Genomic DNA, 41,948 nt, shown 5'->3' on the forward strand with positions numbered 1-41,948 from the left:
AATTGAAGGAGTTCTTCTTGTTCGGTCGTACGGTTTTCCCGCTCACTAAAAGACTCACCTTGTTTGGATTGACGTACCCACTTATCTAATACAGAAGGCGACATTCCGTATTCCTTCAAAATCTCTTGACGGGGTTTTCCCGAAGCTCTCAATTGAACGATTTGTTCTTTAAAAGATTGAGAGAAGTGCTGTCTTTTTTGTCTGGACATGATATCCACTCCTTTATTACCTTACTTTAATCTTAGAGCAACTTATAATATCTGTCCAAATAAGTGTAACCGGTCCACCGCGGGGGAGCGGTGGTGGCGTGAAGGTTCTCCGTTGTGGCGTCACGTCTTCTGGTTGTGGCGTCTGTCCTCGGGGTTGTGGCGTGGCACCGATTGGTTGTGGTGTCGAAATAATTTAGTGTGGCGTGACAGGTTCAGGTTGTGGAGTCATGATGTTTGAGTGCGGCGTGAGCCATCTTGAGTGTCGCATCACACCCCTTCAGTGTTGCACATGCTCAACTTCCTCGATAAATGCGCATTTTCCCGCAACCGCCTCTTCCATCAAGCAAAAAAAAGAGCCCGCTTGCACAACGAGCTCTTGTTCCTATAACCGAATGTCTTTTACGCTCCGATCAAGTGAAGCAGGATCGAAGCGAGTGTAACAAAACCCGCTTCACTCCCCTAACTTGTCTTGCATTCGCTTGGTCCATTGATACAAAAGAGTATAATACTTGTTCAAATTAGCTTGAATTTTGTTAGCCACTTCTTCGTTATATGTATGGACGGCAAGTTCCGGTCATTCACCATTTCTAATGCGAGCATAGCCTCTTCTTCATCAAGCAGCTGAACCTCTCGACAGCTGCGGACGACACCTTTTGGGGAACCGACATCCAAACCTTCCATATCATATAAAAATTGTTTAGCCGCTTTCCAGCACGCCTCAAAAGAGAATTCGAAGCGTTGAATGGCTGCATCTCTTTCTATTTCGCTTGGATTGGTCAACAATGCAAGCTGCTGGAAGGAAGCTAGGATTGTCTCTGCTACTTCTAAACGTTGTCGTAATCCCTCCATAATATCCCCTTCTCTTTTACTTTCTCACAGAACTCTGGACTAGCTTCACATAGATTAACCACATCTACTTTATATGGAATAGTAGACTCTTCAACATCTTCTATAAGATTATTCCACTTGTCAGACGAGATAACACTTCCAGGTTCAATGGCTACATCTATATCTGAGCTTTGCCGCTGTTCATGATTTCTATAAACAATGTTATGATCCTACCTTTTTTCGGCTGAGCGTTTCTCCCGTATCCATGTCTCTACTTTTTCTTCCAACTGGCTGTATGCTTTCTTTAATTCAATCAGGTCATTGCTTAAGATGCGGGCGTGTACAATGTTTGGCTCAGGCTTTGTGACCCCTTTTCGCACGCTGTCTGCAGCTTCCCACTGCTCCATCCAGCTTTCACTTGTTGTTTCCTTGAGGTAAGGGGAAACGGCCCATAGGACGGCATAATAATCATTGCCGTCCATCATGCCTTGTTCATGCACAAAGCGAGTTTGTGGTTCGAGGACGAGTGAATCGTAGATGAGAAGTTTTCCTTCGACTCGCACGGAGAATGTTGAGTCTATTCGCTCATAGTCGTATATTTCTTCTCGTTCGCGCCGGCCTGCTGATAAAATTTCTCCCCAGATGAGCGATGCATTACCATTCATGGTAATGCGTTGCTCGTTTTGAAATCGGGAAGCAGCAAAGGGGATAATCGTATCAGGCGATAGCTTCAGAAAAGTGTCGTCTGCAAGTTGTACATCATAAAATTGGACAGCGCCTTCCCCGTTTTTTTGTGGGTAAATCTTTAGCGATGATTGAGGGATTAAAGTAAGGGCGGCACTCTTATCCAGTCGCAGTGTATAGCGGTACTGATCGCCTGCCACCATGCCGCCGGAGGTTTCGACTAAATAGGCGATTGCGTGCTCTTTTATTTCAGGATACATAAGACGGCTTACTTTTAAAGGTGGTGTCTCGTAATGGTTAGTAATTACAGTTTTCCCGCGGCGCATGCCAAAGTCAGCTTTCACTTCTCCAGAAAGAGCAAGCGTCGTATCAAGCTCCGGATTTAACTTCTGCATGCCAGCTCACTTCTTCGAGTAATAACGCGTGTTGAATCCAGGAGATGATGGCTTCGATACCAACGCCTTCTTTTTGATTGGCAAAAGCAAATGGCCGCTTCCCTCGCGCTTCTTTAGCGTCTGCTTCCATTTGTGCTAAATCAACACCCACATACGGAGCTAAATCCATTTTATTGATCACGAGAAAATCGGAACGGTTTACGCCCGGGCCACCTTTTCTAGGAATATCCTGTCCTTCTGCTACATCAGTAACGTATAAATAACCATCCACCAGTTCCGGACTGAAGGTTGCGGACAAATTGTCACCGCCACTTTCCACAAATATAATTTCAAGCTCAGCAAAACGCTCATGCAGCTCGTCGATGGCTGCAAAATTCATAGAGGCATCTTCACGAATAGCAGTGTGTGGGCAGCCGCCCGTTTCAACCCCGATGATTCGATCCTCCGGAAGTACACCGTGTTTCGTCAAGTACTGAGCGTCTTCTTTTGTATAAATATCGTTTGTGACGACCGCTAACTCATAGTGTTCATGCATTTGCCTGGTTAATTGTTCGATTAATGCGGTTTTACCAGAACCGACCGGCCCGGCAACACCTATGCGTACAGGTTTCATCGATTTATCTCCTTTCTCTGCTTACGAAATAAAGAGGCGCACATTTAAATGTTCATGCTCCATTGAGGCCAGCTCAAGGCCTACTGTGCCGTTGCGAGCATCGTAAATGGTCAAATTTTCAATGTCCTTTCCCGCCGTTTGAATGAGAGGCAACAGGTTGCGGATCGTTTCCATGCCTGTACTTTGACCGAGAGGAACAGCTCGCACGGCATTGTGAACAAGCGATGTGACGCTAGAATAAATAAACGTGGTGACCGCTTCCGTACGGCCTATGTTTTCATGAGCGGCAAACAACGCATAAACAAAGCTGTGGTGAGAGGGCATGTCATAACATTCCAACCATTGACTTACTTGTTGAAAGAGCGCTTCACCTTCAATCGCTCGAATCGTTTTTAAAAATTGACGCCCCATCATTAGACTTGCTTCGCGTGTTTCTTTCGCAACTTTTATTGCATGTCCGATTTCAGCGACTTCTTGCATTTGCCAAGGCGCTTCCTTCCACGCCCGCATCACTTCGCTTACAAAAAGTCCGTCACCGTATTTCACATTTTCAAGGGCATACGCTTTGCACAGAGAAAATAACGACGCCTGATCGGAGACAGTGTCTTTTTGAATATAGGTCTCCATTCCAAACGAGTGGGTATAACCCCCGATCGGAAACGCGGAGTCATGAATTTGCATTAGGCGCAGCTGATCAATGTGCATGCGTATGACCTTTATAACGAAAAGCTCGTCCAAGACGACGTTTGTCTTCATGATAGGCGACGCCAGTTTCTGTGAAAATGGACTCAAGTGTATGATCACGCCGAACGATAATTTCGCGCCCTTCGATCAAACACGGGGTGTGACGATTCCCAAGTTCAAATGCGACCGTCCCCATTTCTTGAATGCCTGCCGGCTGAATAACGTATACCGGTTCTAGTGGCGTTCGAACCACAATCTCCCGTTCATCATCTTCATAAATTTTATGTCCCGGCTCAAGCGTTTCTCCTTCATCAAGCATCAAAGCAACGTCGACTCCAGACTCAGATTGTTTACGCAGAATGCGCTTGCCTAGTTCATCCCATTCGACTTCGAGGTAATCTCTCTTTTTAGCCTTGGTCGCCTCTCCTGCTTCACCCAATGTCCGTGTAATTTTCATCATTCTCCCCCTCATTAAAACGTGTCTTTCATCTATCAAAATAAGAAATATCGCTGCGCTAAAGGCACGCGTTCAACTGGCTGGCAGGTTAGTCGTTCACCGTTCATTTGCACATCGTACGTTTCCGGGTCAATCGATAGTTCCGGTGTTTTATCGTTTAACTTCATATCTTTTTTGCTAATATTGCGGCATCCTGTTGCGACGCTGATCGTTTTTTCCAGTCCCAGCTTGTCCGCCACGTTGTTATCCATGGCTATCTGCGGTAAAAAGGTGAGAGACGTGTTTGCATTCGCTTTTCCGAAGCTTGCAAACATCGGTCGTGGGAAGACTGGCTGCGGCGTTGGAATGGATGCATTTGGATCCCCCATCTGGGCGTGGGCGATTTGTCCTCCTTTAATGACAAGTTCTGGCTTCACCCCAAAAAAGGCCGGATCCCACAACACAAGGTCGCCCCATTTCCCTTCTTCAACCGAACCGACGTCGTGAGAAATGCCGTGAGCAATAGCTGGATTGATTGTATACTTGGCCACATAGCGCTTCACGCGCTCATTGTCATTGCCACTCCCGCTGTCTTCATCCAGCTCGCCAAATTGTTGTTTCATTTTATCTGCCGTCTGCCAAGAACGTATCACTACTTCTCCGACACGTCCCATCGCTTGGGAGTCCGAGGAAATAATACTCAAGACGCCGCGGTCATGTAACATATCTTCAGCTGCAATCGTCTCTGGACGGATGCGGGAATCAGCAAATGCTACATCTTCAGGCACGTTCGGGTCAAGGTGATGGCAGACCATAAGCATATCTAAATGTTCATCGATCGTGTTTGTTGTAAATGGTCTTGTAGGATTAGTAGAGGACGGCAAAACATTGGCGTAACCCGCAATTTTCATAATGTCGGGTGCATGCCCGCCGCCGGCGCCTTCGGTGTGATACGTATGAATGACTCGGTCTCCAATCGCCTCAATGGTATCTTCCACAAACCCCGCTTCATTTAATGTGTCAGTATGAATCGCCACTTGTACGTCAAGTTCATCAGCGGTTTGCAGGCACGTATCAATTGCCCCTGGTGTGGTGCCCCAGTCTTCGTGTAATTTCAGGCCGATTGCTCCAGCGCGTACTTGTTCTCGCAACGGTTCAAGCGCGGATCCATTTCCTTTCCCTAAAAAACCTAAATTCATTGGAAATGCTTCGGCCGCTTCTAACATGCGCTCGATGTTCCATTCACCAGGTGTACACGTCGTAGCTTTCGTGCCAGTTGCCGGTCCCGTGCCACCGCCAATCATCGTTGTTACCCCGGAAGCAAGCGCTACTTCAATCTGCTGCGGGCTGATAAAGTGGATGTGGGCATCTATTCCTCCAGCCGTAACAATCATTCCTTCTGCTGCAATAACTTCTGTAGATGGTCCCACAATCAAGCGCGGGTGAACCCCTTCCATTACTTTCGGGTTGCCCCCCTTCCCAATGGCTTCAATACGACCATCTTTTAAGCCAATATCTGCTTTTCGAATGCCGCTGTAGTCAATAATTAAAGCGTTCGTGACAAGTACATCTACGACACCTTCAGCGCGAGTGCTACTCCCATCTTGGCCCATCCCATCGCGGAGTACTTTCCCGCCTCCAAATTTTACTTCTTCCCCGTAAATAGCTGCGTCCTCTTCTACTTCCACCCACAGGTTCGTATCAGCTAAGCGTACTTTATCTCCAACTGTCGGGCCAAATTGGGCCGCATAATTCGATCGTGACATCTTCATGAATATGTAGCTCCTTTGAATCCACGTGCTGCTGCTTGCTTGATAGCCCTTTCCTTTTGGCTTGCAACCGATCCTTCCACTAGCCCATTTAAGCCATACATCTCTTTTGACCCGCTGATCGTAACAAGTTCTACTTCTTTCTCTTCACCTGGTTCAAAGCGGACGGCCGTGCCTGCTGGCAGGTTTAAGCGCATGCCAAGCGCTTCGTTCCGCAGAAAGCGTAAGTTTTTATTAATCTCGAAAAAATGATAATGAGAACCGACTTGCACCGGCCGGTCTCCAGTATTTGCAACGCGAATCACAGTCTTCGTTTGACCTTTATTTAATTCAATATCATCCTTCTTCGTTTGGATTTCCCCAGGAATCACGAAGGCACCCCCTAAACTATTGGTGTATGTACTGTGATCAGCTTTACCCCGTCTGGAAATGTGCCTTCTACTTGTACGTTATCAATCATCTCCGGCACCCCTTCCATTACATCAGCAGAGGTAAGCACTTGTTTTCCTTCTTGCATAAGTTGCGCGACTGTCTTACCTTCCCGCGCTCCTTCTAATAAAAAGGCAGTTATAATTGCGGTGGCTTCTGGATAGTTGAGCAACAATCCTTTTTGGCGCCGTTTTTCCGCAAGTTCCGCCGCGGTAAAAATCATCAATTTTTCCTGTTCTACCGGTGATAATTTCATAAAACAACTCCCCCCCGTTGGAATTTTCCAACTTCTCTTTTCTCCTCTAACTATAACGAGTTATTCAGCAATTTTCTATCTTGATGTTAGATTTTCTAACATCGTTTTTACCAACCTATTTAATTTCACGCGTTCGTCCCCATTTGAAAAAGTAAACGATTTTATTTAAAAAAGTAGATACTGCTTCTTTTATTCTCCGAACCTTGCCTACAGGAAAGACACCGCTTTCATATACTGTTAATTTCTGAAAAGTTTGTTATTTAATCTTACAAACTATAAATTTAACTTCCAGAGTTATGATATCTTACATGCCATAGACAAAAAGGAGGACGTCGTATGTGTTTCACCCCCTCAAACAAAGCCCTCAGTTTTGTATTCATTTGTTTTTTATTTACATTAGCTGCTTGCCAAGATGGATCATCTGATTCTGTGGAAGCCGAGGATACACCCGCAGACGTGCAAGAAGCTGAAGATGCGGAGGATTTAGATGAGGAGCAGATCCCCGTTGGTATTCTTCATTCCCTTAGTGGAACCATGGCGATGAGTGAAACGTCAGTTAGAGATTCTGAACTTCTTGCGATTGAAGAAATTAACGATAACGGAGGCGTCTTAGGAAAAGAACTTGTTCCGATTATTGAAGACGGTGCTTCTGATTGGCCCACGTTTGCCGAACGTGCGGATAAATTGCTGCAAGAAGATGAAGTGCCTGTCATTTTTGGAGGATGGACATCAGCGAGCCGCAAAGCGATGCAGCCAGTCGTGGAAGGGCACAATGGATTGCTTTTCTACCCTGTGCAATATGAAGGAATGGAGGCTTCACCCAACATCTTTTATAACGGAGCTGCACCGAACCAGCAAATTACGCCAGCCATTGACTGGCTGATGGAAGAAAAAGGGGATGATATTTTTCTTATTGGTTCCGACTACGTCTTCCCGCGCATCGCCAATCAAGCGGTGAATGAACAAGTGGAAGACGCTGGCGGAACGATTGTTGAAGAACAATATACACCGCTAGATCACACTGATTACAACACGATTATTGCTCGTATTCGGGAAGCGGACCCAGACGTTATTTTCAATACGCTAAATGGCGATAGTAACGTCGCTTTCTTTAAACAACTATATGATGCCGGCATTACAGCCGATGAAATCCCGGTCCTATCCGTGTCTGTGGCCGAAGAAGAGGTGCAAGGCATCGGGTCGGAAGTGATTGAAGGACACTATGCCAGCTGGAATTACTATCAATCGCTAGGAACAGATGAAAACATCGAATTTGTGGAGCGTTTTCAAGAGACATATGGAGAAGACCGCGTGGTTGGTGACCCCATCGAAGCTGGATATTTTATGGTTCATTTATGGGCAAAAGCAGTTGAAGAAGCTGGCACCACAGACACGGATGAAGTACGTAAAGCTGCCGACGGGATCGAATTTGCAGCTCCAGGCGGTCCAGTTGAAATTAACGGCGAGAATCAGCACGTCTCAAAAACCGTGCGCATCGGTGAAGTACAAGAAGACGGACAGTTTGAACAAGTCTGGAAATCAGATGAACCTGTGGAGCCCGACCCCTTTCTTGAAGAGTATGACTGGGCCAGCGGCTTAAGCGAGATTGTTACGGATGAGGATTAAGATGAGAGGAGATTTTCACTGTGGAAGCCATATTATTACAACTGTTTAACGGATTGAGTCTAGGCTCAATCCTGCTCTTGATTGCGTTGGGGCTTGCCATTACCTTTGGGCTTATGAATGTGATAAACATGGCTCACGGCGAGCTGATAATGATTGGGGCGTACGCAGCGTATGTTGTCCAACTTCTGTTTTTAACTTATCTTCCTGAAGGAATGTTCAGCTGGTATTTTATTTTCGCTCTGCCTGCTTCATTTTTACTCGCCGCCTTCTTCGGTTGGCTGCTTGAGTTAAGTGTCATTCGACATTTATACGGTCGGCCGCTTGATAGTTTGCTGGCGACCTTTGGGGCTGGTCTTATCTTGCAACAGCTGGCCCGCACAATCTTTGGCGCGCCAAATGTCGGTGTCCAAAGCCCCACTTTTTTAGCAGGGACCATTGAAATCTTTACGCTCAGCATTCCTGCCTCCCGCTTGTTTATTTTACTGCTGGTGGCAGCATGTGTTGGCTTTATGTTCTATTACTTTTACAAAACAAAAAGTGGGATGCGCATCCGCGCCGTCATGCAAAATCGCAAAATGGCCTCCAGCCTCGGAATCAACACCCGTCGTGTTGACTCAACAACATTTGCGATTGGCGCCGGCTTTGCTGGCGTGGCAGGCACTGTCTTGACACTTATCGGACCGATTGGCCCCACTCTGGGGACAGCATATATTGTTGATGCTTTCATGGTCGTGGTTGTCGGTGGAGTGGGCATGTTGATTGGCACCGTCGCTAGCGCCCTTGGCATCGGCATGTTTAATACGATCTTCGAATACGTCACGAACGCTTCAATGGGTCGGGTGCTCGTATTTATTCTTATTATTCTCGTATTGCAGTGGAGACCAAATGGACTTTTTCATCTGCGTACGCGGTCACTTGATTAGAAAAGGGGGGAACCGTTTTGCACGAGAGACAATCATTTTTTACCACCAAACAAGGCGTATTCACAATACTTATCGTCATACTTGCAATTTTGCCTTTACTCATGAGTGATTTTCAAACCAATTTGCTTGGACGTTTTCTAGCTTTTGCTATACTGGCTGTTGGTCTTGATTTACTGTGGGGCTATACAGGCGTACTAAGCCTGGGGCACGGCATCTTTTTCGGCTTTGGCGCTTATATTACCGCGATATATATAACCATTGAATCCTCAGGCGGAGGACTTCCTGATTTTATGATGTGGAGCGGTATGACTGAATTGCCCTGGCTTTGGCAGCTTTTATCCAACCCGGTTGCTGCATTAAGTCTGGCAATTCTTGTGCCGATGTTTGTGGCCACGTTACTCGGTTTCTTTACCTTTCGTAATCGAATTAAAGGTGTGTATTTCACGATTTTAACGCAAGCCCTCGTGCTCACCATGGTTACATTAATTATCAGTCAACAACAATATACTGGCGGTTCAGACGGCTTAACGAATTTACAGACCATCTTCGGTTTTTCACTTTCTTCACCACAGACCCAGCTTGTCCTTTACTTTTTGACGCTGATTGTTCTTACGGTCGTATTTTTTTCCAGCCTCAGACTTGTCAACAGCCGATTTGGGAAAGTGATGGTGGCAATACGAGATGGGGAGAACCGCCTACGCTTCTCCGGTTATAACACAGCCCATTTTAAAACAGTCGTTTTTACACTATCGGCAGGTCTTGCCGGTCTTTCCGGCATGCTGTTTGTTATGCAGATTGGTATCGTCACACCAACGATGATCGATATTATTCCATCCATTGAAATGGCCCTTTGGGTAGCGATTGGCGGCCGCGGCACATTGCTCGGTCCAGTGTTCGGTGCTTTGCTTGCGAATACAGGTTCAACCTACTTTAGTGAGAGCTTTCCAGAAGTTTGGACCTACTTGATGGGGCTTGCCTTTATTATAGTAATTATTTATTTGCCAAAGGGTCTCATGACCATTGGTGACAAATTAACCAAAAAAAGGAGAGGGTCACATGCCAACCAGTCAGCAGGCAAACCTACTAAACTGTGAAGATATCACCGTTCAGTTTGGAGATTTCAAAGCCTTGAATCATTTTTCATTTGAACTCGAACACCGTGAGCTCCATTTTTTAATCGGGCCGAATGGGGCGGGGAAGACGACGTTTTTAGATGTGCTCTGCGGACTTACGAAGGTTACAAAAGGAAATATCACCTTTGAAAAAGACAAATCAATCAAAGACATGCCGGAATACGAAATTGCTCGCAATGGCATTGGCCGTAAATTTCAAGCGCCGTCCATTTTTCCACGCTTATCCGTAAAAGATAACCTTGAACTTAGCATGAAGCAGAAAAAAGGCATCTGGGACATTTTACGGGCCACATTAAAAAATGAAGATAAAGAGCGAATTGACTCCCAGTTGGAAACGATCGGTTTAACAGAGGAAGCTATGCAGGAGGCAGGAAGTCTCTCCCACGGCCAAAAACAATGGCTTGAAATTGGCATGGTGATGATGCAAGAGCCCCAAGTGCTTCTACTTGATGAACCAATTGCCGGCATGACTGAAGAGGAAGAAGAAAAAACCGGAGATCTGTTAACCAAATTAAGAGAGGACTGCTCAATCGTCGTGGTTGAACATGACATGGATTTTGTCCGCGAATATTCAGAACGCGTTACCGTTATGCATGAAGGAGCACTCCTAAGCGAAGGGACGATGCAAGAAATCCAGGCAAACGATATGGTCAAAGAAGTTTATCTCGGGCAAGGGAGGGTGAGCTGATGCTGGCGCTGGATAATGTACAGGCGGGTTACGATGAAAGTATGATCTTACATGATGTCACCTTTCGTCTTTCTGAAAATCAAGTCGTGTGCGTGTTAGGAAGAAATGGGGTTGGCAAGTCAACGTTAATCAAAACGATCATGGGGGTTCTTCAAGCAGAGCAAGGCAGAATTGATTTTGCCGGAGAAGATATTACAAAAACGAAACCAGCTGAACGCGCTCATAAAGGCATCAGCTATGTACCGCAGGGACGAGAAATCTTTTCCAATTTGTCCGTAGAAGAAAACTTAACGTTAGGACTCGAAACCAACCCCAACCCTTCACTAGCGTTGTTTAAAAATATCTATCAATACTTTCCTGTCCTTAAAGAAATGAAAAAACGAAACGGCGGCGACCTAAGTGGTGGTCAGCAGCAACAATTAGCGATCGGCCGCGCCCTCGCTGCTGAGCCTAATCTTTTACTACTTGATGAACCAGCAGAAGGCATTCAGCCTAATATCGTAGATGCCATTCAAGACGTGATCATTGATTTAAAGAAGAATACTGAGACAGCCATGGTTCTTGTTGAACAAGACATTCCCTTTGCCGAATCAGTCGGCGATTACTTTTATGTGATCGACCGCGGGCGCATTATGTATGAAGGCGAGGAACTCGACCGGGAACGTGCCGAGGCCTACTTGAGTTTATAATAGCGGAAAGCCGTGTTTATACCAGTAGTTAGATATAAGAAATGTAGTAGGTAGTAGAACCTGTTCTACTACCTACTATTGATTAATTTCCGGGTTCTCGGTGCGCAGTGCCCTTCCTGTATCCAGTGACAAGAACGAAGTGCGGTGTCAGGGCTTATTAGCGCGGCGGCATGAGCATTGAGTGCCGTGTCACCGTCAATGAGTGCGTCCTCGCGCCTTTCCCCTCTTGTATTTGCGATATGGCAGCGGCACAAACGGAGTCATCCAGTTTTCATAGGAGGAGTAAGAGGCTGCCCCTTTGAGTCAGGGCAGCCCCTTTAATTTTTTGCTCTGGCAATATGGCTACGAGAAGGGGTGCAAGGCGAGCTCCTTATTTAGTCCTCATTCATTTAACGCCTGCTCCAACGTTTCAATGTTATGTTCCATCAATTCCACATAGCCCGGTTCTTCTTCCACTTCCTCTTCAAGCAACGCTTCGAGGTTATGGAAGTAGAGCGCCTCCGCCCCTACTTCCTCGCGCAGAACTTCGGCCACTTCGACCACGTAATTATGCTCAAAAATGATGTGATTTAAGCCGTGATCTTCTACTACATGCTGGAGTTCGTGCAAATGTTCAGGCGACGGTTCATTTGTCGGTGACACCCCGGCTACTGATAACTGTTGAATGCCGTAGCGCTCCTGCCAATACGTATAGCCTGCATGAGAAACGAGGATTGTATCTTTATCAGCCCCATCTACAACCTCTTGAAATGTGTTATCAAGCTGCTCCAATTCATCATGCAGCGCTTCTTTATTCGTTTCAAATTTTTCCGCTGCTTCAGGTAGCTCTGCTTTCAAGCCTTCAGTAATGTTTTCACTTAATGTTTTGGCGTTAGTTGGGTCGATCCAAACATGCGGGTCGCCGTCACCGTGATGGTGGTCGTGTTCCTCTTCTTGATCATGATGATGGGAATGGTCCTCGCCGTCATGTGAATGCTCGTGGTCATGACTGTGTGTATGTTCATCCGGGTCATATTCTGCAAGTTCAATTCCTGCTGCTGCTTTTACAACCGGCACGTTTTCATCTTCCATGACCTCTACAAGCGTATCTGCGAACCCTTCCATGCCGACGCCGTTATAGACGAGCAAGTCCCCGTCTGCAACATCTACCATCGTTTGCATGGATGGCTCATATGTATGCGCATCGGCTCCAGGAGGCACGATGTTTTCTACCTCTACATAGTCTCCGCCTACTTCCCGAATTAAATCTTCCAACGCATAGACCGTGGTATAGACGTGAAGTGGTTCTTCTGAGACGTCTTCCTCCTCCATCTCTTCTTCTGTTTCTTCTTCATCTCCTTGTTCCGCTTGTGTTTCTTGCGCCCCTTCTTCTTCCGCTGTTCCGCAGGCGCTTATTATGAAAAGAAAAACTGCTCCTGCTGCAATGCCCCTTCGTTTCACTGGTCATCTCCCCTTCACCTTGTACGCCTTGATATATTATCTACCTTATCTATGATTAACAACTCTATCAACTATGAAGTCATAAAATCTACCATTCCCTTTTACGTATTCAACTTGAACATCCTACTTACGGTGTAAAAAGAAAGGAGCCATCCCTGCTAGGACAGCTCCTCTGTGAAGGAGTGATGTTTCTTGGCACTCATTTCTATTCCTGTTTAGCCCCCGATCAAATGCAATAAGATCGAAGCAAGTGATACGGCAGTACCGGCAATCAAGCTAAAGAGCAAGGTTGGTTTAAAGACTTCGGCGTCTCTACCTTGAATACCGGCTGTGCTCGTACCCAAAATGACGTTCGATGGTGATATGGAGTTACCAATAGCACCTCCGGCAGACTGAGCTGCGATTGTTTCCGCCATTTGCAGTCCGTCCATTGAGTCCACAACCGAACCATGCAGCGGGGCAAAGAGCACGTTCGATGACGTGTTGGAAGAGGTCATGAACGAACCGATAATACCGATCACGTTTGCAAGTGCTACGTACACGATCGGGGTAGAGATGGCAGCTGTTCCCATCGCAACGACAACCATTTGCCCGGAGCTTTCCATGATTTCTGTCATGGTTAAAAAACCGGCAATGGCTAAAGAGGCACCCGTAGCATTTCCTTTAAAGCCAGTGCGAATGTCGCTTCCGGCATCATTTTCAAACAAGTTTAAACGGCGATACCAGTAATAAGCAAAGCCGGCGGCTACAAACAAGTACAGCCCTGGATGGGTTAAGGGAGCAATAGGTGAGTAGGCTTCCTCCGCTTCTACTTGATATCCATAACCTGTTTCGACCGCTGGGAATGGCGGACCGAATTCAAATTGGTCTAAAAACTCGTTAACTTGCGGAATACCTAATGCCACAATCGAGAGGACGGTCAATACATAATACGGCATAAAGGCCTTATGAAGTGAAATCGGCGGCTTTTCTTCCGCTTCTACTGAGTGTTCATCTTCCAGCATATCTGATTCTTGTTCCAGCTCTGATTTTTGACTGTATTTATTGCGGCGTGCAAATAGGAATAATACGCCTAAAGCAACGGTGGCTGGAATAAAGGTACTTAAGGTAGGATTTACGAGCGCAAGCAAGAGCTGACCGCCGCCATGGATTAAGGAAATGACCAAGACGACAACAAAGCCTTCTTTAATACCTTTCCAGCGCGCGAACATCCAACAAATCATAAAGCCTGCGAGGATATTCGGAATCCATAAGAGAATGGACGTATATAGTAGCGTTAACGCTTGCTCTTCTATCGTTACTGCGTTAATAGTCGCGATCCAGCCAAGCGCAAGCGTACCGAACATATTGGCCCAGGCATGGCCGATCAATGGAATAACTACCGCGGGCACCGGTTTTACACCGATTCCGATAAGAAGCGGTGCAACGACGGCGATTGGAGCACCGAAGCCAGCAATACCTTGTAAAAAGGAGGCAAAGACCCAGCCGAAAGCGAGCACGAGAAACAAATAGTTCTGGCTATGTTCTTGAATATCTTCTCGCATCACTTTAAACGAACCGGATTCTTTTGTGATTTGATACAAGAGCAAAGACGGCCACACTACTAACAGAATAAAAAGAGCTTCCCATAAACCTTTCCCGAACCCTACAGCCAGATTGTCCCACGGCGCTTCATAAAGAAAAATAGCGATGAGCGCAGCGATCCCCATCGCAATCCAGCCGGCACGGGGGCCGGGCCAACGCAGGACAACCAGCATAACGAGAAGAAGCACGAGCGGCAATACAGCCAGCGACCAGTGCAGCAAATCTACCGGCAAATTTTCTTCCATTGTCAATCCCGTCCTTTCCTGAAACGTTACTATCTCGCTGCGACAGCTCGAAAAACGGTTTTACCAGCTGAGTGCTAGCCCGTCACCACGCGGGTCCGCTCCTGCTTCGTACGTTTTTCGGTTCGGATCAATAACGATAGCTTGGGCATGTCCCATTTGCTGAGAATAGTCTTCCGTTCGTTCAACCTCATGGCCACGATCTCCTAACGCAGCGGCCAGCGCATCCGGTATCCGGCCTTCTAATTTTAAGGACGAGCTATCTTCGCCCCACGTGCGGCCATACAGCCAGCGCGGCGCTTCAATCGCTTGCTGGATGTTATAGCCGAAGTCTACTACTCTTGTAAATAACGCACATTGCGTTTGCGGCTGGCCTTCGCCGCCCATCGTGCCAAATAACATGAACGGCTTTCCATCTTTTGTAGCCAGTGCCGGAATAATCGTATGAAAGGTGCGTTTGTTCGGTTCTAGTGTATTTGGATGCTCCGGGTCCAAGCTGAAGAACGAGCCACGGTTTTGCAATAAAAAACCACACCCTTCTGGTATCAAGCCGGAGCCAAATTCATGATACACACTCTGAATTAAGGAAACACTATTGCCTTCGTGGTCTGTCACCGCCATAAAGGTCGTGTCACGATTTTGCCCAAGCTCTGGCAGCTCGCCCATTTCCTCAACGGGAAAAGCTTTTTCCATTGAAAACTGACCTGCCATCTTATTGGTATGAGAATCAGAGAGTAATTGGTTGACTGGCACCTCAAGAAATTCCGGGTCAGTCACCCACTGATCTCGGTAGGAAAAAGAAAGTTTCGCAGCTTCGGCCATAAGATGATAGTAATCGGGGGTGTGGTCACCGATTTCTTTTAGGTCATGCTGCTTTAAGAGATTTAACATCATAAGCGTGGCGACCCCTTGAGTATTCGGCTTGAGCTCATAGACTTGATAGCCTTTATAACCGGTGGATATCGGTTCTTCCCACGTCGACTCATGGCGGGCAAAGTCCTCCAGAGTGAGCAAGCCGTGGTGCTTTTTCAGCGAATCAACCACTTTCTTTGCAATCTCGCCTTTATAAAATGCATCCGGCCCGTCTTCGGCAATCTGTTGCAGCGACCAGGCCAAATTGGGCTGTGTTAACACCTCACCAGTGTTGAGCGGTTCTCCGTCCGGCAGAAATGTATCCGCCGTCTCTGTAAACTTTTGCAAAAGCGCTTGTTTATCATGAATAAAGCGGCTTAGCTTCTCTGTTACCGGAAAGCCTTCAGCTGCATAATGAATCGCAGTTGCAAACAACGTCTTCCATTCCAGCCGGCCATAACGCTGATGCATTTGCCACCATGCCTCTACTGTGCCCGGCACCGTGTTTGCAGCCAACGGGCCCCGGTCAGGGATACTGTCTAATTCGCGCTGAGTAAATGCTTCACGCGTAACGTTCTGCCCCGACTTTCCGCTGCCGTTCATTGCTTTTACTTCCTGTTCTTTCGCGTCCCAGACGAGTGAAAACAAGTCGCCGCCGATCCCCGCCATATGCGGATAAACGACACCCATCACGGCATTCGTTGCAATCGCACCTTCAACCGCGTGTCCTCCTTGTTTAACGACCTCTTGCCCAGCTTGAGTAGCTAAATAATGAGGAGATGTGACGGCTCCGTTCTTCCCCATCGCCACTGGGCGACCTGTATCGAGAAATTCCTGCTCTGCTCCTCGATGGATAGCCATGACCGCTGCCTCCTTTTATCGAAATAGATTAAAAGTAACTTTGGACTATACATCACACTACCTAGCGCCGCTGCCTTTTCTGCACTAGTAAGAAAAATTACCCTGTAACAAAACCTTTCAAACTATTCCCCTTCACCCAAGCTGCAGTCAACCTTATAGTTGCATTAAAAAAACAGCCCGCTGAAACGAGCTGCTCCTCTAACAAAAGACCCAATTCTTATCCGGGGTCCTCTATTTGTATTACCCTTTCATTGGACGCACGGTGACTTCGTTTACATTCACTTCTTCCGGCTGCGTCACCGCGTAGCCGACCGCATTGGCGATGTCTTCAGCTTGTAAGCTTGACATTTCAGCACCTTCAAATCGGCTTTTCACTTCTTCGTCCGTGATATGGGTGGTTAATTCGGTCTCCACCACACCTGGAGATATGTTTGTTACCCGAACGCCCAGGCCGGAGAGCTCTTTTTCCATCCCAACTGAAAAGGCACGCACGGCGAACTTCGTCGCGCTGTATACAGAACTTGAAGGCATCACTTCATGACCAGCCACCGAAGAAACGTTAACAACGTGCCCATTTCCTTTTTCCAGCATATTCGGAAGCACCGCGTGCACGCCGTACAAGACCCCTTTAATGTTCACATCCACCATTTGCGCCCATTCGTCCACCTGATCATTTTTTAACATCGACAATAGCATCACGCCGGCATTATTAATTAAAATATCGACCGTTCCGAACGTTTCTTCCGCGACCGCGGCGACGTTTTCCATATCTTCTTTTTTCGTCACATCAGCAGCCACCGCTTTTGCTTCGCCGCCTGCATCTTTTATCTCTTGTTCGAGCGCTTCAATCCGCTCTACCCGCCTGGCGGTGAGCACAACTCCTGCCCCACGTCCGGCCAGGTCCTTGGCCACCGCCGCGCCGATCCCACTGCTCGCGCCAGTTACCAGCGCCGTTTTTCCAGCTAATGAATTCATGCCTATCAACCATCCTTTTGAAAATAAGTACGATTCGATTTTTACGATACCGGATGAGCGGATGGATGCCAAATGATTCGGCTTGAACTGTTGGTCAGCTGTGCCGCGTGCGCGCAGGAGGCGGGGGTAGCTCTGTTTTTTGCTTGGCTGTAACCTTTTGGCTGTAAAAACTATGAAGAAGCATGCCGCCCATAATGATCAAGAGGCCGGCGATCGCTGTCCCACTTGGCAACGGCGTAGCTAACAACAGAATTTCACCCACCATCACAAAGATCACCTGGGTGGACTGCGTGGCTTCAACGGCTGCGAGTCTGCCATGATGCTGTCTGACCCGGTCAGTGGCTATAAAAAATAAAGTGGTGGCAATTACCCCGGAAGATATGGCAACGATAAAGGTTTGGAGCAGTTGGCTTTGCGAAGGCGGACCGACTTGAATCAGGCCGACCACACTAAGAAGAAGCCAGAACGGCAGGCTAGCGACCGTCATGCCGAAGACCCGCTGAAACGTATCAAGACGGCCGCCGCACACTTCCATCATTTTGCGGTTGCCAAGCGGGTAAGCAAATGCAGCGACCAAAACCGGCAATACCCCTGCCATAAGCATATGAAAGGTGATGCCTTCCGCCTGGTCCAATTGGATAAGTATAACACCTGCAAAGATAAGCAAAGAAACAAGCAGCCCTCGCACGGGAAGGCGATGCCTTTGTTTAACAGGGCCGTCCTTTGTCTGTATTGTGGTAAAGAAAAGCGGTCCTACGAGCACACCGGCTACAATGGTAAGCTGCCACGTGCCTGCGACAAGCCATCCGGGCCCGTATGCCGCCGCATAGGTTATCGGCGCATAAAATAGAACAAATCCGACAAAGCTCCAGCCGAGCCAAGGAAGCGGCTTTTTTGCAAGTTCTTCTATTACTTGTTTAAGATTGCGCCGAAAAAGCACAATCAGAAACAAAAATGGTACCATAAAAAGAAATCGAAGTGAGGAACTCCAGAGCCAGCTGCCGCCACCCAACTCCATCGAGCGATTTAAAATAAACGTAACCGCAAAAAACATGGAGGCTAAGATGCCAATCATCATTTCTTTCATATCACCGCTCCCTCCTCTTTACCAGAAACAACATATTATAGTTTACTTTTGGTTAATTATAGCATACTACAACAGGGGCAGTTGTGAATATCCATGCAGAGAAAGGAGAAACGTGTATGAGTGATAAGCAGGCAGATCATGATGCTGCGCAGATAGCGAAACAAGTTGGCAGCACACTGCGAAGTATCCGACAGGAACGAGGCCTAAGCTTACAAGCGTTAGCTGAATGGACCGGAGTCAGCAAGTTAACCCTAGGCAAGATTGAACGTGGTGAAGCCAACCCTTCTCTCAGTGTAATCTGGAAAATCGCGAACGGACTAACTATTCCTATTTCTGCTCTCCTAACTGAAAGTGAAGACATTCAACTTTCCAGAAGACATGAAGGAAATAAAGTCGTCAGCGCTAACGACGCGTGCACACTCGAGCCGATGTTTGATGCGGCACATCACGGTTCATTGGAAATACATAGAGCCTATTTAGAACCTGATAGTGAATATGCTCCCGGGTCGCATCAGGCTGGAGTCGTTGAATATGTAACCGTGATGCAAGGCGAAGTCATCATTAAACTGCAAGAAAAGGAATACCATCTGTACGAACATGATGCGATTAAGTTTAACGGCGACCGTGAGCATGCCTATATAAACCCGACGAATGCGGTCGTCGTCCTCCACTTTACGATGACCTATAGTTAAGCATGGGACACATTCCTGGAATAGAAACAAGCAACCGTTGGCACAAATATGTTGTACAAATGAAATGGTTGCACCTAGCAAATCCAGGTTTTGTCGGCGGTCTTTGCGAGAATAAAGAGGGTGAGGTGATGAACGATGATTGAGAGATTAGACGAAAGCACAGGCTCGATCTTGGCATACCAAGTAGTTGGCCAATTAACTGAAGAAGATTACCAACAGCTAACCGATGACGTCCAAAACATTGTTCAAGAAGAAGGCGAAGTCCGGCTGTTAATGCATCTACCCGAGTTGCCCACTACAGAACTGCGCACGATCGATGACCGTCTGCGCTTTGCCCGCGAACACGTCGGCAACATCCATAAAGTTGCCTTGATTGGCGACCAGCGCTTAGTCGACTGGGGGGCTTCCATCTACGACTCCACCCTGGGCATCGATGTGAAACACTTCACCGATGAACAGCAGAACGAAGCATGGGAATGGCTGAAGAGCGAGGAAGAAGAATAGTCGTCGGCATATAAGCCAAACTTAAATATGGAATGTTATGTATTCTGGAGCGATTGTTACGTATTTTCCCGAGAATGTTCCGTAAATCAACTGAAAGTCAATCAATAAGGAAAGCTGGCCCGCTACAGGTCCAGCTTTTATTGTTCCCCCCTATCTTGGCGGTTGAGTTAACGGGCTGCCTCCATAAGTCTTTTTGCCCGCTCTGTGAGCTCAGTGTAGTTTCCTTCGGCAATAGCTTTCTGGTCAAGTAAAGAACCTCCCACTCCACATGCAAACGCTCCTGCCTGAAGCTAGCGTCATTAACCGTTTTTCCACAATCAGGTCATCTTTTTATACACTTGGCGTGGTCGTTTCCCCGACGACATAGACAGTACATCCTGCATGCATCAACCTATCGCAAAGGTTTTGCGTGGAGAAACTTTGCGACCTCCCCCAGCTTTATGAAAGTGGAACTTGTTTAACTATAAAACGTCTCCACCGATCGAATAGCAATACAGAAAAGGAATATATCCCCAATATTTGTTGAACTTCTCTCTTCGTATTGCTCAGTTCGTTTCATTTCGCTACAATTTAGATGAAATGTTGTTATACATTCTAGTTTGATAAAGTAGGTTTGCTTATGTCTATAGATGCTAATCGCAGGTTGCAAGACTCGGAGAACCGTAATCTCCAACGACCAGGTATATATAAAGGTTCAGGCTTGGCCCTTTTTTGCCATCTGCTCGCATTGAACGGGGTTTTTCCCTTATTTATGCCAGCGCTGGCCGGATTAACAGGAGCCATATTCCCACTGCTCTCATTACTGCTCATGTTGTTTATACTCTTTCTTATTTTCAGCGCCATTCAAAATAAAGCTTCGTTCACGCGTTTCCATGCGCAAGCAGCCTTTAACTTCTTACTCGCTGTAAGCGTCCTGTTTATAGTCGGAAATGGGCTGTACTTTGTCCACTCAGCTGTATTTATGCTTTACTTTTTAGCTCTGCCGCTCATTACAGCTGGTCTCTGTGTGACACGAATTATCGCTACGAGCCGCGGCGAAAAACGAGGCTACCCTCTTGAAGCAAAGGTGTTAAAAGGAGAGGAAGGTACTGGATATAGCTAGTGAACGGAGTATTGAAGTTTACTCTTTTTTCATGCTCCTAGCTTCAGTTCTTTTATTGGAATTGGTAAACTAAAGTAAGCTATAAAAAAGAGAAGGTGACATCAATGAAAAAAGAAGTCCATGTCGTAGGGGCTGTTATTACAGATAAAGATCGCATTCTATGTGCGCAAAGAGGTGAAACCAAGACGCTCGCCTATAAATGGGAGTTCCCCGGGGGGAAAATTGAAAGTGGCGAAACACAGCAAGAAGCGTTAAAGCGAGAAATTTTCGAAGAAATGGAGTGCGAGATCGAGGTTTACGACCACATTGCAGATTGTTCGTATGAATATGATTTTGCTGTCGTTCATCTTTCTACATATTACTGTAAGTTAATGAACGGAACTCCAAACACAAATGAACACATTAAATTGGAATGGCGGACGAAAGATGAATTGGCTGAACTTGAGTGGGCAGCTGCTGACCTGCCAACGATTGAAGTATTAACGAACGCATCTTAGGAGGGACATTATGGAGCACTTAACCGACCAACTCCGTGCCTCTTTGGAAAAGGGCTTTATTAATAAAAACTATGGGCAGAAAAGCTCTCTGAAGCCGAAACTCGTTTTAAACAAAGAAGAAGACCATATGTTAAATACGCTTCTGGAAGAAATGGACACTTGTGAAACGTTTGTCTTCTCCGTAGCATTTATTACCGAAAGCGGACTCTCGGCTCTTAAAGCTAAACTTTCGGATCTTTATTTTCGCGGTGTACACGGGAAAGTTCTTACTTCTACGTACCTTGCCTTTAATCAGCCAAAGATCTTCCGTGAATTAATGAAAATACGAAACCTCGAAGTCAGGACCACTAACCTCGAAGGTTTTCATTCCAAAGGGTATATTTTTCAACATAGAAATTATTCTTCCTTAATCGTGGGAAGCTCAAATCTTACCGCTTCTGCGCTTAAAGTGAATTATGAATGGAACATCAAAGTAACATCGCACGACCAAGGCGATATTGTACATCATTTTCATAAACAATTTCTTGATATATGGGAAAATGCTCATCCTCTAACCTTTGAATGGATTACCGAATATGAAAAAGAATATCAGCAACATATAACAGAAGCTGGACAAGTAGCTGAACACCCCGCAACTTATCAGGTCAATCCGATTACCCGTTCACTCGACATTCAGCCAAATCAGATGCAGACTGCTGCCCTTCAAGGTATTGAAGCATTACGTAAGGAAGGGGCCAGGCGCAGCTTGATTGTTTCTGCAACAGGCACCGGCAAAACCTTTTTGTCTGCGTTCGATGTCCGCAGGTATAAACCGAAACGATTTCTCTTCATAGCCCACCGCGAACAAATATTAAGTAAAGCAAAACAAGATTTTCAACAAGTGCTGGGCGCCCAAAACGAAGAGGTAGGGTTGTTAACCGGCAATCAAGAAGCTTGGAAAGCGAGGTATACCTTCGCTACCATTCAAACGCTTTCAAAAGACGAGACACTGTCCCTTTTTGATCCAACGGAATTTGACTATATATTGATTGACGAGGTACATAAAGCAGGCGCATCGAGCTATCAGAAAATCATAAATTACTTTCAGCCGGATTATTTTATGGGAATGACTGCAACCCCTGAACGAACCGACGGCTTCAACATCTTTGAACTGTTTAATTACAACATCGCTTACGAAATCCGTCTGCAAGAAGCGCTAGAGGAAAATATGCTCTGTCCCTTTCACTACTTCGGAGTCACTGACATAGAACTTCAAAGCCAACACATTGAACAACCAGATCAGATGGCACGCATTTCACTTGCTGAACGCACACCTTACATGCTCGAAAAAATAGAGTATTATGGTTACTCCGGCGAGCGTGTACGCGGGCTTATTTTTTGCTCCAACAAAAACGAAGCCGTACAGTTGAGTAATATTATGAACGATGAAGGCTATCGGACGGTACCTTTAACCGGTGACGCTTCACAAGAGCGACGGTTAGAAGAAGTCGATAAATTAGAAAACGGCCAGCTCGACTATATTCTTACGGTTGATATATTCAATGAAGGTGTGGACATTCCTTCCGTGAACCAAATCGTGATGATGCGGCAAACCGAATCCAGTATCATTTTTATTCAACAGCTCGGCCGGGGTTTGCGAAAAGCTGAGAATAAGGAATTTCTCACCGTAATTGATTTTATCGGCAACCATCAAAAGAATTACCTCATCCCCATTGCTCTTTCAGGCGATCAGTCTTTAAACAAAGATAATGTCCGCCGCTATTTGCGAAATACTAATTTCATAAAAGGCTTGTCAGTTGTCAACTTTGAGGAAATTGCAAAAGAGCAGGTCTATCGTTCCATCGACCGGGGGAATTTGACCGCCGCACGAATGATTAAAGAGGAATATGATAAATTAAAGTTCCGCCTCGGTCGAATACCCATGCTTATGGATTTTTTAAACCACGACTCGATTGACCCCGAAGTCATCATCCAAAAACAAAAAACAAATTATTATGATTTCCTGGTCAAAACAGGCGAAGTAGAAGCTAGCTTCAACCGCTTTGAAAGCGGAGCATTAACACTTCTATCGCATGAATTTTTGCCAGGGAAACGAAAACATGAACTATTATTGATGAACGAGCTTCTTGCTTCCAGTACTGTACCTGAAAGCACGCTGCAAGACCTGCTGCTGCAGCACGGCTGTTATTGGGATCCATATGTAGAGCAATCGCTGGAGCGCGTCGTTTCAATGGAATTCTTTACCAAACCAACCCTTAAAAAATATAATCATGTTCAAATCATTGAGAAAAACGGGGCCCATTTCCAGTTCACAGCGCAAATGAAAATAAGCCTGCAGGAAAATGAACGATTTGCTTCATTTGTAAAAGATGCGGTACAGGCCGGCTTACAAAAGAGTCAAGCTTATGAATGTGGGCAAAAGTTGACCAGATACCAAAAATATACCCGCAAAGACGTCGTAAAACTTTTAACCTGGGACAACGATGAAAGCGCAACAGTCTTTGGGTATAAAACCAAACATAACACGACGCCGATCTTTATTACCTACGAAAAGAGTGAAGACGTCAGCTCCAGTGTAGCTTACGGGGACAAGCTGCTAACCCCGGAGTTCCTCCAATGGTTCACACGGAACAACCGAACCTTGAACTCAGGTGAAGTCAGGGAGATTCTTGAGGCGGAGGAAAAGGAAAATGAGATTCATATTTTCGTAAAGAAAAGTGATGATGAAGGGACAGACTTCTATTACTTAGGTACGGCCCGGCCTATTCCTTATGAATCTGAAGAAACTACTATTCCTAACGATGCTGGTGAGCCGCTTCCCATCGTTAAAATTAAATTTAAGTTAGATCAGCCAGTGGATTACAGATTATATCAATATCTTACCGATTAAAGCTGGTCATATTTTCGCAAAACTTGTGGGGATGGAGGTGGCCGGTGCCAGCCATCCTCCCCCGTTTCCTTATTCTTGCGATACCTTTCTCAAAGGACAATTCACAAAATCATTTATTCACACACCATTTTCAACACACATCACGTGCGCTTTGCACCCTTTTATCCAGGCACCATTTATAATTTCTATACCTTGTCCATCACATGGTTGAATTCTCACGATAATGGCATTTCCCATCGCATCTGTGCTCCATACTAAGGTAGGACATAATTTTAAACCTTGGTCTTTATCAATGTAGGTAAACATATGGCTAAGTTGGTTGATCTCACTAACCGTCGCTAAATGAAAATTGGCTGGACACCTTTCACTAGCCTGTTCATATTTTACATTTTCAAGAAAATACCGATAGACGAGCCCGCTGCTCGGGTCAAATGTCTCACTGGCAATGTCCTCACGTAAAGTTGCACAGGCCGCTCCTTCACAGCTTGTTCTTTGTTTTGGACATCCAAAGCCTCTTTCTCAGTCACAGCAACAATCTTCGTAGATAATATGCTTCATCGTTACCCCCCTCCTCTAGCCTATGCAGCAATGATTCATTAACTACTCTGCTGAGGTAGAAATGGAGGCACTGTGAAATAAAAGGAGCACGGTCCCTTAAAAAACCAGACGAAATGCACGTACGTGCATCTCGTCTGGTTTTTTGATCTGTCATATGAGAAAGGAGTATCAGGTTAACGGACATCTGTTCCGATAAAGTTTGCAAAATCAAACTGTACACCGGTTTTTGGCCCAATTAGCGGAACCCATGTCCGTTACGGTTACCGAAACTGCCATTTTAGGCGTGGCCGTAAGCAAAGGAGCAGACCAACTCTCTTTCTTTTCCCGGCCTGCTGCGACGCGGTATCCTGTGGGCTGCCCCGCAACGCCCCCCCCTTCCTCTATTTTATTACCTTCTGATCCTACGGCTTCAAAATCGCTTTAATGTTGCCTTCTTCTTTTTTATCAAATATATCATACGCTTTCGGGGCGTCTTCGAGCGACATGCTGTGGGTGATGATGTCGGTTGGGTCGAATCTGTTGTTGGCAACCATGTCGTACAGTTTTGGCATCATATGCACGACCGGGGCTTGGCCCATTTTAAGCGAAACGTTGCGGGCGAAAAAGTCACCGAGCGGGAAGTTGTTCGCTTCGGTTCCGTACACGCCGGTAACCTGGACAGTACCGAACTTGCGCACTGCTTTGGAAGCTGTCACCAGCGGGCTGATTGTGCCAAATTGGTTCTCCCCTTCAGAGCCGAATTCCACACTTGGGGGTACGGTGCCGTCCATGCCGACACAATCAATGACGATGTCCGCTCCACCTTTTGTATTTTCATTGAGCAGGTCGCCCATTTCTTCATTTTCACTAAAATCATACGTCTCCACGTTGTTCGTGCGTTTGGCGTGGTCTAAACGGTGCTGAACCTGATCGACAGCAATGACGCGTTCGGCTCCTTTTAACCAGGCCAGCTTTTGCGTCATCAGTCCAATCGGGCCACAGCCTAAAACGACTACCGTATCGCCTTGTTTTACTGGCTCTACGCTCCACCAGGACGTTGGAATCACATCGGATAAAAACAATACGCTTTCATCTTCTAATTCACTGTCCTCAGGTACTTTGAAAGAGGTCTGGTCAGCGTAAGGGACGCGCAAATACTGGGCTTGCCCGCCTGGATAGTTGCCAAACATATCGGAGAAACCAAACAAGCCACCCATTTCTGTGTGCGGATTTGATTCGTCACATTGGCTTTCCATTTGATTTTTACAGAAAAAGCATGTGCCGCAGCTTACGTTAAAAGGAATAACGACGCGATCGCCCTTCTGCAGATTTTTCACATCTGGCCCGGTTTCTTCAACAATCCCCATTGGTTCATGCCCGACCACGTAGTCTTGGTCTAGCGGAATGCCTCCCTTGTATAAATGGAGGTCAGAGCCGCAAATGCCGGATGCGGTGATACGTACAATCATGTCATGGCCTTCGCTAATCTTTGGGTCTTCGACTTCTTTAACTACCATTTTTTCTTTATCCTGAAACGTTACAGCTTGCACGGGCTACACACCTTTCTTCTTAAGATAGTAGCCTTTACCTTTATGTCAGGAGGTTGAAACACCACCCAACAAAATTCCTAATTTTCAAACGGAGTGGTGGGAAACCAAGCCAATCTGGCAGAAAACCTGACGTTAACGCCGCGCCCCAGGCCCACTCAAGCTTCATTCTCTCCGGTCCGTTGCCGCTCCCGCTTCGCTCTCCCCTTTTTTCGCTTCCGGCTTTTCCTTGCTCCCCGGAATGGGATGATTGACATTGTCATATCTCGTTTGCTGTAACAGCCCTTTTAGTGTTGCTGTCACTTGGACAATGATAAAAAAGAGAATTGGAAAGCCGGCAACAGTAGCCATTTGTTTCACCGCTTCTATGCCGCTGATCTCGCCGCCGGTACCTGCTGTTATCGTTAATAAGGCCATCACGCCGAGCAAACTGCCCCAGAATACTTTTACTTTCGTCGGTGGTTCTGGGTCGAGGTAGGTGTTGCCCCGTGTCGTTAACGAAGAGACCGTCGTTGTCAGCGAATCTGCCAACGTTGTAAATGAAATAAAAATGGAGCCAAGCATCAGCAAACTAATAAGCAGCGTGAATGGCAAATACTCTAAGAATACAAACAAAGACAGTTCTAATCCGCTTTCTTCCGCATTAATCAACTGCCAAAACTCGCTCTCCCCCTGCCACTCATAAAAGATCGCCGCCCCGCCGAAGACCCAGAACCAAAGCATGCCAAAGCCTGCCGGAAGCAGCAGATTAAAACAGACAAACTGGCGGATTGTCCGCCCGTAAGCAAGCCGTGCTAAAAACATGCCGATAATCGGTGCATAGGCAAGCCATATGGACCAATGAAACAACGGCCACCAACGCGGCCATTCCGACCCTTCCATCGCACTGTTCCACAAAAACCGTTCCGTGAAATCGCTCAAAAATACACCGGTGCTTTGCGTTCCGAGATTTAAAATAAAGACAGTCGGACCGGTAATAAATACAAAAGCCAGCAAAAAGAAAAAGATTTTCGTATTCTGATCTGCTAAAAATCGAATGCCTCGTTTCAGCCCTGTAGCGCTTGAAATGATATATGTACACGTAATTAACCCGACAAGCACCGTCCATAACAGCGGCCCGCTCTCAATCCCCGCCAAGTAACCAATCCCACTTCCTAGTTGGAGCACACCTTCACCCAACACGGCGGCCATCCCGCCAGCAATCCCAAAAATACACAAAATATCAACCGCAGTCCCAGTTCCTCCAAACACCCGCTTCCCTAGTAAAGGATAAAGCGTTGAACTGATACTGTAAGGCAGCTTTACATTATAGTGAGCATACGCAACTGCGATGCCTGCAAGCACATATATCGAATACGGGGCGAGCGTCCAATGTGCTAGATTTGAAGCCATCGAAAAAAGCGCAGCTTCTTCTGTTCCTGGCTCGATCCCTAACGCTTGTGGCGGTTCCATAAAATGAGTGATTGGTTCAGCCAGTCCCCAGAATAAAATTCCGACCCCTATGCCTGCCGTCAACGAAATCGCAAACCATTGCCATTTCGATGTTGCCGGCTCAGCCTCCTCCCCGCCGAATTTAATATGGCCAAACTTCGAAAATCCAAGATAAAGCGTAATAAAAATGAATAACAGCACGGTCAAATTAAACAACCAGCCAAAATGGATAAATGCAAAATCAACCACCGCCGTTTGTAGTTGATAGAATCGATCCGGCCAAACTGCTCCAATTAAAGCTGTTACAACGAGTAAACAAGCTACAGGTAAAAACACCGGCCAGCGGATCCTTTTTTCAGTTGTCACAGTTCCTTCCTCCTCTCCGTTTATCCTTTGCCTACGAGAGCAACCTTCCTTATGTATGAAACATTCGGGCGTGCCTTTCGCTTTATCACTTTACTCTGCAAAACAAAACGAAACAAAAAAGCGTACTACAATGAGGTGGACAGGGAGTGATGGACGGTCTTCTTTACTCAGTGAGCGCTTTTTTGTCCGTTTATGCTCCTACTTCCTTTGCCAGCATGTAAACTATCATTTTAACGTAACACACCGGCGTTAATGATTATATGTAATACCACGCCGCTCTTCGAGTCAAACTCGTTTTTATTTAAAGGTGGGAGGGGTCTTCTTTCGCTAGCCTCCCTTTTTGCTTCATTTTACCAAAAAAACCCAATTAGAAGACGTTCTCATCCTCTAATTGGGGAAGCTTTTTTCATTTATTTTTAAATCCTTACTTTCACAGGTAGCGCCTGCGCTTTAATTGGACTATTAATCTGTTTCAGCAATTAAGAGTTGCTGACAGATGCATTAAACATGTAGTCTCTCGCTTCAATCGCTCGCTTACGCAGTTTTTCCAAGTCAGTATGAAGCATCTTCCCATGGCGTTTAACTGCCTTTCCTCCTACAAAAACAGAATCTACATTCCCCGTGTGTGTACATTGCGCAACAGTTCCTACCGGATCATTTACAGGGAAAATGTTCAAATCTGTCGCACGGACCATAATGAGATCTGCTTCTTTTCCTGGGGTCAGCGTCCCGACCTTGTCATCGAGCAGTAGTGCTTTTGCGCTGTCAATGGTCGCAGCTTCTAACACTTCTTTGGCCGTGATATGCAGCTCCGGTCCGGGCATGATGTTTTGAGAAAGCTGTTCTTGGTTCACACGCGCCCGTTCTGCTTGGAGCGCGAATTTCATCTGCGTGAACATATCTCCGCCTGTTGATGTCACCACATCGACGCCAAGCGCTGGTTTCACACCATTTTCAAGAGCCTGGCCGAGAGCAGGATAGCCGTGACCCATCATCATTTCTACTTCAGGCGTGACTGAAACACTTCCGCCCTCTTCCGCCAGCATTTTCATTTCTTCAGGACGAATCGCGTTAGCATGGGTGAAATTAAGGTCCGGCCCTAACAATCCAGCTTGATTCAGCTTTTCAATTGAGCGCTCCGTCGCTCCCCACGTCCCAAACCCAAGGTGCATGCTGCACACTGCTTCTAGTTCCCGCGCTACTTTAATTTCTTTGACCGCCGTCTCCCAAGAACTGAATTCAGGTCCGCGGATAGCGAGTCCCATAGTAAGAAGCTGCTCTCTAGAAGAAAAATATTTTTCTTTTATAAAACGAGCGTCCGCTGTGTTATCAAGCTCGCTTGCTTGATCCCAATACTCCGCATCTCCAGGAGGCCCATGAGCGAAAACGGCTCGTATCCCCGCATCGTCTAATCCTCGTATCATTTCCTCAGCGTGATCTCGGGAAATAACCATTGTCCAGTCAAGCAATGTCGTCACACCTGCTTCAAGCGCTTCGAGAGCCCCTAGTAAATTGCCTATGTAATCATCTTGTGGCCGTCTTTTCGAACCAAGGTTTCCATAATAAATGCTGCCCAGGTACGTTTGCAGCGACCAGTCTGCCCCTACATTACGAATAAGAGATTCCCACGTGTGCCGGTGCGAATCAACTAAGCCAGGCATAACAATCATGTCTGAAGCATCAACAACCTCACAATCATCGGCTTCAATATTTGGTTTAACTTCAACGATTTTAGAACCTTCTACCAAAATATCAGCCCGATCAAAGTCACCAATGCTTTCATCAAGCGTCAGAACAGTCCCGTTCTTAAACAACTTCCTCAATATATTCTACCCCTTTCTACTACTAGCGCTCCCTATTTTGCAAACGCTAACTTAAGCTATGATCAGTATAGCATTTATTCCATTAATTGCTAAAACATCTTGCTTGGCAGAGGAGCAAAAACTGCCACGCCCACTCCATTCATAAAGAAGTAGTCATCCCTTCCCTCACTTCTGATCTACTATTCTTCTTACTCTCGCTATCAAAACACACTCCTATATACGAGATTCAAAGTGGAGTAAATCCCATCCGTTTATGTCAAACTGATACTAGAAATTTTCCGGCAAAGACTACTAACAATTGAGTAATTTAGTGATGTTTTGCAACCTTCCTGCTCCCATTTCTTTGTGTTGGATTCGTAAGACAAATCGTTCTATCAGCCCAAAATTAAAAGCAGGAGAAGTAGATATTGAAGGGATAAGCTTGACCGAAGGGAGCTTAAGGCGGGCCGGCTTCTTCCTCTTCCATGTTCACCTTCCCCTCAGGCCTTTCACCTGGTTGAGAGGGAAGTGGAGATTAAGAAAGGCCAGGCCTCCACACAGGAAGACTGGCCTTAAGAAAATACAAATGTGTTTGAAAACATTGGACCTTAGCCGATAATCTGCTTTCCTTCTTGAGCAAGCGCAAAATGCACGGCATGCTTTAAGTTGGTGAAACACTCCATCCCTGATAAATCAAACTTGGAATTTGTCATGCGGATGCCAAGCTCCGGCGAAATTCCCACTAAAATGCTCTTCGTACCGAGCAGGTCAACCGCTTGGGTGAGTCGTTGGATCAAGGAGATGGTATATTCATCTATATCCGTCTCAATCCCGGTAAGGTCAAGAATCAAATAATTAGCGGAATAATCCGGAAGCTTCTCCATCGTCCGGTTTAACATATCTTCAGCCCGGACTCCATCATACTTTCCAAGTAAAGGAACAACGACGACATTTTCCAACACAGGAATGATGGGAGAGGAGATTTCCCGTACAATATTCTCCAAATCTTTTGTTCGGTCGCTCACCAGTGCCTCCAGCTTCTCGATCTCCTGCTGTTCTTGCCGGCGCGTGAACTCATGAATGTTCTTCACCGGGGAAGCCGTGGAAGGAAAAAACGAAATTTCATCATACTCTTCACCCTCCACCTGGCTTTTATAGCCCTCATAACCGATCGTAGTGCCGAGCAAAGAAGACAAGATCCCCGCCCAATGCCCAGGGATGAATAACCCGAGTGCCTCCTTGCCCTGCACTTTGTTTATTTTGTATTCCCACGTGTTTTTTAAGCGGAGGGTCAGTTTGTTTTCTTTCTCGGAAATCTCAATAATCTCGACGTTCCCCCATCCAGCAGAAGCATATATCGCCGGCAGCGATTTTATAGTGGCGAACGGATCGTCTGTCACAAAAAAATCAGCAACAATTTCACCCATGCGAAAACCGGCTGTTTCCATTACTACTTCAGCCGCATCATCTCCAGATACTTCCTCTATCGTATCGATAAAAGACCTCATCGCTGTTTCTATCCAAAACACCATGATGTCTTCGCCTTCAAGTTGAAATTGTCCTTCCTCTATATTCCAAGCATACTGAACTCCGCCAACTGCAATCTCATTCACGTTGTTTTGCTGCTTTTCTTTAGCCACTGTGTGATTCCCCCATCGTTGAAATACATTGAGCATATCTTACGAGCCATAGGATTGACGGATTGAGCAGAACATTACTTTCTCCATCCTACCAAATTTTTAAGCCATTTCAATTAAAAAAAGTTGAAAAGTTGTATGTTAACGTTAACTTTCTTAAGGCTGATGTACGCCTGGGATCACGCTTGCGAAAAAGAAGGGGGAATACTTTCCTGAGCAAAAGAAGAAACTTTAGCGCTTTGGTCTATAACGAAAATACAAATAATGGTGCTTCCTTTCTTCTGTTTTTAAAAACTATTTGGGTGGAGCCCCTCCTATTCGCTGCCAAGAGCAGCTTCCCAATCTTTTAACTGACTTAAAGACTAATCGAGGGGAGTTGGAAGCACACGAATTGGCTGAATTGTATAGGCGTAAATGGTTCGTGGACCTACGTTCCGTTATCCAACCGAAAACTCAGTGAAAAAGCCCGATTTGCCAGGACTAGAGGAACAGAGGACCATTACCCATTCAAACGACGGGCTTACAGGTAAATTAGCGGAACAAATGTCCGTAGCGCGTTGCACATATCTTCCTCCTCACCTTTTACTTTGACAGACACTCTCGCTTCAAAGGACCTCCGCACCCAACACATTCTCAAAATGGCCGAGCGCCCAGTCATGGCCGCGCTCGTCAAAGCTCGCCACCCCGTTTTTATGGACGACAAGCTTGTAGCCTAAATTATAAGCATCGACCGCCGTATGCAGTACGCAAATGTCTGTGCAGACGCCGACGAGATGTAGCTCGACAATCCCGCGTTCGCTTAAGCGCAAATCCAAGTCAGTACCTGCAAACGCGCTGTAGCGCGTCTTATCCATCTGCCGCACCCCCGCCTCACGCTGATGCTCATCATACGCCAGCCCGACCCGGCCATAGAGCGCCCGGCCTTCACCGCCCCGCACGTTATGCGGCGGAAACAAGCGCGTCTCCGGGTGATATGGATCCTCCGCCTCGTGCAAATCCGTCGGAAACACGACATAGTCTCCCGTTTCCACAAATACATCCACCTGCTCCGCGATGTACCCATCAATCGCCTGACCCGGCTCCCCGCACGTCAAAGCCCCATCTTCTGCTACAAAATCATTCGTATAATCAATCACCAGCAATGCCTTCATTCCAACATACCTCCTCTGTTTGAAAAGAAAATCCGGACTGTTTTTAATAGAAGCCCCGTTATCTGGACCATTCATTCCTCTTTTTAAGCTGTATCAGGTTTATGATGGTATCGAAGCAGCAATCCTTTTGCTCAGGTCATAGGTCCCGCCATCAGGCATAGGCTCATCTTCTAAGATATGAATCAACCTACTTTCCTTTTTCTAAAGAATTCGATATGATACCAGTAGATTCCTTTTAAACAAGGAGGGCTCTTTATGGATACCCAAGGATTAGGAGCAGTTGTGTCGAAGATCCAATCCCAAGATGTTTCTGGGATGAAACGGGCAATGGACACGACAGAACAGCAGCAGCACCATTTTCTTGACCAGATGAATGAATCCCAAGAAGAACAGATCCGTGCTCTCGAGCAAGTAGCAGAGCCAGATAAAGGCAACTTCATCAACACAAGAATTTAAGAAAACGCCCTGGACATAAGTTCCAGGGCGTTTTCTATGTGCGCTGAGGTTACAACTCACCAGCTTCCATTCGTTTCAGCAGCACACTCTCGGGATGAATCGTGCATTCGGCGCTTTGGCTGATCTCCCTTGCTGCTGCTTGTGCGGCTTGCAGTTCGTTCGTTTCATCCACGGTTTGGAGCCTGCGCTCCCGCATAATGAACTGCCCGTCCACCATGACAGCTTCTACCTCGCTGCCTTTCGCTGAATAGACGAGGTTGGGCACAATATTTCGAATCGGTGAGGTGATTACGGGTGAGAGGCTCGGTTCCGCTAAATCAACGATCAGCAAATCGGCTTTTTTGCCTGCTTTTAATGAACCGACTTCCTCGCCTAGCCCGACCGCTTCGGCCGCGTCAATGGTGACCAACCTGAGTGCCAGATGAGCCGGAAACATGGCTGGGTCAGTGTGCTTTACTTTGTTTAAAATAGCAGCGAATTTCATTTCATTAAACATGTTGTTACAGTTATTCCCAGGTGCTTGATCGGAGCCTAAGGCAGCGCTCCCGCCTGCTTCGATAAACTCATGCAGCGGAGGGACAATCCCGTCAATAATGCCGATGCTACCGCTGCAATTGATCATCGCCGCCCCCCGCTTAGCGACGAGCTCCGTCTCTTCTTTGGTCGCTTCGGTTAAATGGACGGCCAACAGCCGCTCGTTGAGATAGCCGATCTCATCTAAAAACGGAATGCTGCGCTTGCCGTAACGTTTTACCATTTGCTCAATTTCCCGATCCCCCTGTGCCACGTGCATGTGCACGTTCGTATCATATTTCTCGGCCAGGGCTTGTACTTCTTTCAACAGTTCCCGGCTCATCATATCCGGACCGTGGGGGCCGAGCATGCAGGTGATGCGCCCATTTTCAGCGCCGTGCCACTGTTCAAGGAGACGAATATTATTTTGCAGCTTTCGATCACCAATCTCGGCATGAAACGGATACAGCTCTCCGACCGGGATATCGCCAATGTCAGCTGGAATTTCGTTGATTAATTCAGCAACACGAGCTCGTGCCCCGATTTTGGCATAATTGGGGACGATATCGTTCATATGGGAATCGTAATCGCAAAAGGTCGTCGTCCCTACTTTCACCCCTTCGATGATGTTCATCATCGACCCTTTTTGGTGATGGTCAGCGCTTACATGTTTCATAAACGGCCAGTTCCCTTCCTGCATCCAATTATTAATATCCTGCGAGACACCACGAACAATCGCCAGCCCCGTATGTATATGCGCATCAATCAACCCAGGCATGACGAGTTTACCGGTAGCATCAATCTCTTCCGCGGCCGAATAAGATTGCTTTATATCCTCACTTCGCCCGACGGCTTCGATCAGGTTGTCTTTGATTGCAACAGCCCCATCTTCCATCATACCCACACCTTTACCTTCCATTGTCAGCACAAAAGCGTTCGTTATTATGATGTCTACGTTCATATTCATACTCCTTTCCAGACTTCATTGCATCTTTTTCTATGAATCTTCTAGGCAAAAGTGGTTGTTTATAAGTTCGTTATGAGTTTGGCAACTCCTGTTAAAATATAACTGAGTGAGAATAAAAATGGGAATGGCCCACTATACAGCTCGTTTGTTGCACTTGCCGCCATTCAGTTGTCCGAAAGACGGTATTTGTTTTCCGCTATTTTTTCTATACAATTAACATAGAGAGCAGAAAGGCCAGACCGTTTTCTGTAGATAGACTGCAAGCTTAGCCGTAGCCACGGTTTGCAGGGCTGCGCGCTGGCCAATACGAAGCCATCTCACTTATTGTTTATGTTTTTATCTTCCAGCAGAGTTCTATAGGAGGGATTCGCCATGAAAAAATGGAGTGCCGAACGAGAGATTCAAGCACCGATCGAAGACGTCTGGCCGTTATTTGATGAGTCCGTGGAGGCGATGCGAAAGACGATGCCAAATGTGATCAAGCATGAACCCGTAACGGTGACGGAAGAAAAGGTCGGCAGTATCTACCGGCAAACGTATGGTGAAGGAAAAAGAAAAATGGAATATGACGTAGAGACCTTAGATTACAAAGATTCCCCTGAAGAGAAAAAAGTGAAAGTCGGCTTCACGTTGAATAACATGTTTGATATTACGACAACGTATGAATTGTTTAAAATCGATGAACAAACGACTCTCTTTCGATATACGACAACAAACCAGCCCTTGCGCTGGTATATCAAACCCTTTGTTGTGCTTGCTTCCAAACGCGTGGTCGTTCAATACGCCGACCGAGTAAAAGCGGTAGCTGAAGTGGAAACGGAAACGAAAGAAACCACCGAGACCCCTGGTAACTAAAAAGGCCGGTGGTTTTACTCGACAGGAGCTATGTAACCTTTAAATCCGCCGGTCGCAGCCGGCGGATCTCCAGTATGCCTCTTATTTTAGTACACAACAGCTGCGCCGATAATCACCAATAAGATAAACAAAACGAGTATCAGCGCAAAGCCTGTTCCTTTTCCGTATCCGTAGCTCACACTCTTCACCTCCAACGTTAAGACATGTGATACAGTGTTAGCATATGTCATCTTGTGTGATGTGTTTGGACGAACGTACCAATTGCGTAAATTTCCTAGTCTGTCAGCTCAAAAAACCTAAAAGGCGGCCAGGCCCCTTTTAGGTAATTGACCCCTCCCTTAATAGCCACAGCCTGAACTACAGCAAGGCATATAGTGGCCATAATGAGGCTGATGACCTACATATGGTCTGCTCCAAGCTGTTCCTACTATAATAAGCAGAATGAATAGCACAACGACCAAAGCAAAACCTTTCCCTTTATCATCTTTTTTATCGTGCTTATCATAACTCATATAATCTCCTCCTTTGCAGCTTTCGCTACAGTATATGCACCTACCTCAGGCGTGGGACTATTTAAAATCAAATTAGGTAGATGCCTTTTATTTGGTATGAGGGCCTAGACATAACGAAGAGCTAATGAATAAACCTATAGTAGATCCTGCAAATGTTCCGCTATTGCTATTGCTAGAAATTCAAATGAACCGAACGTAAGGAGGAGCTTACATGAATCCCTTTCTACCTCAACTACCGCCGCCCCCTTTTGCTATGCCGATGGGAACCCCGCCACCAATGGCTTCTTTTGGCCCACTTTCCGGAGCCGTTAACTCGTTTGCGCAATCCTTTGGCGCCCCAGTTGCCGGCGGGTCCACCGGTTTTGGTACCATGCCTGGGTTTGCGTCACTAGCCCCTCAACTGGGCGGCTTCTTTGCTCAAGGTGCTGGAGGAGCAGGAGCTGCTGCACCAGGCGCCATGCATTATGTACAACAGGCAATGAAAGCTGCTGAAACCGCAGGTCCGATTATTCAAAAGTATGGTCCGATGGTCAAGAACCTGCCTTTAATTTTTAGAATGATGAAAGGTATGAGCGGCATCGGCACTTCTTCTGGTTCTGAGTCTGGGTCTGGGCTTAGTTCAGCTTCACATTCCATTGCGGAGGCATCAACCACTCCTGAGGTGCTAGAAGGAGTAACACCACCTCCTAAGCTTTATATATAGGAAAAGACTTGGGTGAAAAGCTCACAGAAAAGAAGCAGGAAGCTGTTCTACACTTCCTGCTTCCATACTTTTTACGTTGCTTCTTCAAACAAGACATTGGCAAAGCTAATGTTTTTTTCTTCTTTCCAAAATATCTAATACGTCACTAATCCGATTAAAAATAGGGTCCTTATCTTTTTCTACTTTCACATCTTCTTCCACTTTTTTCTTTTTGTCTACATCAACTGGTTTCTCGTCAATAGGCTTCTCTTTCTTTGGCTCCTCCTCTATTTTGGCTTTTCTTCCAAACAGATCGCCAAATAATAACTCTTCCCACGGGTCATGAGGTCGCTCTTCCCTCTCAGGTGCAGGTTCAGGCTTTTCTTCCTTGCGCTCATGCACCTTTTCATGAGCATCTTTGTAGGGAAACTCATCTTTTGTGAAAGGTTTATTTTTGAAATCACTAGCCATTTCTTTCCCTCCCTTATAGGAAAATAAATGTCGTTTTTACTTTATGCAACACCTTGATAAATGTATAGGCCGCTAATATACGTGTCACATGTCTTTGTGCGTTGCATAGCCTATGGGTGAAAACAAAAGAGGAGGTAAAGTACTATGCGTCACGATTACCAACAGCAGCATGGTCAGCAACACGGTCATCACCAACAACTACAAGATATGTGCCATCAGTACCACTTACATTTTATTCAATTTCAAACAGCAGACGGGCAAATGCATGAAGGTATTTTAGAAGACTATGACCAAGAAGGCATGACTATTTTAATGCCAGACGGAGATTCCTATGATATGGATATGGGGCACATGAACTACCAACACAACCATCCCCAATACGAACAGCGCCAGTTCGGGTATGGACCTGGATTCGGCCCAGGCCCAGGTTATGGCCGCAGAAGATTCCCGCGCCGTTTTCGCCGCTTCCGCCGGCACCGTTATCCGTTCCCTTGGCTCTGGTGGCTCGGCCTTCCATTTTTCTTTTAATTACCCCATGCGCCCGTTTCTATTTGAAAACGGGCGCTTTCTAGCTACTTTTTCTGTTTGTTCCTTGGGAAAAGGTAGCATGTTAAGCTAGTTTTTCTTATAATAGAAGATGAATGCAAGATATAAAGAAAACAATTTACGAAGAAATAAAGAAACGTTGACGCCTTCTTCAACTGCTTCGCGACACGACTTGACTTGCTAAGAGCTGCCCCCTGGCAGCTGAAACAAAATCAACCGGGCGAAGCAAGTGGGATACATAACGGCGTGACGTCACTTTGAACTTTTTACAGAAGGAAGGGACCGTGTATGGCAATTCGAATTACGATGGGAATTCAGAAGGGCGGGTGTGGTAAGAGTACGACGACCGGTGTGCTCGCTCATCTGTTAGCTCGTGATGGCTACAAGGTGCTGGCGGTGGATTTAGATTCGCAGGGGAATTTAACAGAGCTCTTGTCGCAGACGCCTGCGAATGAGTTTGCGGAGCGTTCGGTACTTGAAGCGATGCAGGAACAAGATGCGCGCCCGTATATTTTCTCGGTGGATGAAAAGATTGATTTGCTTCCGGCTAATAACTTTCTCGCGACGTTTCAGCGCTGGCTCTACACGGGGAAAACGTATTTAGGGGATCAGGTCCGCTTTACGGGCAGTCCGTCGCTTGTTTTAAATAATATTATGGAACAAATCGACGAAGATTACGATTTTGTCGTGATGGACACGCCGCCTTCACTCAGTGAGCAGACGACAAATGCCTTGTGTGCAAGCGATCATGTTGTTGTTATGTATGAGTGCTCAAACTGGTGTTATTCGGCGATTCCGAATTTCCTTGATTCGGTGGATGTCGCCCGTGATGTCAGTCCGAACGCAGTAAATATCGCAGGGATTTTACGGACAATGAATGATGTACGCCGCAATGATGCGAAAGCGTTCAACGAGATTATTGAAGAAGATCATCCCGAACTCGTGTTTGAAACGATTATCACCCGTAAAGCCCCGACCGGACGTTTGGCGTTGTATGGATTTGAAGAAAACCCGGAAATAAAACAGGCGTTAGCCCAGTACGAAGGATTTTATAAGGAGCTGATCGACCGTGTCCAAGATTGATGATATTAAAAACAAAAAACGCTCACAGAAACAAGTTTCTCCGTCCCATTCGTTGACAGAACCTGTACAACAGGAACAAGAGGCAGAGACAGAGGAAGAAGAAAAAGCACCCACCAAACGCAAAGGCGCAGAACCAAAAATAGAACGCAAACGCGTCTCCTTTGACCTGCGCACCGACTTGCACAAACGCATGAAAATGCAATCTCTCATGGAAGAACGCAACATCTACCTCATTATCGAAGACGCACTTGAAGAATACCTAGACCGAAACGAAGAGTAGGAAGAAAAGCGGAGGCGCTTTGTTCAGATGCGACAAGTTTTTCTAGAACTGCGCAGCGTTCTGCAACGCGGAGTCAGGACTAGGAAAAACTCGAGCATAAAAGCGTGTAAATAGAAAGAACCAGCCACCACGGCCGGTTCTTTCTTTGTATTTCATAAAACGGAAATATCGCTATCTAAATCTTTACCTTGGCAGAGCGTTCAAACTAACCCAGAGTCTTGCCTTTCACGGAGGCGCTCTTAAACAAAAGTCGTAATGTTCGCTTCCCCTTAAACATACTTGCGCCACCGGCTTCCTAATGATTATTAGCTGTTTCTTCTTTACCTTGGTCGGCTCAGCAGCTCAACCCCAGAACCTCTTCAGCGTTTTACATCTGACTCGCTTTTCTCCTGCAGAGCTCTTGCCCCTTTCCCTTCAACCCACATTCTTCATTTTCAACATCTTCAAAGCAAGCACAGTACATCGCTCGGTTTTTTAAAAATATATTCCGCTTGATAGCCCTCGGTGGTCTTCGCTCCCCAATAGGCAAGCCCAAAATCAACGTTTGCTGCATGCGCACTTTGATTATCATAGCTAGAATCACCGATGTATATCGTCTCTCCCACCTTAACATTTAGAGCTTCCATACAGGCCACGAGTGGATCAGGATCAGGCTTTCGTCGGCACGTATCATCAGCACAAATCATCGTTTCAAAATGCCCATCCAACCCGAAAGGAGTAAATTCCGACCGCAGTTCCTCCCTCAGCTTAGAAGTAACCACACCCAAACGAACGTTTCCATTTGCCAAGTGTTGAATCACTTCTTCGATTCCGGCAAATAACGATATATCTCCCCCGCCTTCCGCTACTGCCTCCGTCCACTTTCGATGAATCTCTTTGATCCGGGGAACCTTTAATTTCTTCAGAGCCTCTTCCCCAGGAATGCCGAGGACAAAACGCAATTCCTCTTCCTTGTACGTCTTTCCAAGCTCGTTCTCCAACGTTCGCTTAAGAGCTCTTAAAATAACCTTTTCTGTGTCAATAATGGTTCCATCCACATCAAAAATAATGGCTTTATACATACTGCCACCATCCTTAAATTAACTATACTGTACGGTTCCTCAAGTCCTCTTTACAACATTCCGCCCTTACTAAAAGTCGATTATACTCACAGTTCTACCTTTGCTTGAACCTTTCCTCTTTAAAAAACTGCATCCCTTCCTGCACACTTTGAAGCGTGTAATGCGGCTCATATTCATACGTTTTCGTTTGTGGATGCGGCAGCCATTGCACCCCCACTGTGATCAATCCTGCTTCTAAACCAGCTTCCATATCGGCGTCGCTATCCCCGAAAAACATAGCCTCAGCAGGTGTCGTCTTGAGGCCTGCCAATGCGTTGTGCACGCCTTCCGGATCCGGCTTAACCCTATCTACATCATCACCTGTGACAATGACATCAAACATCTCCGACATGCCTAGCATATCTAAGGAAATATCCAAACTTCTTCTCCCTTTGCCCGTCACAATGCCCATTACATACCCCTTATCCTTTAAATACGATAGCAGTTCCGTGATTTCTTTATTATCCTCTACGTATTCTTTATGGTGGGTGGTATACGTTTCATAATAAGCTTCAATGGCTTGTTCTTTATGATCACTGCGAAGATTCTCGCGAATAATATCCTGCTCCGAAGGCCCAAACATCTTCTTAATTTCTTCATCGTTGTATGCTTTCTCGTCATACGTTTTAAACACATATTGAAACGCTTGAATACAGTTAGGAAGCGTATCCGCAAGCGTACCATCAAAATCAAACACAACAGCTTTCATGTTACTCCTCCTCACATTACTTAACTTCTATTACTTCTACCCCCGCAGATTGAAACCTTTTCTGCAATGCAGCCGGCATATTGCCATTCGTAATAAGTACATCCACCTCTTCGATTTCTAACCCCCGGTAGTGAGCTTGTTGATTCAACTTTTTTTCATCGGCTAAAACGATCATCCTATTCGTTCTTTTTCTTATTTCTTGTTTTAAGTAAATATCTTCTGCATAGCCGTAAAATATCCCCTCTTCGCTCACCCCGAGGGCGCCCACAAACGCCGAATTAAAATAAAAATGGGAAAGGTTTTGCATCGCCAAGCTTCCCGACAAATGCCGCGACTCTTTGTTTAAGTCTCCTCCCAGCAAATGAATATTTACTTTTTCTGTTCGGATTAACTGCTGAGCTGCGTCAATCGAATTTGTAACTACACTTAACTCTTGGGAGTTTAAATAGTGAGGGATAGAACTAACGGTAGTAGAAACATCAAAATACACCAAATCATCTGCCTGAATAAAATCCACAGCCCGTTTTCCGATAGCCTCTTTTGCTTTTACTTCTTCATCAGTACGAGTAGTATAATGATCTACTACTTTAAAAAAAGAAGGAACCGTGATGCCACCATAGGTACGCGTCACCAGCCCTCTTTCACTCAATTTCACAATATCACGGCGAGCTGTGTCTCTTGAAACATGAAAGCGATCACATAGTTCTTTAATATTTAAGCTTTTCTCTTCTTCGAGAAACGTTAAAATGTGGACAAGTCGCTCCTCTTGATTCATGTTCCACCTCTATAAGGAATATTAAGGATTTTTAAGTAAAAATAAGTAACTATATTAAGTGTAGACGATCGCAGCAATGCTGTCAACGTATACTAAAAATACATGAAAACACAAAAAAACCCACGCAAAGGCGTGGGCACATGAGCCTGGCAGCGTCCTACTCTCACGGGGGGTTGCCCCCCGATTACCATCGGCGCTGAAGAGCTTAACGGCCGTGTTCGGCATGGGAACGGGTGTGACCTCTTCGCCATCACCACCAGACCAATATAGAGTGTTATTCACTCAAAACTGGATAGCGTCGTTGATGAAATACCGGTGCGTTGACTTAAACCATTAGGATAAGCCCTCGACCGATTAGTATCTGTCAGCTGCACGTGTCGCCACGCGTCCACCTCAGACCTATCAACCTCATCATCTTTGAGGGGTCTTACTTACTTGGC

The 41,948-nt window shown here is 46.1% G+C and carries 42 protein-coding genes, 2 rRNA genes and 1 pseudogene; 16 read left to right on the forward strand and 29 right to left on the reverse strand.

Annotation, left to right across the window (positions count from 1 at the left end):
- The 10 genes from D469_RS0118210 to ureA all read right to left on the reverse strand — a co-directional run.
- Positions 1-209 (reverse strand): transposase (locus tag D469_RS0118210; protein WP_018924519.1); only part of this gene is annotated, 209 nt, incomplete at its 3' end.
- A gap of 513 nt (positions 210-722) precedes the next feature.
- Complete coding sequence (locus D469_RS20775; RefSeq protein ID WP_205621078.1) at positions 723-1,058, reverse strand: nucleotidyltransferase substrate binding protein; 336 nt, start codon at positions 1,056-1,058, stop codon at positions 723-725.
- Complete coding sequence (locus tag D469_RS22805; protein ID WP_169577123.1) at positions 1,034-1,258, reverse strand: nucleotidyltransferase family protein; 225 nt, start codon at positions 1,256-1,258, stop codon at positions 1,034-1,036. Before D469_RS22805 ends, D469_RS20775 begins: the two co-directional genes overlap by 25 nt.
- Before the next feature lie 9 nt (positions 1,259-1,267).
- A complete protein-coding gene (locus D469_RS0118220) occupies positions 1,268-2,116 on the reverse strand; it encodes an urease accessory protein UreD (protein ID WP_018924819.1) in 849 nt (282 codons plus the stop codon).
- Positions 2,091-2,729 carry an urease accessory protein UreG gene (ureG, locus tag D469_RS0118225; RefSeq protein WP_018924820.1) on the reverse strand — a complete coding sequence of 213 codons (639 nt, stop codon included), beginning with the start codon at positions 2,727-2,729 and terminating at the stop codon, positions 2,091-2,093. The genes D469_RS0118220 and ureG overlap by 26 nt, the downstream gene beginning before the upstream one ends.
- 21 nt (positions 2,730-2,750) lie before the next feature.
- Positions 2,751-3,485 carry an urease accessory protein UreF gene (locus D469_RS0118230; protein ID WP_083910867.1) on the reverse strand — a complete coding sequence of 245 codons (735 nt, stop codon included), beginning with the start codon at positions 3,483-3,485 and terminating at the stop codon, positions 2,751-2,753.
- Entirely contained in the window at positions 3,424-3,873 is a 450-nt protein-coding gene (locus D469_RS0118235) for an urease accessory protein UreE (protein ID WP_240473358.1), read from the reverse strand. Before D469_RS0118235 ends, D469_RS0118230 begins: the two co-directional genes overlap by 62 nt.
- Before the next feature lie 32 nt (positions 3,874-3,905).
- Positions 3,906-5,621 carry an urease subunit alpha gene (gene ureC, locus D469_RS0118240; RefSeq protein ID WP_018924823.1) on the reverse strand — a complete coding sequence of 572 codons (1,716 nt, stop codon included), beginning with the start codon at positions 5,619-5,621 and terminating at the stop codon, positions 3,906-3,908.
- Entirely contained in the window at positions 5,618-5,989 is a 372-nt protein-coding gene (locus D469_RS0118245; protein WP_018924824.1) for an urease subunit beta, read from the reverse strand. Before D469_RS0118245 ends, ureC begins: the two co-directional genes overlap by 4 nt.
- Positions 5,990-6,000: 11 nt before the next feature.
- A complete protein-coding gene (gene ureA, locus D469_RS0118250) occupies positions 6,001-6,303 on the reverse strand; it encodes an urease subunit gamma (RefSeq protein WP_018924825.1) in 303 nt (100 codons plus the stop codon).
- 336 nt (positions 6,304-6,639) lie between these two features.
- Between ureA and urtA the strand changes: the two genes are divergently transcribed.
- From urtA to urtE, 5 genes are read left to right on the forward strand one after another with little or no spacing between them, the layout of a single operon-like run.
- Positions 6,640-7,929 (forward strand): urea ABC transporter substrate-binding protein, encoded by a 1,290-nt coding sequence (urtA, locus tag D469_RS0118255; RefSeq protein ID WP_018924826.1) that lies wholly within the window; start codon positions 6,640-6,642, stop codon positions 7,927-7,929.
- Between the two features lie 20 nt (positions 7,930-7,949).
- Entirely contained in the window at positions 7,950-8,852 is a 903-nt protein-coding gene (gene urtB, locus D469_RS0118260; RefSeq protein ID WP_018924827.1) for an urea ABC transporter permease subunit UrtB, read from the forward strand.
- Positions 8,853-8,869: 17 nt separating this feature from the next.
- The gene (urtC, locus tag D469_RS0118265) at positions 8,870-9,946 is read left to right on the forward strand and encodes an urea ABC transporter permease subunit UrtC (protein WP_018924828.1); all 1,077 of its coding nucleotides are present in this window, start codon (positions 8,870-8,872) and stop codon (positions 9,944-9,946) included.
- The gene (gene urtD / locus D469_RS0118270; RefSeq protein WP_018924829.1) at positions 9,909-10,673 is read left to right on the forward strand and encodes an urea ABC transporter ATP-binding protein UrtD; all 765 of its coding nucleotides are present in this window, start codon (positions 9,909-9,911) and stop codon (positions 10,671-10,673) included. The genes urtC and urtD overlap by 38 nt, the downstream gene beginning before the upstream one ends.
- The gene (gene urtE, locus D469_RS0118275) at positions 10,673-11,362 is read left to right on the forward strand and encodes an urea ABC transporter ATP-binding subunit UrtE (protein WP_018924830.1); all 690 of its coding nucleotides are present in this window, start codon (positions 10,673-10,675) and stop codon (positions 11,360-11,362) included. Before urtD ends, urtE begins: the two co-directional genes overlap by 1 nt.
- 381 nt (positions 11,363-11,743) lie before the next feature.
- Here the strand turns inward: urtE and D469_RS0118280 are convergent, their stop codons facing one another.
- From D469_RS0118280 to D469_RS0118300, 5 genes are all read right to left on the reverse strand, one after another.
- Positions 11,744-12,802: a metal ABC transporter solute-binding protein, Zn/Mn family gene (locus D469_RS0118280; protein WP_018924831.1), complete on the reverse strand. Its 1,059-nt coding sequence runs from the start codon at positions 12,800-12,802 to the stop codon at positions 11,744-11,746.
- Positions 12,803-13,017: 215 nt separating this feature from the next.
- Entirely contained in the window at positions 13,018-14,631 is a 1,614-nt protein-coding gene (locus tag D469_RS0118285; RefSeq protein WP_018924832.1) for an L-lactate permease, read from the reverse strand.
- A 60-nt stretch (positions 14,632-14,691) separates the two neighbouring features.
- Positions 14,692-16,341 (reverse strand): gamma-glutamyltransferase, encoded by a 1,650-nt coding sequence (gene ggt, locus D469_RS0118290; RefSeq protein ID WP_018924833.1) that lies wholly within the window; start codon positions 16,339-16,341, stop codon positions 14,692-14,694.
- 240 nt (positions 16,342-16,581) lie between these two features.
- Entirely contained in the window at positions 16,582-17,316 is a 735-nt protein-coding gene (locus tag D469_RS0118295; protein ID WP_018924834.1) for an SDR family oxidoreductase, read from the reverse strand.
- Between the two features lie 94 nt (positions 17,317-17,410).
- Positions 17,411-18,403: a DMT family transporter gene (locus D469_RS0118300; RefSeq protein ID WP_018924835.1), complete on the reverse strand. Its 993-nt coding sequence runs from the start codon at positions 18,401-18,403 to the stop codon at positions 17,411-17,413.
- 116 nt (positions 18,404-18,519) lie between these two features.
- Here D469_RS0118300 and D469_RS0118305 point away from each other — a divergent pair, with 116 nt between their 5' ends.
- The 5 genes from D469_RS0118305 (at position 18,520) to D469_RS0118330 (ending at position 24,088) form a co-directional block, all read left to right on the forward strand.
- Positions 18,520-19,095 carry a helix-turn-helix domain-containing protein gene (locus tag D469_RS0118305; protein ID WP_018924836.1) on the forward strand — a complete coding sequence of 192 codons (576 nt, stop codon included), beginning with the start codon at positions 18,520-18,522 and terminating at the stop codon, positions 19,093-19,095.
- A gap of 135 nt (positions 19,096-19,230) precedes the next feature.
- Positions 19,231-19,599 (forward strand): SpoIIAA family protein, encoded by a 369-nt coding sequence (locus D469_RS0118310; RefSeq protein ID WP_018924837.1) that lies wholly within the window; start codon positions 19,231-19,233, stop codon positions 19,597-19,599.
- Between the two features lie 619 nt (positions 19,600-20,218).
- Positions 20,219-20,701 carry a magnetosome magnetite crystal formation protein family gene (locus D469_RS0118320; protein WP_018924839.1) on the forward strand — a complete coding sequence of 161 codons (483 nt, stop codon included), beginning with the start codon at positions 20,219-20,221 and terminating at the stop codon, positions 20,699-20,701.
- A 104-nt stretch (positions 20,702-20,805) separates the two neighbouring features.
- Positions 20,806-21,198, forward strand: coding sequence for a (deoxy)nucleoside triphosphate pyrophosphohydrolase (locus D469_RS0118325; protein ID WP_018924840.1), 393 nt, complete (start codon positions 20,806-20,808; stop codon positions 21,196-21,198).
- A 10-nt stretch (positions 21,199-21,208) separates the two neighbouring features.
- Positions 21,209-24,088, forward strand: coding sequence for a DEAD/DEAH box helicase (locus D469_RS0118330; protein WP_018924841.1), 2,880 nt, complete (start codon positions 21,209-21,211; stop codon positions 24,086-24,088).
- Positions 24,089-25,047: 959 nt separating this feature from the next.
- Here D469_RS0118330 and D469_RS0118340 read toward each other — a convergent pair.
- From D469_RS0118340 to D469_RS0118360, 5 genes are all read right to left on the reverse strand, one after another.
- On the reverse strand, positions 25,048-26,175 hold the full coding sequence (locus D469_RS0118340) for an alcohol dehydrogenase catalytic domain-containing protein (RefSeq protein ID WP_018924843.1): 1,128 nt from the start codon (positions 26,173-26,175) through the stop codon (positions 25,048-25,050).
- Between the two features lie 162 nt (positions 26,176-26,337).
- Positions 26,338-27,969 (reverse strand): BCCT family transporter, encoded by a 1,632-nt coding sequence (locus tag D469_RS0118345; protein ID WP_018924844.1) that lies wholly within the window; start codon positions 27,967-27,969, stop codon positions 26,338-26,340.
- Between the two features lie 479 nt (positions 27,970-28,448).
- Positions 28,449-29,795 carry an amidohydrolase family protein gene (locus tag D469_RS0118350; RefSeq protein WP_026286308.1) on the reverse strand — a complete coding sequence of 449 codons (1,347 nt, stop codon included), beginning with the start codon at positions 29,793-29,795 and terminating at the stop codon, positions 28,449-28,451.
- 584 nt (positions 29,796-30,379) lie between these two features.
- Positions 30,380-31,411: an STAS domain-containing protein gene (locus tag D469_RS0118355; RefSeq protein WP_018924846.1), complete on the reverse strand. Its 1,032-nt coding sequence runs from the start codon at positions 31,409-31,411 to the stop codon at positions 30,380-30,382.
- Between the two features lie 602 nt (positions 31,412-32,013).
- Positions 32,014-32,559, reverse strand: a complete 546-nt coding sequence (locus D469_RS0118360; protein ID WP_018924847.1) for a cysteine hydrolase family protein — start codon at positions 32,557-32,559, stop codon at positions 32,014-32,016.
- 255 nt (positions 32,560-32,814) lie between these two features.
- Here D469_RS0118360 and D469_RS0118365 point away from each other — a divergent pair, with 255 nt between their 5' ends.
- Positions 32,815-33,015 (forward strand): hypothetical protein, encoded by a 201-nt coding sequence (locus D469_RS0118365; RefSeq protein ID WP_018924848.1) that lies wholly within the window; start codon positions 32,815-32,817, stop codon positions 33,013-33,015.
- A gap of 49 nt (positions 33,016-33,064) precedes the next feature.
- Here D469_RS0118365 and D469_RS0118370 read toward each other — a convergent pair whose 3' ends face one another.
- Entirely contained in the window at positions 33,065-34,489 is a 1,425-nt protein-coding gene (locus D469_RS0118370; RefSeq protein ID WP_018924849.1) for an amidohydrolase family protein, read from the reverse strand.
- Positions 34,490-34,867: 378 nt separating this feature from the next.
- Between D469_RS0118370 and D469_RS0118375 the strand changes: the two genes are divergently transcribed.
- On the forward strand, positions 34,868-35,350 hold the full coding sequence (locus D469_RS0118375; RefSeq protein ID WP_018924850.1) for an SRPBCC family protein: 483 nt from the start codon (positions 34,868-34,870) through the stop codon (positions 35,348-35,350).
- A gap of 86 nt (positions 35,351-35,436) precedes the next feature.
- Here the strand turns inward: D469_RS0118375 and D469_RS22635 are convergent, their stop codons facing one another.
- Together D469_RS22635 and D469_RS22810 are read right to left on the reverse strand one after the other, a co-directional pair.
- Positions 35,437-35,529 (reverse strand): YjcZ family sporulation protein, encoded by a 93-nt coding sequence (locus D469_RS22635; RefSeq protein ID WP_018924851.1) that lies wholly within the window; start codon positions 35,527-35,529, stop codon positions 35,437-35,439.
- A 228-nt stretch (positions 35,530-35,757) separates the two neighbouring features.
- Positions 35,758-35,862 (reverse strand): annotated as a pseudogene (locus D469_RS22810) (YjcZ family sporulation protein); the annotation flags it as partial.
- A 211-nt stretch (positions 35,863-36,073) separates the two neighbouring features.
- Here D469_RS22810 and vrrA point away from each other — a divergent pair.
- Positions 36,074-36,565 carry a VrrA/YqfQ family protein gene (vrrA, locus tag D469_RS21350; RefSeq protein WP_018924853.1) on the forward strand — a complete coding sequence of 164 codons (492 nt, stop codon included), beginning with the start codon at positions 36,074-36,076 and terminating at the stop codon, positions 36,563-36,565.
- Between the two features lie 105 nt (positions 36,566-36,670).
- Here the strand turns inward: vrrA and D469_RS0118395 are convergent, their stop codons facing one another.
- A complete protein-coding gene (locus D469_RS0118395) occupies positions 36,671-37,015 on the reverse strand; it encodes a hypothetical protein (RefSeq protein WP_018924854.1) in 345 nt (114 codons plus the stop codon).
- A gap of 144 nt (positions 37,016-37,159) precedes the next feature.
- On the opposite strand from D469_RS0118395, the gene D469_RS0118400 reads away from it, so the two are divergent.
- The 3 genes from D469_RS0118400 (at position 37,160) to D469_RS0118410 (ending at position 38,924) form a co-directional block, all read left to right on the forward strand.
- Positions 37,160-37,543: a hypothetical protein gene (locus D469_RS0118400; protein ID WP_018924855.1), complete on the forward strand. Its 384-nt coding sequence runs from the start codon at positions 37,160-37,162 to the stop codon at positions 37,541-37,543.
- A 306-nt stretch (positions 37,544-37,849) separates the two neighbouring features.
- Entirely contained in the window at positions 37,850-38,644 is a 795-nt protein-coding gene (locus D469_RS0118405; protein ID WP_018924856.1) for a ParA family protein, read from the forward strand.
- Positions 38,631-38,924 (forward strand): hypothetical protein, encoded by a 294-nt coding sequence (locus D469_RS0118410; protein WP_018924857.1) that lies wholly within the window; start codon positions 38,631-38,633, stop codon positions 38,922-38,924. Before D469_RS0118405 ends, D469_RS0118410 begins: the two co-directional genes overlap by 14 nt.
- Before the next feature lie 443 nt (positions 38,925-39,367).
- On the opposite strand, the gene D469_RS0118415 is transcribed toward D469_RS0118410, so the two are convergent.
- From D469_RS0118415 to D469_RS0118435, 5 genes are all read right to left on the reverse strand, one after another.
- Positions 39,368-39,985 carry an HAD family hydrolase gene (locus D469_RS0118415; protein WP_018924858.1) on the reverse strand — a complete coding sequence of 206 codons (618 nt, stop codon included), beginning with the start codon at positions 39,983-39,985 and terminating at the stop codon, positions 39,368-39,370.
- Positions 39,986-40,079: 94 nt separating this feature from the next.
- A complete protein-coding gene (locus tag D469_RS0118420) occupies positions 40,080-40,733 on the reverse strand; it encodes an HAD family hydrolase (RefSeq protein WP_018924859.1) in 654 nt (217 codons plus the stop codon).
- A 16-nt stretch (positions 40,734-40,749) separates the two neighbouring features.
- Positions 40,750-41,508, reverse strand: coding sequence for a DeoR/GlpR family DNA-binding transcription regulator (locus D469_RS0118425; protein WP_018924860.1), 759 nt, complete (start codon positions 41,506-41,508; stop codon positions 40,750-40,752).
- A 144-nt stretch (positions 41,509-41,652) separates the two neighbouring features.
- Positions 41,653-41,769, reverse strand: a 5S ribosomal RNA gene (gene rrf / locus D469_RS0118430).
- A 73-nt stretch (positions 41,770-41,842) separates the two neighbouring features.
- A 23S ribosomal RNA gene (locus tag D469_RS0118435) occupies positions 41,843-41,948 on the reverse strand; the annotation flags it as partial.

It is taken from the genome of Salsuginibacillus kocurii DSM 18087, from assembly GCF_000377705.1.
Classification (GTDB): Bacteria; Bacillota; Bacilli; order Bacillales; family Marinococcaceae; genus Salsuginibacillus; species Salsuginibacillus kocurii.

What these genes read in the sequence shown, in the direction of transcription:
- D469_RS20775 (WP_205621078.1), bottom strand. Translation starts at nt 1,058, where the DNA reads ATGGAGGGATTACGACAACGTTTAGAAGTAGCAGAGACAATCCTAGCT.
- D469_RS0118220 (WP_018924819.1), bottom strand. Translation starts at nt 2,116, where the DNA reads ATGCAGAAGTTAAATCCGGAGCTTGATACGACGCTTGCTCTTTCTGGA.
- ureG (WP_018924820.1), bottom strand. Translation starts at nt 2,729, where the DNA reads ATGAAACCTGTACGCATAGGTGTTGCCGGGCCGGTCGGTTCTGGTAAA.
- D469_RS0118230 (WP_083910867.1), bottom strand. Translation starts at nt 3,485, where the DNA reads ATGAAGACAAACGTCGTCTTGGACGAGCTTTTCGTTATAAAGGTCATA.
- D469_RS0118235 (WP_240473358.1), bottom strand. Translation starts at nt 3,873, where the DNA reads ATGATGAAAATTACACGGACATTGGGTGAAGCAGGAGAGGCGACCAAG.
- ureC (WP_018924823.1), bottom strand. Translation starts at nt 5,621, where the DNA reads ATGAAGATGTCACGATCGAATTATGCGGCCCAATTTGGCCCGACAGTT.
- ureA (WP_018924825.1), bottom strand. Translation starts at nt 6,303, where the DNA reads ATGAAATTATCACCGGTAGAACAGGAAAAATTGATGATTTTTACCGCG.
- urtA (WP_018924826.1), top strand. Translation starts at nt 6,640, where the DNA reads ATGTGTTTCACCCCCTCAAACAAAGCCCTCAGTTTTGTATTCATTTGT.
- urtD (WP_018924829.1), top strand. Translation starts at nt 9,909, where the DNA reads ATGCCAACCAGTCAGCAGGCAAACCTACTAAACTGTGAAGATATCACC.
- urtE (WP_018924830.1), top strand. Translation starts at nt 10,673, where the DNA reads ATGCTGGCGCTGGATAATGTACAGGCGGGTTACGATGAAAGTATGATC.
- D469_RS0118285 (WP_018924832.1), bottom strand. Translation starts at nt 14,631, where the DNA reads ATGGAAGAAAATTTGCCGGTAGATTTGCTGCACTGGTCGCTGGCTGTA.
- ggt (WP_018924833.1), bottom strand. Translation starts at nt 16,341, where the DNA reads ATGGCTATCCATCGAGGAGCAGAGCAGGAATTTCTCGATACAGGTCGC.
- D469_RS0118295 (WP_018924834.1), bottom strand. Translation starts at nt 17,316, where the DNA reads ATGAATTCATTAGCTGGAAAAACGGCGCTGGTAACTGGCGCGAGCAGT.
- D469_RS0118300 (WP_018924835.1), bottom strand. Translation starts at nt 18,403, where the DNA reads ATGAAAGAAATGATGATTGGCATCTTAGCCTCCATGTTTTTTGCGGTT.
- D469_RS0118305 (WP_018924836.1), top strand. Translation starts at nt 18,520, where the DNA reads ATGAGTGATAAGCAGGCAGATCATGATGCTGCGCAGATAGCGAAACAA.
- D469_RS0118310 (WP_018924837.1), top strand. Translation starts at nt 19,231, where the DNA reads ATGATTGAGAGATTAGACGAAAGCACAGGCTCGATCTTGGCATACCAA.
- D469_RS0118320 (WP_018924839.1), top strand. Translation starts at nt 20,219, where the DNA reads ATGTCTATAGATGCTAATCGCAGGTTGCAAGACTCGGAGAACCGTAAT.
- D469_RS0118325 (WP_018924840.1), top strand. Translation starts at nt 20,806, where the DNA reads ATGAAAAAAGAAGTCCATGTCGTAGGGGCTGTTATTACAGATAAAGAT.
- D469_RS0118330 (WP_018924841.1), top strand. Translation starts at nt 21,209, where the DNA reads ATGGAGCACTTAACCGACCAACTCCGTGCCTCTTTGGAAAAGGGCTTT.
- D469_RS0118360 (WP_018924847.1), bottom strand. Translation starts at nt 32,559, where the DNA reads ATGAAGGCATTGCTGGTGATTGATTATACGAATGATTTTGTAGCAGAA.
- D469_RS0118365 (WP_018924848.1), top strand. Translation starts at nt 32,815, where the DNA reads ATGGATACCCAAGGATTAGGAGCAGTTGTGTCGAAGATCCAATCCCAA.
- D469_RS0118370 (WP_018924849.1), bottom strand. Translation starts at nt 34,489, where the DNA reads ATGAACGTAGACATCATAATAACGAACGCTTTTGTGCTGACAATGGAA.
- D469_RS0118375 (WP_018924850.1), top strand. Translation starts at nt 34,868, where the DNA reads ATGAAAAAATGGAGTGCCGAACGAGAGATTCAAGCACCGATCGAAGAC.
- vrrA (WP_018924853.1), top strand. Translation starts at nt 36,074, where the DNA reads ATGAATCCCTTTCTACCTCAACTACCGCCGCCCCCTTTTGCTATGCCG.
- D469_RS0118395 (WP_018924854.1), bottom strand. Translation starts at nt 37,015, where the DNA reads ATGGCTAGTGATTTCAAAAATAAACCTTTCACAAAAGATGAGTTTCCC.
- D469_RS0118400 (WP_018924855.1), top strand. Translation starts at nt 37,160, where the DNA reads ATGCGTCACGATTACCAACAGCAGCATGGTCAGCAACACGGTCATCAC.
- D469_RS0118405 (WP_018924856.1), top strand. Translation starts at nt 37,850, where the DNA reads ATGGCAATTCGAATTACGATGGGAATTCAGAAGGGCGGGTGTGGTAAG.
- D469_RS0118415 (WP_018924858.1), bottom strand. Translation starts at nt 39,985, where the DNA reads ATGTATAAAGCCATTATTTTTGATGTGGATGGAACCATTATTGACACA.
- D469_RS0118420 (WP_018924859.1), bottom strand. Translation starts at nt 40,733, where the DNA reads ATGAAAGCTGTTGTGTTTGATTTTGATGGTACGCTTGCGGATACGCTT.
- D469_RS0118425 (WP_018924860.1), bottom strand. Translation starts at nt 41,508, where the DNA reads ATGAATCAAGAGGAGCGACTTGTCCACATTTTAACGTTTCTCGAAGAA.